Annotated in this window: 47 protein-coding genes, 1 tRNA gene and 3 pseudogenes (1 of these 51 running past the window's edge); 25 read left to right on the top strand and 26 right to left on the bottom strand. The window is 65.8% G+C overall.

The features are described 5' to 3' along the window. Window positions 1-107 precede the first annotated feature (107 nt). Window positions 108-377: a hypothetical protein gene (locus RQI43_RS05800; protein ID WP_311274535.1), complete on the bottom strand. Its 270-nt coding sequence runs from the start codon at window positions 375-377 to the stop codon at window positions 108-110. A gap of 279 nt (window positions 378-656) precedes the next feature. Here RQI43_RS05800 and RQI43_RS05795 point away from each other — a divergent pair, with 279 nt between their 5' ends. The 13 genes and pseudogenes from RQI43_RS05795 to RQI43_RS05735 all read left to right on the top strand — a co-directional run bounded on the left by RQI43_RS05795 (window position 657) and on the right by RQI43_RS05735 (window position 8,924). After that, window positions 657-1,187, top strand: a complete 531-nt coding sequence (locus RQI43_RS05795; RefSeq protein WP_056425944.1) for a sigma-70 family RNA polymerase sigma factor — start codon at window positions 657-659, stop codon at window positions 1,185-1,187. Further along, window positions 1,184-1,975, top strand: coding sequence for an anti-sigma factor (locus tag RQI43_RS05790; protein WP_311274534.1), 792 nt, complete (start codon window positions 1,184-1,186; stop codon window positions 1,973-1,975). Before RQI43_RS05795 ends, RQI43_RS05790 begins: the two co-directional genes overlap by 4 nt. A gap of 9 nt (window positions 1,976-1,984) precedes the next feature. Beyond that, a complete protein-coding gene (locus tag RQI43_RS05785) occupies window positions 1,985-3,097 on the top strand; it encodes a catalase family peroxidase (protein ID WP_311274533.1) in 1,113 nt (370 codons plus the stop codon). Next, entirely contained in the window at window positions 3,094-3,675 is a 582-nt protein-coding gene (locus RQI43_RS05780) for a cytochrome b/b6 domain-containing protein (RefSeq protein ID WP_311274532.1), read from the top strand. Before RQI43_RS05785 ends, RQI43_RS05780 begins: the two co-directional genes overlap by 4 nt. Then, the gene (locus RQI43_RS05775) at window positions 3,672-4,073 is read left to right on the top strand and encodes a hypothetical protein (protein WP_311274531.1); all 402 of its coding nucleotides are present in this window, start codon (window positions 3,672-3,674) and stop codon (window positions 4,071-4,073) included. Before RQI43_RS05780 ends, RQI43_RS05775 begins: the two co-directional genes overlap by 4 nt. A gap of 109 nt (window positions 4,074-4,182) precedes the next feature. Continuing rightward, window positions 4,183-4,785: a TetR/AcrR family transcriptional regulator gene (locus tag RQI43_RS05770; protein ID WP_311274530.1), complete on the top strand. Its 603-nt coding sequence runs from the start codon at window positions 4,183-4,185 to the stop codon at window positions 4,783-4,785. Between the two features lie 132 nt (window positions 4,786-4,917). Beyond that, window positions 4,918-5,148: a hypothetical protein gene (locus RQI43_RS05765; RefSeq protein WP_311274529.1), complete on the top strand. Its 231-nt coding sequence runs from the start codon at window positions 4,918-4,920 to the stop codon at window positions 5,146-5,148. Window positions 5,149-5,250: 102 nt separating this feature from the next. After that, complete coding sequence (locus RQI43_RS05760) at window positions 5,251-5,934, top strand: type 1 glutamine amidotransferase domain-containing protein (protein WP_056425876.1); 684 nt, start codon at window positions 5,251-5,253, stop codon at window positions 5,932-5,934. A gap of 114 nt (window positions 5,935-6,048) precedes the next feature. Then, window positions 6,049-7,455 (top strand): amidase, encoded by a 1,407-nt coding sequence (locus RQI43_RS05755; protein WP_311274528.1) that lies wholly within the window; start codon window positions 6,049-6,051, stop codon window positions 7,453-7,455. A gap of 77 nt (window positions 7,456-7,532) precedes the next feature. Next, window positions 7,533-7,742: pseudogene (locus tag RQI43_RS05750) on the top strand (IS3 family transposase); the annotation flags it as partial. Between the two features lie 34 nt (window positions 7,743-7,776). Next, window positions 7,777-7,944, top strand: coding sequence for a hypothetical protein (locus RQI43_RS05745; protein ID WP_311274527.1), 168 nt, complete (start codon window positions 7,777-7,779; stop codon window positions 7,942-7,944). A 77-nt stretch (window positions 7,945-8,021) separates the two neighbouring features. Beyond that, window positions 8,022-8,111: transfer RNA gene (locus RQI43_RS05740), tRNA-Ser, on the top strand. A 366-nt stretch (window positions 8,112-8,477) separates the two neighbouring features. Further along, complete coding sequence (locus tag RQI43_RS05735; protein WP_311274526.1) at window positions 8,478-8,924, top strand: hypothetical protein; 447 nt, start codon at window positions 8,478-8,480, stop codon at window positions 8,922-8,924. 182 nt (window positions 8,925-9,106) lie between these two features. Here the strand turns inward: RQI43_RS05735 and moaA are convergent, their stop codons facing one another. Genes moaA through RQI43_RS05715 form a run of 4 tightly spaced genes read right to left on the bottom strand, consistent with a single transcriptional unit; the run spans window position 9,107 to window position 13,921 of the window. Further along, window positions 9,107-10,126 (bottom strand): GTP 3',8-cyclase MoaA, encoded by a 1,020-nt coding sequence (gene moaA, locus RQI43_RS05730; protein ID WP_311274525.1) that lies wholly within the window; start codon window positions 10,124-10,126, stop codon window positions 9,107-9,109. A 1-nt stretch (window position 10,127) separates the two neighbouring features. Then, on the bottom strand, window positions 10,128-11,447 hold the full coding sequence (locus RQI43_RS05725; RefSeq protein ID WP_311274524.1) for an FAD-dependent oxidoreductase: 1,320 nt from the start codon (window positions 11,445-11,447) through the stop codon (window positions 10,128-10,130). After that, on the bottom strand, window positions 11,444-11,749 hold the full coding sequence (locus tag RQI43_RS05720) for a ferredoxin family protein (protein WP_207411344.1): 306 nt from the start codon (window positions 11,747-11,749) through the stop codon (window positions 11,444-11,446). The genes RQI43_RS05725 and RQI43_RS05720 overlap by 4 nt, the downstream gene beginning before the upstream one ends. 45 nt (window positions 11,750-11,794) lie before the next feature. Further along, window positions 11,795-13,921, bottom strand: a complete 2,127-nt coding sequence (locus RQI43_RS05715; RefSeq protein ID WP_311274523.1) for a molybdopterin-dependent oxidoreductase — start codon at window positions 13,919-13,921, stop codon at window positions 11,795-11,797. 207 nt (window positions 13,922-14,128) lie between these two features. Between RQI43_RS05715 and RQI43_RS05710 the strand changes: the two genes are divergently transcribed. Both RQI43_RS05710 and RQI43_RS05705 read left to right on the top strand, forming a co-directional pair. Then, window positions 14,129-15,013 carry a helix-turn-helix domain-containing protein gene (locus RQI43_RS05710; protein WP_207411276.1) on the top strand — a complete coding sequence of 295 codons (885 nt, stop codon included), beginning with the start codon at window positions 14,129-14,131 and terminating at the stop codon, window positions 15,011-15,013. Window positions 15,014-15,459: 446 nt separating this feature from the next. Then, window positions 15,460-16,347 (top strand): transporter, encoded by an 888-nt coding sequence (locus RQI43_RS05705; protein WP_311274522.1) that lies wholly within the window; start codon window positions 15,460-15,462, stop codon window positions 16,345-16,347. A gap of 38 nt (window positions 16,348-16,385) precedes the next feature. On the opposite strand, the gene RQI43_RS05700 is transcribed toward RQI43_RS05705, so the two are convergent. Next, window positions 16,386-16,640 carry a hypothetical protein gene (locus RQI43_RS05700; protein ID WP_311274521.1) on the bottom strand — a complete coding sequence of 85 codons (255 nt, stop codon included), beginning with the start codon at window positions 16,638-16,640 and terminating at the stop codon, window positions 16,386-16,388. A gap of 337 nt (window positions 16,641-16,977) precedes the next feature. Here RQI43_RS05700 and RQI43_RS05695 point away from each other — a divergent pair, with 337 nt between their 5' ends. Then, window positions 16,978-17,202, top strand: a complete 225-nt coding sequence (locus RQI43_RS05695; RefSeq protein ID WP_311274520.1) for a hypothetical protein — start codon at window positions 16,978-16,980, stop codon at window positions 17,200-17,202. Window positions 17,203-18,206: 1,004 nt separating this feature from the next. Continuing rightward, complete coding sequence (locus RQI43_RS05690) at window positions 18,207-18,695, top strand: lysozyme inhibitor LprI family protein (RefSeq protein WP_311274519.1); 489 nt, start codon at window positions 18,207-18,209, stop codon at window positions 18,693-18,695. Between the two features lie 403 nt (window positions 18,696-19,098). On the opposite strand, the gene RQI43_RS05685 is transcribed toward RQI43_RS05690, so the two are convergent. From RQI43_RS05685 to RQI43_RS05655, 7 genes and pseudogenes are all read right to left on the bottom strand, one after another. Further along, window positions 19,099-19,602 (bottom strand): hypothetical protein, encoded by a 504-nt coding sequence (locus tag RQI43_RS05685; RefSeq protein ID WP_311274518.1) that lies wholly within the window; start codon window positions 19,600-19,602, stop codon window positions 19,099-19,101. A 378-nt stretch (window positions 19,603-19,980) separates the two neighbouring features. Further along, window positions 19,981-20,862: a tetratricopeptide repeat protein gene (locus RQI43_RS05680; RefSeq protein ID WP_311274517.1), complete on the bottom strand. Its 882-nt coding sequence runs from the start codon at window positions 20,860-20,862 to the stop codon at window positions 19,981-19,983. Window positions 20,863-20,956: 94 nt separating this feature from the next. Continuing rightward, window positions 20,957-22,321 (bottom strand): HlyD family type I secretion periplasmic adaptor subunit, encoded by a 1,365-nt coding sequence (locus RQI43_RS05675; protein WP_311274516.1) that lies wholly within the window; start codon window positions 22,319-22,321, stop codon window positions 20,957-20,959. Between the two features lies 1 nt (window position 22,322). Further along, window positions 22,323-24,569 (bottom strand): peptidase domain-containing ABC transporter, encoded by a 2,247-nt coding sequence (locus tag RQI43_RS05670; RefSeq protein ID WP_311274515.1) that lies wholly within the window; start codon window positions 24,567-24,569, stop codon window positions 22,323-22,325. Between the two features lie 61 nt (window positions 24,570-24,630). Then, entirely contained in the window at window positions 24,631-27,735 is a 3,105-nt protein-coding gene (locus tag RQI43_RS05665; RefSeq protein ID WP_311274514.1) for a hypothetical protein, read from the bottom strand. A gap of 153 nt (window positions 27,736-27,888) precedes the next feature. Further along, window positions 27,889-28,728 carry a hypothetical protein gene (locus RQI43_RS05660; RefSeq protein WP_311274513.1) on the bottom strand — a complete coding sequence of 280 codons (840 nt, stop codon included), beginning with the start codon at window positions 28,726-28,728 and terminating at the stop codon, window positions 27,889-27,891. Between the two features lie 821 nt (window positions 28,729-29,549). After that, a pseudogene (locus RQI43_RS05655) lies at window positions 29,550-29,842 on the bottom strand (transposase); the annotation flags it as partial. On the opposite strand from RQI43_RS05655, the gene RQI43_RS05650 reads away from it, so the two are divergent. Both RQI43_RS05650 and katG read left to right on the top strand, forming a co-directional pair. Next, window positions 29,784-30,335 carry an MFS transporter gene (locus RQI43_RS05650; protein ID WP_311274512.1) on the top strand — a complete coding sequence of 184 codons (552 nt, stop codon included), beginning with the start codon at window positions 29,784-29,786 and terminating at the stop codon, window positions 30,333-30,335. The pseudogene RQI43_RS05655 and the gene RQI43_RS05650 sit on opposite strands and share 59 nt — an antisense overlap. Before the next feature lie 336 nt (window positions 30,336-30,671). After that, window positions 30,672-32,993, top strand: a complete 2,322-nt coding sequence (gene katG, locus RQI43_RS05645; protein WP_311274511.1) for a catalase/peroxidase HPI — start codon at window positions 30,672-30,674, stop codon at window positions 32,991-32,993. Between the two features lie 139 nt (window positions 32,994-33,132). On the opposite strand, the gene RQI43_RS05640 is transcribed toward katG, so the two are convergent. Then, complete coding sequence (locus tag RQI43_RS05640) at window positions 33,133-33,621, bottom strand: Lrp/AsnC family transcriptional regulator (RefSeq protein ID WP_311274510.1); 489 nt, start codon at window positions 33,619-33,621, stop codon at window positions 33,133-33,135. Between the two features lie 106 nt (window positions 33,622-33,727). Between RQI43_RS05640 and RQI43_RS05635 the strand changes: the two genes are divergently transcribed. The 4 genes and pseudogenes from RQI43_RS05635 to RQI43_RS05620 all read left to right on the top strand — a co-directional run bounded on the left by RQI43_RS05635 (window position 33,728) and on the right by RQI43_RS05620 (window position 38,314). Continuing rightward, the gene (locus RQI43_RS05635) at window positions 33,728-36,121 is read left to right on the top strand and encodes a transketolase (RefSeq protein WP_311274509.1); all 2,394 of its coding nucleotides are present in this window, start codon (window positions 33,728-33,730) and stop codon (window positions 36,119-36,121) included. A gap of 87 nt (window positions 36,122-36,208) precedes the next feature. Beyond that, window positions 36,209-36,541 (top strand): annotated as a pseudogene (locus RQI43_RS05630) (L-lactate permease); the annotation flags it as partial. A 137-nt stretch (window positions 36,542-36,678) separates the two neighbouring features. Further along, on the top strand, window positions 36,679-37,824 hold the full coding sequence (locus RQI43_RS05625) for an alpha-hydroxy acid oxidase (RefSeq protein ID WP_311274508.1): 1,146 nt from the start codon (window positions 36,679-36,681) through the stop codon (window positions 37,822-37,824). 256 nt (window positions 37,825-38,080) lie between these two features. Further along, a complete protein-coding gene (locus tag RQI43_RS05620) occupies window positions 38,081-38,314 on the top strand; it encodes a hypothetical protein (protein ID WP_311274507.1) in 234 nt (77 codons plus the stop codon). A 142-nt stretch (window positions 38,315-38,456) separates the two neighbouring features. On the opposite strand, the gene RQI43_RS05615 is transcribed toward RQI43_RS05620, so the two are convergent. The 6 genes from RQI43_RS05615 to RQI43_RS05590 all read right to left on the bottom strand — a co-directional run bounded on the left by RQI43_RS05615 (window position 38,457) and on the right by RQI43_RS05590 (window position 48,043). Continuing rightward, complete coding sequence (locus RQI43_RS05615) at window positions 38,457-38,843, bottom strand: cupin domain-containing protein (protein WP_311274506.1); 387 nt, start codon at window positions 38,841-38,843, stop codon at window positions 38,457-38,459. 111 nt (window positions 38,844-38,954) lie between these two features. Next, entirely contained in the window at window positions 38,955-42,359 is a 3,405-nt protein-coding gene (locus tag RQI43_RS05610; RefSeq protein ID WP_405030559.1) for a molybdopterin-dependent oxidoreductase, read from the bottom strand. A gap of 234 nt (window positions 42,360-42,593) precedes the next feature. Beyond that, window positions 42,594-43,865, bottom strand: a complete 1,272-nt coding sequence (gene urtA, locus RQI43_RS05605; protein ID WP_405030558.1) for an urea ABC transporter substrate-binding protein — start codon at window positions 43,863-43,865, stop codon at window positions 42,594-42,596. Window positions 43,866-45,214: 1,349 nt separating this feature from the next. Then, window positions 45,215-45,961, bottom strand: coding sequence for an NADPH-dependent F420 reductase (locus RQI43_RS05600; protein WP_405030557.1), 747 nt, complete (start codon window positions 45,959-45,961; stop codon window positions 45,215-45,217). A 34-nt stretch (window positions 45,962-45,995) separates the two neighbouring features. After that, window positions 45,996-46,430 (bottom strand): MarR family winged helix-turn-helix transcriptional regulator, encoded by a 435-nt coding sequence (locus RQI43_RS05595; protein WP_311274505.1) that lies wholly within the window; start codon window positions 46,428-46,430, stop codon window positions 45,996-45,998. A 320-nt stretch (window positions 46,431-46,750) separates the two neighbouring features. After that, window positions 46,751-48,043: an alpha/beta hydrolase gene (locus RQI43_RS05590; RefSeq protein ID WP_311274504.1), complete on the bottom strand. Its 1,293-nt coding sequence runs from the start codon at window positions 48,041-48,043 to the stop codon at window positions 46,751-46,753. A 293-nt stretch (window positions 48,044-48,336) separates the two neighbouring features. Between RQI43_RS05590 and RQI43_RS05585 the strand changes: the two genes are divergently transcribed. Then, window positions 48,337-49,377, top strand: a complete 1,041-nt coding sequence (locus RQI43_RS05585) for a YihY/virulence factor BrkB family protein (RefSeq protein WP_311274503.1) — start codon at window positions 48,337-48,339, stop codon at window positions 49,375-49,377. Window positions 49,378-49,560: 183 nt separating this feature from the next. Here RQI43_RS05585 and RQI43_RS05580 read toward each other — a convergent pair whose 3' ends face one another. The 6 genes from RQI43_RS05580 to RQI43_RS05555 form a co-directional block, all read right to left on the bottom strand. After that, complete coding sequence (locus RQI43_RS05580; RefSeq protein ID WP_311274502.1) at window positions 49,561-50,937, bottom strand: aspartate aminotransferase family protein; 1,377 nt, start codon at window positions 50,935-50,937, stop codon at window positions 49,561-49,563. Then, complete coding sequence (locus RQI43_RS05575; RefSeq protein WP_311274501.1) at window positions 50,934-52,715, bottom strand: putative 2-aminoethylphosphonate ABC transporter permease subunit; 1,782 nt, start codon at window positions 52,713-52,715, stop codon at window positions 50,934-50,936. Before RQI43_RS05575 ends, RQI43_RS05580 begins: the two co-directional genes overlap by 4 nt. A gap of 8 nt (window positions 52,716-52,723) precedes the next feature. Beyond that, complete coding sequence (locus RQI43_RS05570) at window positions 52,724-53,821, bottom strand: putative 2-aminoethylphosphonate ABC transporter ATP-binding protein (protein WP_056434180.1); 1,098 nt, start codon at window positions 53,819-53,821, stop codon at window positions 52,724-52,726. A gap of 56 nt (window positions 53,822-53,877) precedes the next feature. Beyond that, on the bottom strand, window positions 53,878-54,897 hold the full coding sequence (locus RQI43_RS05565; RefSeq protein ID WP_056434178.1) for a putative 2-aminoethylphosphonate ABC transporter substrate-binding protein: 1,020 nt from the start codon (window positions 54,895-54,897) through the stop codon (window positions 53,878-53,880). Window positions 54,898-55,242: 345 nt separating this feature from the next. Further along, complete coding sequence (gene phnX / locus RQI43_RS05560) at window positions 55,243-56,070, bottom strand: phosphonoacetaldehyde hydrolase (RefSeq protein ID WP_311274500.1); 828 nt, start codon at window positions 56,068-56,070, stop codon at window positions 55,243-55,245. Between the two features lie 54 nt (window positions 56,071-56,124). Then, window positions 56,125-57,231: a 2-aminoethylphosphonate--pyruvate transaminase gene (locus tag RQI43_RS05555; protein ID WP_056434173.1), complete on the bottom strand. Its 1,107-nt coding sequence runs from the start codon at window positions 57,229-57,231 to the stop codon at window positions 56,125-56,127. A 127-nt stretch (window positions 57,232-57,358) separates the two neighbouring features. Between RQI43_RS05555 and RQI43_RS05550 the strand changes: the two genes are divergently transcribed. Next, on the top strand, window positions 57,359-57,671 hold the 5' portion of the coding sequence (locus RQI43_RS05550) for a LysR substrate-binding domain-containing protein (RefSeq protein ID WP_056434171.1). It continues 563 nt past the right edge of the window; 313 of the gene's 876 nt are visible here — the first part of the coding sequence; the start codon lies at window positions 57,359-57,361; its stop codon lies beyond the right edge, outside the window.

Below are 57,671 nucleotides of genomic sequence, written 5' to 3'. Positions count from 1 at the left end.
ATGGCCCTAGAGCTGCGCCCGGCCACCTTGGGTCGGGTGCGGCTCTAGGCCTTTGTTTTGCCGCGCTCTTTTTCGCCGAACCGGCATGCACTTCGGCGGTGAGCGCTCTAGTTCGGGATCAGCTCGCGGGCCGGGCCGCCCGTCTCCTGGCCACGGGCCTGGGCATAGCCCGGCAGAGCGGGGTTCTTGGCGTTTCCGCTGTCGGTGTCCGGCCCGCCGAGCCAGTACGCGGATTGCGCCGGAGCCGGGATCGAGCCCGTGATCGTCGGGCTCTCCATCCGATGCGGGGCGGGCCGGGCCTCAGAGGCCCCGGTCAGGGCGGCGAGCGTGCAGGCGGACGCGAAAACGACGGCCGAAACGGTCTTGATCATCGTCATGTCAGGTCTCCGGTAATTCCTGCTCGATCCAAGATCGTCAAGCAGTGATGCCGGACAGACGACGTCTTCGGCTGCTTATTCCATGACCCTATCGAAAAATTCCCACGCTATGCTCGGGACCATATCCCGTGAACGAATACTCATGCCGGGTGCGAAGTTTTTCGTGCAGACGTGGAATAAACAGGATTTCGCGGCGTCCATGCCCCTGTCGCCGCCCCGAAATCCGTTCGGTCCGGCCAGCGTGCCGACGGGAGCCCCGCCCATGCCAGGAGACAGGAGATGATGGACATGATGCGCCTCATCGAGCCGCTGATCCCGGCCCTGCGCCGCTACGCGCACGCCCTCCTGCGCAACCCGACCGATGCCGACGATCTGGTGCAGGATTGTCTCGAGCGGGCCGTCACCCGCTGGCACCAGCGCCAGGCCGACGGCGACGCGCGGACCTGGCTCTTCGCCATCCTCCACAATCTCGCCGTGACGCAGATGCGCCAGCGCGCGCGCCGCGGCGCCCACATGCCGATCGAGGACACGGCGGAGGCGAACCTCGCGGTGGCGCCGACACAGGAGAGCGGCCTGCGCCACCGGGACCTGATGACGGCGCTGGACGCGCTGCCGGAAGAGCAGCGCAGCGTGCTCCTGCTGGTGACGGTGGAGGGCCTGTCCTACGCCGAGACCGCCGACATCCTCGCGATTCCGACCGGGACCGTGATGTCCCGCCTGTCCCGGGCCCGGGACCGGATGATCCAGTCGATGGACGGCACCGAAGCCTCCGTCCCCGCCAAGCGCCCGCTCCTGCGGAGGGTGAAATGAGCATGCGTCCGATCGGTGACGACGATCTCCAGGGCCTCGTGGACGAGCGGCTCGATACGGCGCGGAAGCGCGAGGTCGAGGCCTATCTCGACTCCCATCCCGAGGCACGGATCCGGGTCGAGCGCATGGTCACCCTGCGTGAGGACATGCGGGCCGCCTTCGCGCCCATCGCCGCCGAGCCGGTGCCGGCCCGGCTGAACCTGGCGCGGATCGTCGAGGCGCGCCGCCGGCCGGCACATCCGATCTGGCAGGCTTCTCCGTTCTGGCAGGCGATGGCGGCGGGGCTGCTGCTCCTCGTCGGAGGCGCCGGTGGCTGGGGCCTGCATGAGGTGGTCTCGCCCGTGCCCACCGGCATCGAGGCGCTGGCCCAGTCCGCGAGCATGAACTACGCGGTCTATGCGCCCGACCACACCCGCCCCGTCGAGCTCGCCGCCGCGAACCGGGACGAACTCGCCGGCTGGTTTTCCGCCCGGATGAAGCGGCCGGTGGCCGTGCCGGACCTGAGCGGCTCCGGCTACCGCCTCATGGGCGGGCGTCTCGTCGCCACGCAGCAGGGGCCCGCCGGGCTGCTGATGTACGACGATGGGCACGGCGCGCGCTTCGTCATGTTGATGCGGCCCATGAGCGTACCCGGCGACGCGCCGATGCGCGCCCACACGACGGAGACGTCGAACGGCTACGCCTGGGCCCAGGACGGGCTCGGCTACAGCCTCGTGGGTGCGGCCGACCCCACGATCCTGCACCCGCTCGCCAACGAGATTCGCCGCGCCACCGCGAAAGCCATCTGAAGGCCCGACATGTCCCTCCTGAACGACCTCACCGGGGCCGATCCGGCCTTGAGCCGGCGTGCCGCTTGTCTCCGCCTCGCCGCCATCGGGGCGCTCGTCGCCGGCACGACGGGGGCCTTCGCCTATGCGGGCGGCTGGCTCTCTCCGGGGGACCTGACCCAGGCGCGGATCGTCGACCGCTTCGAGCAGGTGAATGGCCCCCATCCGGGCTTTCGGCGCAACCACGCCAAAGGGCTCTGCCTCGCCGGGCGCTTCGAGAGCAGCGGCCGGGGCGCGCGTTTGTCGACGGCGTCGCTCTTCACTGCGGGACAGGTCACGCCCGTCACCGGCCGCATCGCGCTGGCGGGCGGCCAGCCCTATGCGGCGGACGCGGCCACGACGGTGCGCAGCCTCGCGCTGCGTTTCCACCTTCCCGACGGTGAGGAATGGCGCACCGGCAACAACGACATCCCGGTCTTCCCGGTCCGCAGCCCGGAGGGGTTCTACGCGCAGCTTCTCGCCGCCAAGCCCGATCCGGCCACGGGCAAGCCCGATCCGGAGGCGCTCAAGGCGTTCTTCGCCGCGCATCCCGAGAGCGCGAAAGCGGCTTCCCTGATCAAGGCGCGAACCATCACCTCAGGCTTTGCCGACGACACCTTCCGGAGCCTGAGCGCCTTCCGGTTCATCGCCGCGGACGGGACCCGGACGCCGGTGCGCTGGGCGTTCGTACCGGAACAGGCCGCGACGGCGGAGAACCCGGCCCAGAGGGCTCGCGCGGACAAGAACGTTCTGTTCGACGACTTCGTGTCCGCCGTCCGCCGGGCGCCCGTGCGGTGGCATCTCGTCGTCACCCTGGGGCAGCCCGGCGACCCCACGGCGGATGCGACGCTTCCCTGGCCGGTCGAGAGGCAGAGCCTGGACGTCGGGACCGTAATCGTCGCGGACACGCAGCCGGAAGCGGACGGCAATTGCCGCAACGTCAATTTCGATCCTCTCGTCCTGCCCGCAGGCATCGTGGGATCGGACGATCCACTGCTCAGCGCCCGTTCGGCGGCCTATTCGCAATCCTTCACGCGCCGCGCCGGCGAACCAAAAACGCCGAGCGCCGTCCAGAACACGCCAGCATCGGGAGCCGGATTGTGAGCCGCACCGCGCGCTTCAACCTGCCGGCCCGGCTGCTGCACTGGACCATGGCGGCCCTGATCCTCGCCATGCTGTTCATCGGCGTGGCGATGGTGACCTCGCTGGCGCATTACCACACCCTGGTCGCGCTGCACCGCCCACTCGGGATCGGCATCCTGGTCCTCGCGCTGCTGCGCCTGCTCAACCGCTGGCGCCATCCCCCGCCCGACCTGCCGTCGGACCTTCCGGGCTGGCAGCGGCGGGCGGCCCATGTCTCGCACGTCTTGCTCTATGGATTGATGCTCGCGCTGCCGCTGGTCGGCTGGGCGATGCTGTCGGCGGCCGGCTATCCGATCGGGCTCGCCGGCTCCCTCGTCCTGCCGCCGATCCTGCCGCGCGATCCAAGCCTCTATGTGTGGCTCCGTCCGCTTCACACACTCCTGGCCTACACCCTGTTCGGTCTCGTCCTCGCTCATCTGGGGGCGGCCCTGATGCACGGTTTGATCCGCCGGGATGGCGTCTTCTCCAGCATGGTCGCGCGCCCGACGCAGGCCCGGTCCCGATACCATCGAGGCAGGCTGGAAGGCGAAACACGGTGAACGATCGCGCAACAGGCAGGGTGCTCATCGCCGGCGGCGGCATCAACCTGCCGGCCAACGCGGTCCAGGCTGTCGGCCAACTCGGCCTGGGCGACGCGCTCACGCTGAGCGCTCTGCTGGCGGAGAGAACGGACTGGGGCACGGTCGGTCCACCCTACGAAGCGCTGCGCCGGCCCCGCGTGGCCCATGTCCAGGCCATGACCGATCGCCTGTCCCGCACCGCGCGGATGCCGGGCCGGAAACCTCCTGCTTCCCGTGATCGGCCCGCGCAGCTACCGCGCGACCTACTCGCCGCTCCGCACGCCGGTCTCGGCCTGAGCCTGGCTGCGGCGATTGCCCGGCCTCTTCGCGGTCGAGGTTCTCGGCCTTGGTGCCGCGCAGGCCGGTCCGGCCCATGAGAACCGCGGCAGGATCGGTTCGTTGGCCCGGCGGCACATAAAAGTGCTTCCAGCAAAAAATGGAGCGCACCCTCTAGACGACCGGTCTAATTCGGACTAGTTAAGGGTCATGGCACGCGTCACCCCACATACCGACACACGACAGGGCATCCTCGATACCGCCTACGGCCTCGTGGGCGCGAAGGGTTTCTCAGGGGTCGGTCTCAATGAGATCCTGGCCACGGCCGGCGTGCCCAAGGGGTCGTTCTACCACTATTTCGGCTCGAAGGAGGCCTTCGGCGAGGCTCTTCTGGCGGATTACTTCGAAAGCTACCTCGCCGATCTCGACACAACCCTCGCTGAGCCCGGCTTGAGCCATGCCGAGCGACTGATGAACTACTGGCGGAAATGGCAGGCAACGCAGGGAAGCATCGACGACCAGCGCAAGTGCCTCGCGGTGAAGCTCGCGGCGGAGGTCTCGGACCTGTCCGAGGCCATGCGCCTTGCCCTCAAGAGCGGGACCGCCGGGATCATCGAACGCCTGTCGGGAGCGATCGCAGCGGGCGTGGCGGAGGGCTCGCTCACAATCGAGGGCGAGCCGCGGACGATCGCCGAGATGCTCTACCACGTCTGGCTGGGTGCGAGCCTGATGGCCAAGATCGTCCGGACCGACGCACCGTTCGAGGCTGCCATGGGGACGACCCGGCGCATCCTCGGCCTCAGTTCGCATTGACCCCCCTCATTCCGACGTTGCCGAGAACCACCTTCTACCAGGCCCAAAAACGAGACGACCGGTCTATTTTTACCGGCAGACGATCACCTTCCTCGGGCCGGCCGGCGAACAGAACCCAGACGGAGAAAACCCATGCCCCACCACACGAAGACATCTGTCGCCGCGACCCTCCCCTTTGCCGGGCTGATGGCGTTCCTGACCATGCCGGAAGCAACTGCGCAGGAACGGATCACCCTGGAGACAATCGGCGCCGTCCGCATGGCCCGGTTCGAGGAGGTCCGTGGCGCGAACCCGGAACTCCGCCCCTCCCAAGCGGCGCCGGTGCGAGATCCGGCCACGGGACGCACCGCAAAGGCGCGATAGCGCCGGTCCACCTTCCCCGAGCCGCCACCGTGCGGACCCGGCGAAAGGCCCGATAACCCAAGACGTCCTGCTCACCCCAAGCGAAAGATCCGGAGAACAACGATGAAGATCCTCATGGTGCTGACCTCGCACGACCGCCTCGGCGATACCGGCCGGAAGACCGGCTTCTGGCTAGAGGAGCTCGCGGCCCCGTACTACGTGTTCAAGGATGCGGGTGCGGAGGTGGTCCTGGTGTCGCCCGAGGGCGGCCGCCCACCGCTCGATCCGAAGAGCGCCGAGCCGAGCTTTCAGACCGACACGACGCGCCGCTTCGAAGCCGACGCGGCGGCCATGGCGGTGCTCGCCGAGACGGGCAGGCTCGACGCCGTCGGCCACGAGGGCTTCGACGCCGTCTTCTATCCCGGCGGTCACGGGCCCCTCTGGGACCTCGCGGAGGACCCGGCCTCGATCAGGCTGATTGAGACGACGCTCGGCGCGGGCAAGCCCGTAGCCCTGGTCTGTCACGCCCCCGGCGTCCTGCGCCATGCCAAGGCGGAAGGCGGGAAGCCCCTCGTCGAAGGCCGGAACGTCACCGGCTTCACGAACACCGAGGAGGAGGCCGTCGGTCTCACCCAGGTGGTTCCATTCCTGGTCGAGGACGAGCTCAAGCGGAACGGAGGTCTCTACGCCAAGGGAGCCGATTGGGGACCCTTCGTCGTCACGGACGGCCTGCTCGTCACCGGCCAGAACCCGGCCTCCTCCGGCCCCGCCGCCGAGCGCCTCGTCGCCCACCTCGCGAACCGCTGAGGATGTGGGCGCCCAAGGTGGCGCCCGCACCCGACCACCCGCTCGAACCATGATCGTCGCTTGGCCGAGCCAGCGCGATCCGGCCGCACCGGCGGTCTCGAAGGATCTCATCCCATGGCCACCGACATCCTCTTCTCGGACGCGACCCGTCTCGCCGAGCTGATCCGCACCCGGCAGGTCTCGCCTGTCGAGGTGGTGCAGGCCCATCTCGACCGCATCGCGGCGGTCGATTCCAAGGTCAACGCGATCGTCACCGTCGCGGAGAATGCGCTGTCCGCCGCGAAGGAGGCCGAGGCAGCGGTCATGGCGGGCAGGGAGCTCGGCCCCCTGCACGGCGTGCCGTTCACCGTCAAGGATTCCATCGACACCGCCGGCGTGATGACCCAGCGCGGCTCACCCATCTTCAAGGGCCGCACCCCCGATACCGACGCGACCAGCGTCGCCCGCATGAAGAAGGCCGGCGGCATCCTGCTCGCCAAGACCAACCTGCCGGAGTTCTCCTACTGGATCGAGAGCGACAACCTGCTCTCCGGCCGCTCGAACAATCCTTGGGATCTCACCCGTACACCGGGCGGATCGAGCGGCGGCGAGTCGGCGGCCATCGCGGCGGGCATGTCGCCGCTGGGCCTCGGCACCGACCTCGCCATCTCGGTACGCGGACCGGCGGCGCAGACCGGCATCGTCTCGCTGAAGGGGACCCATGGGCGCGTGCCGATGACCGGCATCTGGCCACGGGCGCCCCGCCGCTTTTGGCATGTCGGCCCGATGGCGCGCAGCATCCGCGACCTCGCGCTCGCCTTCTCGCAACTGGCCGGCCCCGATGGACTGGACGCCTTCGCGACCGGCGCCGTCCCGTTCGACGCCGGTATCGGCGCCGCGCCGGACCGCAAGCTTCGCGTCGGCTGGATGGTCGGGCCGGGCTTCGGTCCCATCGACACGGAGGTGGTGGCGACCGTCAAGGCGGCGGCCGAGGCGCTCGAGGGCGAGGGGCACCTCGTCGAGGAGGTCCACATCCCGGCACTGGAGCGCGACTTCGCCCTCGACGTGTTCAACAAGCTCCACGTCATGGAGATGAAGCCGGCCTTCCGGGAGGCGACTGCCGGGCACGAGGACCAGATGTACACGATGGCCAAGACCATGCTGTCGCTGCCCGACACCTCGATGGAGGACTACATCGAGGCCGAGCAGGCGGCGGAGCGTCTCCGGGACGGCTATGCGACCTACTTCCGAGATTACGACGTCCTTCTCACCCCGGTGCTGCCGGTGCCGGCGCACGAACACGGCATCACCGAACTCGTCGTCAACGGCGAGACGGTCGACCTGACCTACCTGCAGGGCGCGACGGTGCCCCTGAACGTGACGGGCTTGCCCGGGCTGTCGATGCGCTTCGGGACCAGCCGGGAGGGTCTGCCCATCAACGTGCAGGTGGTGGGGCGCTGGCAGGCAGAGACCACGATCCTGCACGCCGCCGCGGTACTGGAGAGCGTCAGCACAGTCCGCGGCCTGCACCCAAGTATCTGAGGGGCGGGAACCTGCCGGAGAGCGCTTCGGGGTCCCCGGCCATGACCGGAGGTCGAACGGCGGAAATGCCTGCTCGAAAAGGGCATGGGCGGGGCTGGGGGAAACGAGGCACGAGGTATCCGGTCCCCGGGAAGCTGGCGATCATCCGGCTGGTCGAGCCGTCTCACCTGCCGGTACGGGCCACCCTGGAGAAACCCGGTATCTCGCGTGCCACCTTCTACCGCCGGTACGAGGCCCACCGGAGCGGCAGCCCCGAGGCCCTGCCGACCGCCCTGCCCTCGCATCCGCTTCCACGACCTGCAGCACAGCCACGCGACGCAGATGTCGACGAGCGGCATCCTCCCCAAGATCGCGCAGGAGCGCCTCGGCCATTCCAGCATCGGCATCACCCTCGATCTGTACTCCCGCGTGATGCCCGGAATGCAGGAGGATGCCGCCGCGAAGGTTGACGCTGCCATGCGCGCCGCCATAGACAAGGCGGCCGGATGATTGGGTATAAATCCGGCAGCGACGGACGTAGAATCAAGCGTCGGCAAAGGCAAATTATCTAGCCTGCGCAACGGCTTGGAAGGGTGGCCGAGTGGTTTAAGGCAGCGGTCTTGAAAACCGCCGTGGGGGCAACTCCACCGTGGGTTCGAATCCCACCCCTTCCGCCATGTTGCCAAGCCAAATCATTGCGAACGTTATAGAATTTTTCTCGACGGTCTGCTTCAGCCGCCAATTTACCCAACATTTCGTATGGTTTGTGTCGGCGAAAGCTAGATCTCGGTGGACTTCGCCTCGCGCGCGCGGGGCCAAGCCCCGGGGGGCATTGCAGCGTTTTAAGTGGCGCTGCTTTTTGCCCAGAGGTGCTGATATCCGGCCGGGCGGATGCGTTTGAATAACGGGCGACTGCTCAGGGCATGTGTCACCGATGGATTCGCAGGGCCGCCTTTTTCACTGCCGACACGCATTTCAGAGACACGGCCGCGCGAGTACGACGGATCGACTGGAAGTTCATTCTCTGAAGGGTGCGGCGACGCATGACGAACACCCTCGACCAGTCGACAGATGGGCCGACACCGTTGGCTACGACTTCCCCGCCACCGAGCGTCGGCATCTTCTGGGGCCTACGTGAGCGCGATGGCCCTTGGGAACTGGTTTATGCCGCGCTCCCGCTGTCGGAGGCGGAGCCCTATGGCGACTGCCTGACCTATCCCGGCGCGCACTACGATGTTTGGGAAGGCTGGCGCCGACTGCGTCCCGCGGGCCTCCGCAAACGGGGATTGCCGGCAATGATCGCATCCCACGAGTACGAACACTTCCCCCGCGGCCGCATCGTCTACGAGACGATGCCGCACCGCTTCGTTCTATATGCAGACCGTCGCCTACATCGGCCCATGATCATCCACCAATTGCGGCGGGCGTTCGGTCTCGTCGATGCCAATGTGATCGTACGCAGCAACTCACATGACCGAACAACACCGTAGCCGTTGATCATGGCCGTATGCCTGGTTCACCGCATGTCCGCCGAGGGTGGTTTTCCACCGACTTGCTTCGATCTTTCTCAAGATTAGTCTTCCGTATAATCCGCAGATCCTGAATTGGCGAGATAGAGTTCAAAACTAAAGTCTTCACAATTTGCTCATCAACGACATGGCCACGATTAGGTTCATCCCCCGGTTTCGGACATCTTTCTCGCAAGCTGGGTGGCTGCGCCACCGCTCAAAACGAAATCGTGGCCTTTGGGCTTCCGGCCGAGGGCCACGTCGATGATTCTCACGAGATCGTCGTCCGTCCCGCCGGTTCGCAGGAGTGTCCGCAGGTCCGTCGCGTCGTCCTGGCCCAGGCATGTGTGCAACGTGCCCGACGCCGTGATCCGCACCCTGTTGCAATCCGCGCAGAAGTTGTGCGTGTGCGGGGTGATGAACCCGATCAGGCCACCCGTCTCCGCGACACGCGCATACCGGGCCGGGCCGCCGCTTCGCATCGGGACGTCGATGAGCGACCAGCGCTCCTCGATCCGCCGGCGCAAGGCGTCTAGGGGTAGGTACTGATCGAGGCGATCGACACCGACATCGCCGAGCGGCATGGTCTCGATGAGGCTCAGCGTCATGTTCCGATCGTGGGCAAAGGCGATGAGATCGTGGATCTCGCCCTCCGTCCCGTCCTTCAATGCGACCGCGTTGAGCTTGACCGCGAGCCCCGCCGCGCGGGCCGCGGCGATCCCCTCCAGCACCTTGGCGAGGGAACCGCCACGGGTCAGCATCCGGAAGCGCTCCGGGTCGAGGGTGTCGAGCGAGACGTTGATCCGGCGCACCCCCGTCCGGGCCAGATCTTCGGCGAAGCGGGCGAGCTGCGTTCCGTTCGTCGTGAGGGTCAGTTCGCGCAGCGAGCCGTCCCGGAGCGGCTGGGAGAGTTCCTCGAACAGGCCGAGGATGCCGGGCCGCACCAGCGGCTCCCCCCCGGTGATGCGCAGCTTGTCGATGCCGCGGGCGATGAACAGACGCGCCAGCCGAGCCAATTCGTCCAGGCTGAGGATGTCCCGTCGAGAGCGAAAGGTCATGTCTTCCGACATGCAGTAGACGCAGCGCAGGTCGCATCGGTCGGTGACCGAGAGACGCAGATAGGTCACGCGTCGTCCGAAGCGGTCGACGAGCCCGCAGGTGGAGGCCGCATTCTGTGCTGCCATCTCAAGCCGCCACGCCCGCGACCGCGAGCAGCTCTGCGCGCGTCACGAACTTCTCGCGGGGTTTTCCGACCGCTCGACCACGGGCGGCTTCGGCGGCTTCGATCCGGCGCCAGGCGGCATAATCGAGGATGTGCCCGGTCCGCTTTGCGAGGCTGGCGAACAGCGCGTCGGCGTTCCCGATCGGAGCCGGGAGAGACGCGAGGTCGGCGAGCAAGGCCGTGGCCGTCTCCACGCCACAGGCGCGATTCGTCCCGATCGTGCCGTGGGGGCCGCGCTTGCTCCAGCCGCAGGTATAGAGGCCGGGCACCGGTACGCCCTCCGCCTGAATCCGCCCGCCGAGATTGACGTGAATGCCCGCCCGCGCATCGTACGGGACGCCCTGCACCGGCGCGGTCCGGCGACCGATGCTGGAGATGACGAGGCCGCAATCGAGGTCGATCGTCCTGTCCGAGCCGGTTCGGCGCAGATGCAGGCTTTGCACGTGGCCCTCGCCTGACAGGCGGACGGGCTCCAGCCCGAAGCGGATCAGACAACGCCGCCGCTTGCCCGTACCGCCCCGTGCGTCGGCGAAACCGCGCAGGATCGGAGCGATGGCGCGTGCCTCCATGCCGGCGTTGATCGACGGCTCCGGTATGCCCTCGGGCAGGTCATCGGGGTCGAGCCCCGTTTCGCAATCGCGCAGATCGCCGAACTCACCAAGTTCCTTGGGGGAAAAACGCGCGCGCTCGACTCCGCCGCGCCCAACGATCTGAACCTCCCGGATCCGGCTCTCCGCCAAGGCGTCCAGCGCATGGGCCGCGATATCGGTATGGCGCAACTCGTCGGTGGTCTTGAGGAGGATGCGGGCCACGTCGAGCGCCACGTTACCGTGTCCGATCACCACCGCCCGCTCCGCCGAGAGGTCGAAGCTCAAGTGGGCCGCGTCGGGATGACCGTTGTACCAGCCGATGAAAGCGCCCGCCTGATGGCTGCCGGCCAGATCTTCGCCGGGAATATCCATCCGCCGGTCCAGGGAGGCGCCGTTCGCCAGAATGACGGCATGATAGCAGGCACTCAGTTCGGCCACGCCGACATCGGCCCCAACCTCGACCCCGCCGATGAAGCGGAAGCCGGGGAGACCGGCGATCCGGTCGAACACTGTGGTCACCTGCTTCAACTTCGGGTGGTCCGGCGCGACGCCGAACCTGACCAGCCCGAACGGAGCGGGCAGGCGCTCGAACATGTCCACTGCCACCGGCACGCCGGAGCGCAGGAGCGCCTCGGTCGCGTAGAAGCCGGCAGGACCGCTTCCGACCATTGCGATGCGAGCGAGCGCACTCATGAGGCCAGCCGCCTTGCCTGCTCGTCGGCGCCGGGCAACGGCGGAATCTTGGCGGCGATCACCGGGGTCTCGGCTGCCCGCAGGCGATTGATCTCGACCCATTCGGACTTGCCCGCCGGCATCTGCCAGGACGGGTGAATCGCGCCGACCGGGCAGATCGGCGCGCAACCGCCGCAATCGATGCAGTTCTCAGGGTCGATGTAGGTCATCTGCTCATCGAGATGGAAGCATTCGACGGGGCAGACGGTGACGCATTCGGTGTAACGACACCCTCGACACGCATCGGTGACGACATAAGCCATGGACGTCTTACTCACTCTGGCATTGACGGGAGGCTGAGAGGGCCGTCAGGCGGCGGCCACGTCTACGAGCATGTCCGAGAAGGTCGGGGCGCGGCCGAGATCGGCGAAGGCCGGGGGCGTCAGGGCGTGGACGGTCGGCCCGCGCTGGTTGGAGCGCTGCCAGAAGCCCGCCGGGGCAACGACCACCCCGCGCATCACATCGGCCGACAGGGTGGCGAAGGCCTCGAAGGCGCCCCGTTCGTTGAACACGCGGATCGGCGTTCCTGCGCCGATGCCACGGGGCGCGGCATCCTCCGGGTGCAGGAGCACCGCCTGCTGCTCGCCCGCCTGCGCCACCTGAGCCGGAAGGTTGCCGTAGTTCGAATTCATGAACGCGTGGCTTTTCGGCGAGATCAGGCTGAGGGGGAAGCGCTCGGCCAGCGCCGGCGCGGTGCGCGGGTTCTCGTTCGGGGGCACATAGTGCGGCAGCGGATCGACCGGCTCACCCGCCTGATCGCCGCCATAGCCCTGGCGGAACAATGGCACTACGAAGTTTCCGCCTTCGGCCAGGCTCGACTTGAACTCGCACTTGCCGGAGGCCGTCGGAAAATTGCCGTCCCGGTGTGGGGCCCAGGAATCGGCCGCGTCCATCGTCAGACGCATGTAGCCCTTCTGTTTCAACTCATCGAGAGTGATCCCGGCGAGGACCGGGCTCGACCAATCCATCGAGGCTTCGATCATCTCCTCGTCCGACCGGAAGAAGAACGGATCGTCGATCCCGAGCGCCTTGGCGAGTCGACGGAACAGTTCGGTGTTGGGCACAGCTTCGCCGAGTGGGGCGATGGCCTGGTTGTTGTAGGACAGATACAGGTGCCCCCAGGAGAACATGATGTCCTCCTGCTCGAGCTGGGTCGTCGCCGGCAGCACGATATCGGCGTAGCGCGCGGTGTCGGTGAGGAAATGCTCGCTCACGACCGTGAACAGATCCTCGCGCGCAAGGCCCTGCTCGATCGCCTGCTGCTGCGAGACCATCGCCATCGGATTGGCGTTGTAGACCATTAAGGACCGGATCGGCGGGTCGAGGGACATCTCGCCGGTGAGAGCCGGGCCGAGGCGCCAGGAATTGATGACCCGCATCGATTCCGGCTGGAGATCCGGTCGCATCAAGCCCGCCCAATTCACGGGGAAGGCCCAGATCGGCAATTGGAGCAGGCCACCGCCGACATGCTTCCAGGCGCCGATCAGCGCCGGAAGGCAGGCGATCGCCCGGACGGTCTGGCCGCCGCCCGCATGGCGCTCGACCGCCACGCCGATCCGCACCACCGCTGCCGGTGTCGTGGCGTATTCACGGGTGAGCTTCAGGATGTCCTCGACCGGGATACCAGTCTCGGCCGAGGCGAATTCCGGCGTGTAGGCCTCGCACCGCACGGCGAGTTCGTCGAACCCCAGAGTGTGCTTGTCGATGTAATCGCGGTCCGTGAGCCCTTCCTTGATGATGATGTGCATCATCGCCATCGCCAGGGCGCCGTCGGTGCCGGGCTGAATCGGGATGTGCCAGTCGGCCAGCCGCGCCGTACGGGTGCGGACGGGATCGATGACGACGAGCTTGGCACCGTTCCGCTTGGCCTGCTCGATGAACGGCCAATGGTGCGAGTTGGTGCTGAGCGTGTTGCAGGCCCACAGGATGATGTATTTGGAATGGACGAAACTCTCGGGGTCCACGCCCGGCGTATGCCCGATCGTCATCATGTAGGCGGTACAGGCGCCCGAATCGCAGAAGGTGCGCTCACAGACGGTGGCGCCGAGCTTGTTGAAGAGGGGATCGCCGACGTTGAGGCCGTTGATGATGCCCTGGGTGCCCAGATAGCTGTAGGGAAGGATCGCCTTGGCTCCGCTCTCGGCGATGATGGCCTTCCAACGGCCCGCGATCTCGTCCAGAGCCTCGTCCCAAGTGATGCGCGCGAACTGGCCGCTTCCCTTCGGACCGACGCGCTTCATCGGGTAGAGCACGCGCTGGTCGCTATAAACCCGGTTCTGGTAATCGTTGACCTTCACGCAGAGGCGCCCTTTGGTGAAGGGATGATCCGGGTTGCCCCGGACAGCGATCGCCTTGCCGTCCTCCACCGTCGTGAGGATCGAGCAGGTATCGGGGCAATCGTGCGGGCATGCGCCGATGACGACTTCGCGAGCCATATCCACTCTCCGGTTGAGTAATTCTCGAACAGGAGGAGAGCGTGCCAATAATCGAGGCCGTGGGCATTATCGGGACCTGCGCCTTCGTATTCCTCGACTGCGGTCCTCAGCCCGGCGGAACGGACGGTCTTTCTAAACCTCAGGCTCAATGGCGCGGTTTGTGCACCGGTTGGAGCGATTCCAAGTGCTGACGCGAGAGAGGGAGCCATGCTGGGCCATTCGGTCGACAAGTACGTGACAGGCCGGTTGCTCGACACCTCCAACGATTTGCGCTGGTCGACTCTGCACGCCGAACGCTGGAGCCATATGCCCGGCGAGCTCCCGTCCCTCACCCCACGCGATACCGAAATTGCCGTCCAGTTGGGCGGTCGCACCTTCGTCGAACGCGTCGGGGACGGACGGCGTCAAAAGACTCATGGCCATCGGGGCACGATTTGGCTCTGCCCGGCCGGAATCGAAGAAAACTATATCAATATCGCCGATCCGATGGTCGATTGCCTGCATATGTTCATGCCGGCTCACCCATTCGAGCAGACGATGCTGCGGGATCTCGACATAGACCCCGCCCGGTGTGAATTGCGCTACGATGTGATCCAGCAGGATCCTTTCATCGAATATGTTGCCTGTCGCGTCATCGATGAAATGGAGCACGAGACCGCAGCCGGACGTCTTCTTATCGAAACACTGGGAGTCGCGCTGGCGGCCCATCTGGTCCATCGCTATTCGGCCGCGACCATCCGCATCCCGGAGAGCGGCGACAAGCCCCTTGATCGACGACGCCTGGAACGGGTCGAGAATTACATCACGGCGCACCTGTTTGAGGATTTCGCGGTCGCCGATCTGGCGTCGGCCGCCTGCATGAGCGTGGCGCATTTCACCCGCAGTTTCCGTGCGGCGACGGGGCGTACGCCCTACGAGTATGTGAGTGGACGCAGGCTCGAACGCGCCAAGCATCGGCTCGTGACCGAGGAGACACCGATCTCCGAGATCGCAGCGGCGATCGGCTTCTCGTCGCAGGCGAATTTCACGCGCGCCTTTCGTAAGGCGATGGGCGTGACCCCGGCCCAGATGCGTTCCTCCGCTCAGAAATAGACGCTGCGGTTTGCTCCGAAGAGACGTCTCCAACCTCCGGACATGGATGGGGTCCGCAAGAAGACCGCAGATCGGAGGGTCGATTGAGCGCGCTCTTCTCCATGACACGATGCAAGGGTCGAGAGCGCTGGTTCGGGAGCGGTATCGGTGTCATTCGGCGCTCGACGCCTGCTGTTCCGCAGGCGCAACCCGGCGGCGTGCAGAGCCGGGCCGAGTCGCGTCCATGGACATGACACGGAGCCCGGACGAGTTCCCGTCGGCCGGCCATTCCTTCGGATGGATCGAGACGATCAAATCGTTGCGAACGCCCGTTCGCGCTCGCGCCGCCGGCTTCAGCAGGAATCGAACAACGAAAGATGGTTGCGGATAAAGACCGCAGGCGGAAAATCCGGATGCTGACCCTGAAGAAAAACCCCGACATTTGATCTGGGGTCGAGGGGTCTCTCATGAAATCAAGATTTGGTCTGAGCCTGATTTCGGCTGCCCTATCCACATGCATGAGCTTTAGTGCCGAGGCGCTTGAAGTGAATCCCGGCGATTACGAACAGTTCCCCTCCGGGGCGACAATCGGATTGCTGTATTATCAGCATGGCCGTGGAGACGAAGCCTACGCGCGGGGTGCCAAAACGACATCGGATGCGAAGCTCGAGACGAATGTTGGCATCATCCGCCTGCTGCATGTCTATGAGATCGCCCCGGGCGTGACGGTCGACCCGCAATTCCTCCTCCCGGTTGGGGCGATCTCGACCGGCGGTGTCCTGTCACCCCTTGGATCGCCGGGCGGCGTGGGCGACATCATCATGGCCACCGCCTTCAAGTTCAAACTCAATACCGAATTCAACGATGTCTTCGCCATCACACCTTATCTCATCGCCCCGACAGGGACGTATGACGAGAACAAGGCGCTGAATTTTGGAACCAATCGCTGGCAGGGCGTCATTCAGGCGGCCTACGTCAAGCACTTCAATCCGGTTTGGTCGCTCGATCTGATCGGCGATGTCGCCTTTTACTCGGACAACACACGCTATAACCTCGGCGGCATCGGTCGGCTCTCACAGGATCCTCAATTCGAGCTGCAGGCCTATCTGCGGTACAAGATCAATCCTGCTTTGGAAATCGGCGGTGGCCTCGGCGGTAAGATCGGCGGCAACCAATCCTTCGAGCAGACGTCGCTGCGAAATTCACAAGCGACCCAATATGGCCGTCTCGCGGTCGCCTATTTTCCCGAACCCACCCTCCAAGTCCAAGCGATGATTGGCCAGGACTTTATTGTCGAGAATGGAACGAAGCAGTCGACATTCCTCCAGCTGCGGATTGCAAAGATTTTTCCGTAGAAAATCAGCTATAATAGGATGGCAGATGTCTAACTTAGCTATGAATAAATCGCCGCTTCGGCGAAAAGGATTGCTCGTGCCGTAGCATCCCTCGGCGGCAAGACAGGCACAATATCGGCATCATCGCCGATATTGTCTTTCTTGGCGTTGGTATTCCGCAAATCCATCAATCGTATATACTGGCGGGCAGCGTTGCTCTGGCGGCAAAAACCCGAAAGAGGTGAGTGCGCTTTCTGCAGAGCATAGTACTTTCCATTAAGCAGATTCAGAATCATAGAAACGTTGCCGAGCACGTTCGGCAACGCCTCGATTCAGTCATAATACATACGTCGACACATCGACTTACCCCTTACACTGAACTTCTCGAGTCGGATCCTCTGACTCGCCCAACTATTTGCCCTTTCGCTGTGCGTCGCAACCGATGCGATCGGGCCGGTACTGCAGTGCCCGAATCTCTTTGCAGTACGCCCGGATTCCTTCCGGCTCCCCCTCGTCGGTATCGACTTCGCTCTCGTACGGGGTGAACGAGGAGCCCTCACGCTTCGCCGCGACGACGGTGCAATCGAGGAACGATGCCCCCTCTGGACGACGAGCATATCGCAGCAACGATTCACGGCCGTCACAGATGGAATGACCGGCGCCGATCAGGGTGAGGATGGGACCGGATTGGCTCTCTCGTTCGACTGGACCCTGATCCGTTCACGATCAGGGCAGGAACAGACCGAACTGGTCTTATGCATCCGGTATCGATTCGAGCCGTTCTGGCTCGACGAGATGGCTTATGCACTGCGTGATCTCGCGGAACACACGATGAACCGTTTCGTCACCCGCACCATCCTAAAGCAGCAAGCCTAATCGGCGTCGCAACACCCGTCGCACCAGCGAGGCGGACGACACACCGGCGCAACGCTACAGAGGGACCGGGCACACCCGCGTGTTTTCGGATACTTGAACGCGCTATAAAAGTATAAGGGCATTGGAGTACCGGATGGGATAGTGAGTACGGCATGTAGCCGTCCGGTAGGCGCCGGCATGCACCCAACCACCTACGGCACTACGTACGGCCGCAGGCACTCCTGTACGGCCAGCCCCTACGCCACATACGACCTACGCGCTGCCCACGCAGCCACCACGTCGGCACGTCCCCCTGCCCACTCCGCCCACACCGATCCGGCATCCCGCTACTACCGAGCCTTTGTCCGGCACGCCGCCACCGCCACTGCCGCTACCCATTCTCGTTCATGATCCGACGGGCAACGGGAATCCTGACCTGACCGCACCAGCGCGGCCGCATGGCAGGATTTTATCATGGCCGACAACGCCCTCATCCCGCTGCCCCGCCAGCGACCACACCCCTTCGTCCACCCATCTCGACGCTTTCGACCCCACCGGGCTCGGACCGCTGACCATTCTGCCGATCAACTCCGATGCCCAACGTCGAAGCCACCACGTCTTCGTCCCCGCCGACCACCGCTTCAAGGCCGCCGCCGATGGCGTTCACCACCGTCCTTCTCCCGATTTTCCTTGCTGTGGAGGAGATACCTTTCGTACAGGGCCGAACCCCGACGGTCACCGCATCGTAGTGCAGGCGTGACGGTGGCCTGACCAATAGATCCGCTTTGGCGGCCTCCGCCCGGAGGCAGACCTGAAGAAAGCCACCCATCTCGGACGCTTCGGGAGGGCGACATCTGTCAGATTTTTACCACCATTTCGCGCTTGGAAACGGCAGGACCACGAATTGGCAATAGCTATACCCCCGATATACCATAGCGGGAGATACGCCTGCGCGGACAGATGCACGCTCGTAAAGATGATTGTATAAGGCGCATCTACGACATGGTTGGCGCGGAACAATCAAAGTGAACAATCGCCCTGAAATCATCATTGATGCGGCAAGCCATGTATATCGCTTTCGCTTAGTCGCGGTTATAGGCGGAATTTTAGGTATAATTACATGCTCTGCGGGCTTGGCGCTGGCAGATCAGCCTTCGGCCAAATTATGTACGAGCGAGCCCACCACTACCGCGACAGGGGTTTGCATAATGAACGCCCTCAACGAAGCGGATAAAAAACTCAATCTCGCGTACAAGAAGGCTCAATCGGTGATCGAGCAGGATGACCGCGTTCAAGATGACCCCGGGGAGGTTGCCAAGGCAAAGACTGCATGGACAGCACAACTCGCGGCAGCTCAACGAGCTTGGATGGCGTTCCGGGATGCGGATTGCGGCGACCTTATCTTCAGCGAGTGGAGCAACGGCCACGGAGTTCTTCCAGCGGTCTATGCTTGTCGATATGACAAGACAGTTCAGCGCACTAACGAGATTTTAAGCCGTTACCCTCTCCACTAGAGATCGCTTAGCACACTTTTGGACCATGCCATGCCTAAAAATGGAACCAGTCCCGCAAACAGAAAGTGGTTTATCGGGTTATTTATGGGATTTTCCAATCTGCTGGCATATCTCGCCATGAGCCTGCTGAATATCCCGCATAGTTTCTATGCCAGTGCTGTGGTGGGTCTTATATGTGCTGTGCTTACGTTGAGTGCTTATAGTTTTGTCCAGAGGGAAAATTAGAAGGTTTTTCTCGGCGACAGGAACCTCCCTTCTAATACTTTTCCATCCTTGGATTGATCCAATGAGCCAATCTTGTGAACGACGCAGCCAAAATCGAAACAGGTTCGGTAGAATGCTGTGCCGAAGCATCGGGCTACTCGCCTTGTTGCCCGTGGCCTCCATCGCACAGGAAAGCTCTCTAGTTGCCTCGTCTCCATGTGGCGATAGATCTGCCATTCCAGATCCGGCAGTTTGCAAAGATCCCATCATAAAGCGCCTCGATTCCGAGGTTACAGCCGCCTACGAACAGGCTAAAGGGCGACTTCAGGGTGACCGAGCCCTGACCAGTGATCTTCAAGACAAGCAAAGGTTCTTTGTCGAGGATAGCGACAATGCCCACGCGACAGGGGGCGGCCGTCTGCAACGCTACCTCGAGACGTGGCAGCACTGGCTCGACGCAATCGGCCCTCCGCGAGAGGGATTTGCGGGTGCGTGGATCAGCGGGACCGGCAGTTTTCAAATCATACCACGGGATAAAACGACTTTTACAGTCCTGGTGCGTGCAGACGAGCCAATCCAGGGTATCTTCACATGCGAATTCATCGGCGTTGGACGGATGGACGGTGAAGTCCTTGATGTAGCGTGGGACAAGGCCGAGACAGGCGATGACGATGATGCTGAAGGGTGGACGCTTCGGATTCACCGATCCGGATATCTCCTCAGGCTCGACGAGCGTCGTAACGGTAGCGTGGCATCCTCGCCTCCGTTCTGCGGCGTTCAGGGAAGCCTAGCGGACAGCTACCTGCCTGCGCAGTATAAGCCTGAACCTGTCCTCACCTGGAGCACAACCATTACGAAAGATCGGAGCCGATAGGAATGTTATAGCGAAAAATCGGCTTTTCTCCTGCAACGTCATGACCAAGGTCGACTGCCTGTGTCAGTACCAGCGGAGAAAACGACTGTTTTCGACCGATGGACGCCCATCACCTCTACAAATAATCATCGCGCAATCTTGGCTCGTGCCGCAGTTTCTTGCTTCCGGCACGAACGGATCGATGACATTTCAAGCGATCTGATGACCTTAAGGAGAGGCGTTATCTGGCATTTCATGCAAGATCCGCCGAGCAGCTTCGTGCCCGAGTGCCGCAGCCCGACGATACCAAGCTTTGGCTGCGACTACATCAACCGGAACAGCCTCGCCACGGAAGCATAGGTCGCCCAGTAAGGCCGCGGCCTCCGCATCTCCCGAATGGGCAGCACGGCGCAACCAGCGCAGCCCCTCTCCGACGTTTCGCCGGCCTCCATCACGGCCATGCAACAGGATATCTCCCCACTTGGCTTGGGCCGCTGGCGAGCCGCCTGCAGCGGCGGCCTGGAACAGGCGATGAGCCGCCGATTTGTCTACGGGCACACCGATCCCCGCCTCTGTCAGCATGCCCAGGAGATGCAACGCGGCCGGCAAACGAGCATCCGCTGCTCGAGTCACCGCTGCGGCGCCGGTCGCCTCATCCGCGGGACCAGGGGCTGCCCGCAGTAGCGCAATCCCGGTGCCGAGCCACCCCTCCGGGGATCCGCTCTCGGCCGCGCGGCGATACCAGACAGCCGAAGCTTCCGGGTCACGCAATTCCGCCGGGCCATCCCGAAGAATCCAGGCGTACAGGACTTGCGCATCCGCGATGCCACCTTCGGCAGCGCGCTGTGCCCATGAGGCGGCTTCCACGATGTCTCGGGCGCAGCCGCTGTCGAACGGACCTTGCGAGCGCGGACTGGCGCGATTGCCTTGTGCCAGCAAGGCAGCGAGGTGGAATTGCGCACCCGAATGTCCCGCACTCGCAGCAAGGCGCAGCCATCGGATAGCTTCCGTTGCACATTGGGGAACCGTCTTGCCGGTGGAATAGCTTTGCCCGAGGTGGAAACACGCCTCGACGTCGCCAGCTCGCGCCGCGCGTGCAAGGCTGCGCAACCCGCGTACATCCTGTCGAGCGAGCCGTGAGAGGCCATGCCGCCGCGAGGCCGCGCATGGCCACGCCATCACCCACCTGAAGGGGCCATCTGGGTCACGGTTCACGCATGCCATCCTGAAGCGGAGTGAGCACACGCATCAGCAGATAGTCCAGCACCGTGCGTCGGCCCACAGAGACATCCGCTGCCACCGGCATGCCCGATACGACCCGGAACCCCTCCGGCACGTCGTGCAGGGCTGTCCGGTCGAGGGAAATCCTGATCCGGTAGTATGGCTCGGTGCTATCCTGCCGCGGCAGGGATGCCGCGGCCGGGTCCGAGCGCTCGGTGAAGCTTGCAGGGCTGATCGCCTGGACGGTTCCCTGCGCCGTTCCGTAGCGCGAGAACGGCAAAGTATCGAACTTCACCGTCACGGCCTGGCCGGGCCGGACCCAGCCGACATCACGACCCGACACCGCCGCTTCCACCTCGAGATGAGCGTCGTTCGGCACGAGGGTGATCAGTTCCGCGCCGGATTGCAGCACCGACCCGACGGAAACACGGGCGACACTCAGCACGATCGCATCGGCCTGTGCCCTCAAGGAGACCAGTCCTTGGCGCAGGTCCGCCTTGGCCAGAGCCGCCTGGGCGCCTGAGAGCCGGCTTTGTAGCAACGTCAGGTCCGCCTCGTTGTGGGCGATCCGGCCGCGGGCATAAGCCTCGCGTTCGCTGGCTTTGGCGTCCAGAGCGCTCAGTCCCGCCGTGACGGCACTCTGTGCCTCCTCGAGGGATTGTTGCATCTGCGCCTGTGTGTCGTTGGCCGCCAGCGTGTTCATCAGGCTGCCGACCTGCAGCCGCTGCAACTCGGCCCGGCGGCTCGCCAGATCGGTGGCGATGCCGAGACGCTTGGTGCCGATCGCGACGTCGGTTTGCGCCCGCTGCAATTGCGCCTGAAGCGCGCCGGTCTCGGCGTCGAAGCGCGCGAGGGTCGCGCGGTGTTCGGCCATCCGTTCTTCGAAGAGGGCAGCCTGTTGCACGTGCACGGGATCCTGCGTCGAAGGGGCGTAGGGCCGACCGGCGATCTCCGCCTGGAGTCGCTCGATCTGGGCCGTCAGGCTCGCGACCTGCTCCTGCCGGCTCGATTGGTCCGAGCCGGTGAAGGTGGGATCGAGTTGGGCGAGCATGTCGCCCTTGCGAACCAGTTGCCCGGGTTCGACGTGGATGGCGCGCACGATACTGGTATCCAGCGGCTGCACCACGAGGGTACCGTTGGGGGCCGCCACGATGCCGCGTCCGGTGACCACCTTGTCGATCGGGATGAACGCGAGCGCCGCGAGACTGCTCAGCATCAGCGTACTGATGACTAGAGTGGTGCTGCGCGCCAGCGGCTGCATTGGCAGCGTGACCAGGGCGCGGCTGGGGCCGGCGAAGTCGAGGAGAGCGGCAGCGCCGTCGTCCGGCTGGCGATGGAACCCGTACATCTCAGATCTCCGCCGCGACAAGTTCGTGGGTATCGGCCGGCGCCTGGACCGGCCGCCCCTTGGGTTCACGGTCGAGGTAACGGTTTTGCTGACGCCAGAGCTGCTGGTAGATCGCGCATCGCTCGACCAGCGCGTCGTGCGGCGCGATATCGACGAGGCGTCCTTGGTCGAGAACCGCGATGAGGTCGCAATCCAGGAGCGAGGACAGGCGGTGCGACACGATCACCATCGTGCGACCGCGGGCGATCCGCTGCAGGTTGGCGTTCACCACCGCCTCGCTCTCGGGATCGAGGGCACTCGTGGCTTCGTCGAGGATCAGCACCGGCGGGTCGGCGACCAAGGCTCGCGCGATGGCGAGACGCTGACGCTGGCCCCCGGACAGATTGGACGAGCCCTCCTCGATCCACGTGCCGTAGCCCTGCGGCAGGCGCTCGATGAACTCGTCCGCTCCCGCGAGACGGGCCGCCTCCATGGCGTCTTCAAGGGTGAGATTGGGACGTCCGGCCAGGATATTGTCGGCGACCGTCCCGCGGAACAGTACGTTGTCCTGCAGCACGATGCCGAACGAGCGGCGCAGATGCGCCAAGTTGATCTCACGCAGGTCGGTCCCATCGACCCGCACCGTTCCGGAATAGTCTCGGCTGATCCCCTGGAGAAGCCGCGTAATGGTACTCTTGCCGGAGCCGGAGCGGCCGACGATACCGAGCATCGTTCCGGCCGGGATTCCGAATGAAACGCCGTCGAGGGCCGGTCCACGGGCTCCGGGATAGGTGAAGCTTACGCCTTCGAGGCGCAGGGCACCGGCGATCCGCGGTGAGATGCCGCCTTGCATCGCCGCGGTCTCGGTCGGGTTGTTCAGCACCAGCGCGACCTGCTGCACGGATGTGCGAACCTCCTCCACGTCTTCGAGCAGCCGGGCGAAACCGATGAGGGGCGCCGCGAGTCGGCCGCTCAGCATGACGAAGGCGACGAGCGCACCGACCTGTACGCCGGAGACTCCGTCGAGAACGAGGTAGGCGGCAACCAGCAGGACCCCGCGATCGATGAAGCGCTCCGCCGGGAGGGTCAGGGTGCGCGGCCAGCGGCCGAGCCGGCCCGCCGCAACCTGCGCGAGGCCAGCCTCGGCGACGGCGGCGTCCCATGCCTCCCGCCGTTGCGGCTCGAGCACCAGCGACTTGACCGTCCGGATGCCCTGCACCGTCTCGACTAGCAGCCCGCTCTTGCGCACCTCGGCAGCGATCGCCCGGCCATAGGCGCGGCGCATCGCCGGCATGAAGGCTATGATCACGAGGGCGACGACGCCGGACGCTGCCAGCACCATCGCGGCAAGGATGGGTTGAAGCCAGAACACCACCGGCAGCAACACCAGCAGCGTGGTGCCGTCGAGGACGGTACTCATCAACTTTCCGGTCAGAAACGCGCGAATCCGGAAGATCTGGCCGATGCGGTGGTTGGTCTCGCCCGTGGGATGCCGCTCGAAATGATCGAGCGGCAACATCAGGAGTCGCTCGAACACAGCAAGATTGAGCTGTGCGTCGATCCGGGTAGACAGAACCTGTAGCGCTTCGCCTCGAGCATGGGTCAGCAGCGCCTCGAATAGCACAGTGATGCCGACCATGACGCCCACCAGGGTCAGGGTGGACCAGCTCTGATAGACCAGCACCCGATCGAGCACGATGGAGGTCAGCAGCGCGGGAACGATGGCCAGGACGCTGAGGACCAGGGATGCCAGCACGACGTGGCGAAGGATTTCGCGTTCGCCGAAAACGAGGCGGGCCACGGAGGCGAAGCCGAACGGTGCCTCGGCCTGCGCAACGCCACGTCCCTTCCGAACCAATAGCCCCTCGCCCGACCACCATTGTGAAAGCCGCAGGGCGTCCATCGGGACCGGCTCGCCCCGTGGATTAGCCGGATCCCGCAGCCAGGCGAGGTCGCGCTTGGTATCGGCCGCGACGACCAGGCCGGTGCTTCCATCGGTGAAGAGCACGACAACCGGGCGGTCGGGTGCGGCCTGGGCGAGTTGGCGCCAGGAGAGCTTGACCGCCCGCGCCCAGAGCCCTGCCTCCGATAGCCAAGCCGCCAAAGCAGCGGGTGAGGGTGGCACGCCCTCCTCCCTCAACCGGGTGCGATCGAGGTCGATGCCGTGAAAGCGCGCCGCCGCCGCGACGGCGGCGATGCGCAGTTCAGCCGGATCGGAACCGTCCGGCCCGCCAGGAGGCGGGCCGGCGGTGGAAGGGGAGTCCGGCATCGTTGTGGTCCTGGCAGATCTGAGGGTGTCCGGCCTCCCGAAAGAGGCCGCACGGCTCGTTTCAGCGTTGATGGAGGCTTGAGGTGGCTTGACCGGACTCGTGGGCGAGCCCCGCTACTCCGTGACGGTCGTCCTCTCCGGGCATCGGCAAGAGACCGGCCTGCGCCTCCGGATCGTGGATCGCCGCCGCGACTCCACCGGCTGGCGCGGGAACCGGGACCGCAACTCCCGGAGGAGACGAGGCCTGAAACAGCATGCTGTTGACCGCATTCCGTGGATCGCCGGTTCCAAGGCTGCTGATCTGCCCTGGCGGCAGGGTGAACAGCTCCGTCGCAGGTGCCGCATCGGCGCCCCCCGGAGCGGCTGCGGCTACGGCCGAGGAATCGGCTGAGGCAGTCCCGCCCGGCTGAGCGAGGCTCACCAGAGTTCCCCCTTGGCCGTCGCTCGCCAGGGTCAAGGCAGCCTGCGGTGCCAGTCCCTCGATCGCCAGAACGGCATGGTCTGTGCCGTTGCCGATCAGCACCTGCGAGGCTGCCATACCGCCGGCGGCGGTTGGTGCGCTACCGGGCGCACCGATGGCCTGGGTCATCGCCCCCTGCTGGTACGCGACGCCGGCGAGGTCGATCGCGTCGCCAGCCGCCAGTCCGGAGATGCCGTTGAGGAGGGCGCCGCTTCTCGTGACCGCCGCGTCCACCTTCAGCGTGCCCCCACTGCCGGTTGCAAACGTGATGTCGCCGGTGCCGGCCGCACCGGCCGCACCGAGTTCGAGGGTGCCGCCGTCGATGACGGTGCCGCCGGTATAGGTATTCTGCACCTCGAGCGCGACTGTGCCCGGCCCTGCGGCGATTACGGTACCGGCACCGGTCGCGCCACTTGCGTCATGTGACCCGGTCTCGTCGGAAATGACGTCGTTGATGGTCGTGGTCTGACCGGAGAGAGCCCCGAGTGTGATCGCCTGATTGCCCTGAATGAACCAGCCCGCGCCATAGGCCTGGCCGTCGCCGCCGCCGTTCTGTCCCTGGCCGCCAGCGACGGTATCGCCCGTGCTGCCGGAATTGACGACCGTCAGGCTCGACCCCTGCTCGACGAAGACCGCGCCTCCCGCACCCAGGCCGCCGCCACCGCCGTCACTCTGGGGGTTGTTCGTGCCGTCCCCTCCCGCACCGCCACCGAAGCCCCCCGGGGCGCCTGTGCCTGACAAAAGCGGTGCGCCGCCACCGCCGCCGCCGCCGAAGCCGCCATAGCCTCCCTGGGTCTGAGACCCGCCGCCGCCGCCGCCGAAGCCACCAGTACTTCCCTCGCCGCCCTCACTCGTGTCGGCGCCGCTCAAACCGTAGATCCCACCGCCGGCACCTGCGCCGCCTTGCCAGATGGCGCTACCACCATCGCCGCCGCCGCCCGCGACACTTCCGTGAGCTCCGATGCCGGCATCCGACGGAGCACCTGTGATCGGACCCGCCGTCCCCTGCGATCCCGTCGCGGCATCAATGCCGTTGCCCCCGACCGCCTGGGCTCCGATACCACCGCCGCCGCCGGAAAGCCCGACCAGACTGGAGGCGGTGTTGCCACCACTCCCGCCGAGGCCGCCGCCGCCGCCGTAGCCCTCGCCGTAGGCGCCGGAGATCCCTCCCTCACCGCCTTGCGCGGCGTCATTGGAGAAGTGTACGTCGGCGAGCAGAACGTTCGCACCGCCGGCCACCATCAGGCCGCCACCGAGGCCCGCGCCGCCGCCACCGCCGGACGCGCCGATACCTCCCATTCCGCCGGACGCGACCGTATCGGCAATCGTCAGGTCCTCGATGGCTGCATTCCCGCCGAGCACCATCAGCCCACGTACGAAGTCGTTACCATCGAGAGTATGCCCTTGGCCCAGGATGGTGACGGGGCTGCTGCCCTGCAGCACGGGCAGGTCGTTCGCACCCATGAGGGTGATGTCATTGGTGAACTCGATCGCCAGCGGCCCCGGCGTGGTGCCGGCATTGGCTTGGTCGATTGCCGCGGTGAGCTGCGCCTCGGTGCCGACGCGCAGGACGATGCTTCCCGGGGTCGGCGTGCCGAAACTCGCATCGGTGGCGGGTGGCGTACCGCCGGTCCCAGCCGGAAGGGCGAGTGCGGCGGACAGTGCCGACCGGTTGCCCGAGGCGTCGGCAGACAGTGCCGCGATGGGGCCGGCGCCGGCATCCGGCAGAATATCGGGCGACAGGCTGAACGTGCCATTCGATGTGGCGGTCGCAGTCCCGAGTTGAAGCAGGATGCCAGCCTGCGCTTGCACCTGATACAGGGTGACGGAGCTTCCGGCCTGGGCCTGGGCCTGGGCCTGGGCCTGACCGGACACGACCGGCGAGCCATCCGCAGCGGTCGTCTCGACCAACCCAGTCGGTGCCGGCATCGCCTGGGTCATGGTCAAGGTCGAGCCGCCCTGGCCATCGCTCGCCACGGCGAAGGTAGCCCCGGCGTTCAGACCTTCGATCAGGACCGACTCCGACTGCGCGCCGTTCGAGGCCGTGACCTGTGTGGCGGTTTGCCCGTCCGTGGCCATGGCTCCGCCGACCGTCCCAACCGTGACCTGGGTCGCACCGGCGAGACCTGCGAAGTCTACCCGATCACCGGTCTGCATATCGCGCAAGCCCGTAACGAGAAGGCCGCCAGCGGGAAGGGCGGGAGCATCCACGCGCAAGGTCGCGCCGTCGCCGGTATCTCCAAAGGCGATCGCACTGGTAGCGCCTGCGGCCCCGCTCGCCGCGAGCTCCAGCGTGGTGCCGTCACCGATGACGATGCCTCCCGAGAGGGCGTTCTCTTCCGTGATCGCGACGGTACCGCCGCCGACGGCCATCACCACTGCCGCGCCGCCCTGACCGCTCGGATCATGGACGCCGGACTGGTCGGAGATTCCCCCACCGAGTGTCGTCGTCTCGCCCGGCTTGGCGAAGGCCGTCAGGACCTGATTGCCCGAGAGGAAGATCGAATTTCCGTATCCCTGGCCGCTTCCTCCACCGCTCGCACCCTGGCCACCGGTCGCCGTGTCGCCGGTGAAGCTGCCACCTTCGATACTGATCGTGCTGGTACCGTCGGCGAAGGCACCGCCGCCGAGACCCGCTCCACCGCCGCCGCCTTCCCTAGCACCGGCACCGCCGCCGAATCCGGCCTGGCCCTGGTCGACGCCCATGATGCCAACGGCGCCGCCACCACCGCCACCGCCACCGCCGTAGCCGGCGGCTCCACCACCACCACCGCCGCCGCCGCCATACCCGCCATTACCGCCGACGTCGCCGCTGTCGCCATCTCCGGCGCTGCCGGCGCCACCGCCTCCCCAACCGCCCTAAACGCCATTGGCGCCGAGGCCTCCACCGACGCCCGCGGCATCGTTGTTGGCGGATGTGCCATCGTCCAAGCCCAAGCCACCATCCGCGCCGGTCAGGATGGAACTGCGCCCACCAGGGCCGCTGGCGCTCCCCGTCGCCGCAATGCCGAGGCCGCCGCCACCGCCGCTGCTGCCGTCCCGCCCATCGTCCTCGTCGGCCTGAACTAGGGGGTTGAGGTGCTGGCCGATATCGCCGAACACACCCCCGACGCTCGAATGCCAGGCGCTTCCCGCTCCCCCGGCGCCGCCCATGCCACCGCCGCCGCCATATCCCGCACTCCCGAGCAGAGCGCCGGCCTCCCTTGCGCCGCCCTGTCCGCCGGTGGCGGCGTCGTTCGTGAACGAGACGTCATCGAGGGCGATCGTCGCGTGGTTGACCGCAAGCACGCCGCCACCGAGACCCGCGCCGCCGCCGCCGCCGCCGCCGGCCTTGCCGATGCCGCCGGCGCCCCCCTGGGCGACAGCGTCCTGAATAGTAAGGTCTTTCAAGAGAGCCTGCGTATCGTCCACCATCAGGCCGCGGTAAGTATCGGCACCGTCGAGCACGTGTCCTTCGCCGTCGATCCGAACCACGCCGAGGGGCTGGTTCAGCGCTGGAAGGTCCGCATTCAGGGAGATGTCGGCCGTGACATGGATCGCGTAGTTGCCAGGCGAGGCGTTGACCGTCTCGATGGCGGCGGCGAGCTGGGCTTGATTGGCGACAGCGAGGACTTGCACTGCCCCATGGGTGGGGAGGATCGATGGCGCCGTGGGCGTGCCGTCCGGGTTCCAAGGGGTGCCGGGTTGCAGCGTCGACACCTGCTCATCCGGCGACCCCTTGGCCACCGGATAAAGTAGGATGCCCGCCGCGACCACGGCAGAAGCCGGCCCGGCGAACTCGCCTCCGACTCTCACAGCGTTTCCAAGATACCCAAGTGATCTAATGAAGACTGCAGCTCCATCTGGCGACAGTGAGCTCGCGAAGTTGGCCGCCCAGTCATTGAAGCCTTGTGCGAACGCCGATCTAGTCCCGTAATTCTCCGCATCCCTCAGAATCGTGGAGCCATAGCCGCTCGATTCATCGAGCACGCTGTCTTCGCCTGCCACCCCCGGGACGGTCGGTGGACCCCCGTTAGGCCCGACTGCCCTTCGCAGTCCCTGCAAAAGGATGCTGACTTCTGTACCGCCGGCGGTCGTATTGACGGCCTCCTGTACAGTCCCACCCTCAGGATTTGCCTGATTTTCGATAGTCGCGCCAGACATGCTCTAACCTTTCGTCGTCACATCTGGGGATGCGGTTCATCTTTATGGCCCGCTCTTGAAGCAACGAGGCAACGTCGCAGCCAGAACTTGATAAACAATTGAATGACGTAGCTGGTATGACACCAAGGTGAGCGGAAACTTAATAAAACGACATGCAATGAGTTGTTGTACGTGGTCGCCCCGACCGCGTTCGATCCACCGATCCCAGGCTGACTCTGACGCTACCGCCAAGCTCGCTTGCGCTCTGGTAGTCGGGCGAACTGCTAGAGCAAATCGGTTGTCATGCTGCAGAATATGGACGCGAGCTTCTTTCCGCTGAAAGGAAAGAGCCACGCTCCTTATGAGCCCCGAGCCACCACCCTTAGAGCGTTCTCGATTTAATCTGGCTCATATTCTGCTGCGGCGAAGAAGTTGGCGCACTCGTCGGGTGTGACGGCGTCGACGAGGCGCCCGATGGCCGACCACATTCCCTCGACGGTCCGTTCCTCGGCTTTGCGCAGCAGCGCTTTCAGCTCCGAGAAGGCCATCTCGATAGAGTTGAAGTCGCTGCGCGGTCCTTCGGTTCGGGGCTGTAGGGCGGGAGGAACAACAGCTGTGCGCCCGCGGCCTCGATGGCGGCTCGCACGGCAGGCCCCTTGTGGCTGCCGAGGTTGACCCAGCAGACCCTGTCCTTCTACGTCCAGGACCTGCTCAGCCTCGACTCTGCGGCTGCGACGCGACACGTCGGCTTCGCCCTGGCCGGTTTCGCGTTGGCCGCCCTGGCGAGCCAGATCCTCATCGTCAGACAGCTCTCGCCGACGCCGCGTACGATGCTGAGACTTGGAGCGGCAGGACTACTGACAGGTTTCGTCGCCCTCGCCTTGGCACAGAATCTTGCCCTCATCGTCGCTGGCTGCATCGCCTTGGGCGTCGGCTACGGCGTCATCATGCCGGGTCTGCAGACCACGGCCTCCCTGGCGGTCGGGCAGGCTGAGCAAGGCGCCGCCGCAGGACTGGTCTCCGCCGCCATGGCTCTCGGATTCGTGGTGGGGCCGATCCTCGGCACCTCCCTCTATTACGTCCAGCCGCGCCTCCCCTTTCTGATGGCCGTCGGCCTCAGCATTCGCCTCCTGGCCGCGGTCGCATCCGATCGCCTCGCTCCCGTCGCCCGGAGGATCGGATGATGACGCATCCGATCCCCCTCGCGATCTCCCTCGGCAGAGCGACGTTTGCGGTGCTATCTCTGCGTGCATCATCGCGGTCGGCTCAGAAGTGGGTTGCGCGCCGAGGCCTCGCGCAAACGTGAGGCGGCTTCGTGTCAGGCGTTTCCGACGGCGTCCCGCAAAGATCGAAGGCGACCGCACCTTGATTTTTGTTAGACGCGCCAGATTTCGCTCGCAGCGTCGGGTCGCGCGAAAGTTGCTGTCGCTCGAGGCGTTGCACGCTCCACGTCGCATCAGGCGACAGACAGGCGACCCGATCCGTCCGATGGCGCCGGCCCTGCGCCAAGGGAAACGTTGATGAACGAGTTGATGATCGACAAGACCAATACCGAATCGTACCCGATGGCCGGCAAGTGCCCGTTTGGCGGCGATCGCATCGGCGGAGCACTCGGCAGCCGTCCGGCACTGGAGAACTGGTATCCCCACCGTCTGAGGGTCGAACTCTTGCACCAGAATGGGGTCGCGTCGGATCCGCTCGGACCGGATTTCGACTATGGCAGCGCATTCCGGACGATCGACCTCGATGCCCTGAAAAGCGACATCAAGCAGTTCCTGACCTCGTCGGTGGCGTGGTGGCCGTCCGATTACAAGAATTACGGCCCGCAGATGGTCCGCATGGCCTGGCACTCGGCCGGTACCTACCGCATCGCGGACGGGCGGGGCGGGGCCGGCACCGGGATGCAGCGCTTCGCGCCGATCTCGAGCTGGTGGGACAACGGCAACACCGACAAGTCGCGCCGGCTGCTGCAGCCGATCAAGCACAAATACGGCAACGCCCTCTCCTGGGCCGACCTGATGGTGCTCACCGGCAACTGCGCCCTGGAGATCATGGGCCTGCCGACCTACGGATTCGCCGGCGGACGTCTCGACGCCTGGGAGGCGGACAACGCCACCTACTGGGGCCCCGAGGTCGTCGAGATGGGCAAGGTCTCGAGCTTCGACGAGATGGTCAACCGTGACGAGCGCTGGCGCGGCAAGAACGGCGACGCCGACTACGACCTGGAGAACCCCCTCGCCGCTTCCCACCAATCGCTGATCTACGTGAACCCCGAGGGACCCTACGCGAACGGCGACCCGCAGGGCTCGGCCAACGACATCCGGACGACGTTCACCCGCATGGCCATGAACGACGAGGAGACCGTGGCGCTCATCGCCGGCGGTCATGCCTTCGGCAAGAGCCACGGCATGACGCCCGCCAAGGAGATCGGACCGCCGCCCGAGATGGCGCCGATGGAGGCGATGGGGCTCGGCTGGCACAACCCGAACGGCGCCGGCTCGGGCAAGGACACGATGACGAACGGCATCGAGGGCAGCTGGACCCCCGATCCGACCCAGTGGGACAATGCCTACCTCGAGAACCTCTTCCGGTTCGAGTGGGAGCAGACCAAGAGCCCGGCCGGTGCCCTGCAATGGACCCCGACGGATCCGAACGCGCCCAAGACCCCCGACGCCCATGTGGCGGGGCAGATGCATCCCCTCATGATGATGACCTCCGACATCGCCCTCAAGGTCGATCCGGAATACCGCAAGGTCTGCGAGAAGTTCCTCAACGACTTCGATGCCTTCACGCAGGCCTTCTCCAAGGCCTGGTACAAGCTCACCCACCGCGACATGGGCCCCAAGCACCGCTACCTCGGCCCGGAGGTGACGATCGAGGACGGTCTGCTGTGGCAGGATCCGATCCCCGATGCCGCCTATGCCCCGGTCGGCGAGTCCGAGATCGCCGCCCTCAAGCAGGCGATCCTGGCTCGGAACCTCTCGGTCTCGGACCTGGCCTTCACGGCCTTCTCGGCGGCCTCGACCTACCGGGACAGCGACAAGCGCGGCGGCGCCAATGGCGGCCGGCTCGCCCTGGCCCCGCAGAAGGATTGGGCCGTCAACCGGCGAGCCGCGCCCGTGGTCGAGGCGCTCCGTGGGGTCATGGCCGACTTCAACCATGGGCGCAGCGACGGCAAGCAGGTCTCACTGGCCGACCTCATCGTGCTCGCCGGCTGCGTCGCCGTGGAGAAAGCGGCTCGGGACGCCGGGGTCGAGACGCAGGTGCCGTTCACGCCCGGCCGGGTCGATACCACGCATGACCTGACCGACGTCGAGATGTTCCAGTGGCTGAAGCCCGTCGTGGACGGCTTCCGCAACTACGTCGATGACGGGTTCGGGGAGATGGCGCAGCGTCTGGCGCCGGAGGAGATGTTCCTCGACAAGGCCAACCTGCTGACGCTGACCGCGCCGGAATGGGTGGTGCTGACCGGCGGCCTGCGCGCCCTCAACGCCAACCACGACGGGTCGAACCGGGGCATCTTCACCGACCGGGTCGGCGTGCTGACGACGGACTTCTTCCGGAACCTGACCGACACGAATCTGGTCTGGGAGAAGGCCGACTCGGCCGGGACGTCCTTCGCCCTCAAGGACCGCGAGAGCGGGCAGACGAAGTTCCAGGCCACGCGCAACGATCTCGTCTTCGGGTCGAACGCGCAGCTGCGCAACATCGCCGATGCCTATGCCGGCAGCGATGGCCAAAGCCGGTTCGTGGCGGATTTCGTGCGGGTCTGGGACAAGGTGATGATGCTGGACCGGTTCGACGTGAAGGGTCACCGTCGTTACGGACCCATGGCGGCCTGATCGTCGCGGCTGCGAGCAACCCGTGCCCCCGTTCCACCCTTCGGTGGGCCGGGGGCACCACGAGAGCGGGTCGGCTCAGAGGCAACGTGTCATCGCCTGGATGTTCCGACCCCAGCGGATCGAGGGCGAGGCTTGGTCTTCATCGTTTTCCATCCTCCGCTTGGATCGGCAACGCGTTCGCGCGCTTGATCTGGCCGAGGGCGAAGCTCGATTCGATCGCTGCGACGCCGTCGAGGCGGGTGAGCTTGTTCTTGAGAAAGCGCTCGTAGGCTTCGAGATCCTCGACGACGATCCGGAGCAGGTAGTCGCGCTGCCCCGTCATCAGGTAGCAATCGACCACCTCCGGCCAGCGGATGACGGCCATGGCGAAGCGGTCGAGCTCCTCCTCGCGCTGGCGTTCCAGCTTCACCGAGGCGAAGACGCTGACCGGCAGCCCGACCGCCGTCTGGTCGACGACCGCCACGTAGGCCTTGATCACCCCGGCGGCCTCCAGGCGGCGCACGCGCCGCGCGCAGGGCGAGGCGGAAAGCCCGACTCGTTCGCCGAGCTGCAGCACCGTCAGACGGGCATCCTCCTGGAGCGCGACGAGGATATTGCAGTCGATGGCGTCGAAATCGGCTTTTGGCACAGAACACTCGCGATCGTGACCCCGGCAGCCGATCTGAGCCACAATCCTTGCATCCGGCAAGTGGGTTTGGTCCCTTTTCGCCCCAAGCCGTGGCTACGATCGGCCCATGAGCGATCCGCGATTACCCCACCTGACCGCGCTGGCCCGGAAGAGCCTCTGGCTCTCGACCTGGATCATCCACAACGCCAACCATCTCCGCGCCTCGGCGGACGGGTTGAAGGTGGGCGGCCACCAGGCCTCCTCGGCCTCGCTCTGCGCGATCATGACGACGCTCTACGGCGCCGTGCTGCACCCGGAAGACCGGGTCGCGGTGAAGCCCCATGCGAGCCCGGTCTTCCACGCCCTGCAATACCAGTTCGGCCAGCAGACCCGTGAGAAGCTGGAGAACTTCCGGGGCTTCGGCGGCGCCCAGTCCTATCCGTCGCGCACCAAGGACGTGGACGACGTCGACTTCTCCACGGGCTCGGTCGGCCTCGGCGTGGCGCAGACGCTCTTCGCGTCGCTGACGCAGGATTACGTACGGGCGAAGGGGTGGGGCGGCGAGCGGCCCGAGGGCAAGATGGTCGCCCTCATCGGCGATGCCGAGATGGACGAAGGCAACATCTTCGAGGCCCTGCTGGAGGGCTGGAAGCACGGCTTGCGCAACACCTGGTGGATCGTCGACTACAACCGCCAGAGCCTCGACGCGGTGGTGCGCGAGGGATTGTGGTCGAAATTCGAGGCGATGTTCCGCAATTTCGGCTGGGACGTCGTCGTGCTCCGCCACGGCACGCTCCAGCGCGCCGCCTTCGCGGAGCCGGGCGGCGAGCGCCTGAAGGACTGGATCGAGTCCTGCCCGAACCAGACCTATTCGGCGCTGGCCTTCCAGGGCGGCGCGGCCTGGCGTCGGCGCCTCACGGAGGAACTCGGCGACCAGGGCGACGTTTCGGCCCTGATCGACCGGCGCTCGGATGCGGAACTCGCCGCCCTGATGGGCAATCTCGGCGGCCACGACCTGCCCATGCTGCTGGAGGCCTTCGAGGCGGCCCGCGCCCATGACCGCCCGGTCTGCTTCATCGCCTACACGATCAAGGGCCACGGCCTGCCGCTCGCCGGCCACAAGGACAACCATGCGGGCCTGCTGACCCCGACCCAGGTCGAGGGCTTCCGGGCCGAGATGGGCATCCGGCCCGGCCGCGAATGGGACCCTTTCGAGGGCCTCGACATCGCGCCGGAGGCCATGCGGCGCTTCCTCGCCGAGGTGCCCTTCGTCCAGCGGGGGCGCCGCCGCTACGAGGCCCCGGCGATCCCGGTGCCGGAGCGCTTCGCGACTCCGAGGCAGGCCTCGCTCTCGACCCAAGCCGGGTTCGGCCTGCTGATGCACGAGATCGCCAAGTCCGACGGCGCCTTCGCGGCGCGCATCGTCACCACCTCGCCCGACGTCACGGTCTCGACCAATCTCGGTGCCTGGGTGAACCGGCGCGGCCTCTTCGCCAAGCAAGCCATGGCCGACCTCTTCCGTCAGGAGCGCATTCCCTCGACCTTCAACTGGACCTTCGCGCCCACCGGCCAGCACCTCGAACTCGGCATCGCCGAATCGAACCTGTTCACCGCGCTCTCGGCGCTCGGCCTGTCGCACGCGATCTTCGGCGAGCGCCTGCTGCCGGTGGGCACCCTCTACGATCCCTTCATCGAGCGCGGCTTGGACGCCCTGAACTACGCCTGCTACCAGGATGCGCGCTTCATCCTGGTGGCGACGCCGGCCGGCATCACCCTCGCCCCCGAGGGCGGCGCCCACCAGTCGATCAAGACGCCGCTGATCGGCATGGGCCAGGACGGGCTCTCCGCCTTCGAGCCGGCCTTCGTGGACGAACTCGCCGTGCTGCTGCGCTTCGCCTTCGCGCATATGCAGCGGAGCGGCGCGCCCGAGCCCGACCCGGTCATCTGCCTGCCCGATGCGGCCGGCGGCTCGGCCTATTTCCGGCTCTCGACGCGGGTCGTGGAGCAGCCGGTCCGAGTGATCGATTCGGATCTTGCCGCCGACATGGTGGCGGGGGCCTACTGGCTGCGCCGGCCCGGCCCGAACGCGGAGGTCGTCGTCGCCTATCAGGGCGCCATCGCCCCCGAGGCGATCGCCGCCACGGGCCTGATGGCCGAGGATCGGCGCGATGTCGGCCTCCTCGCCGTTACCTCCGCCGACCGGCTGCAGGCCGGCTGGACCGCCGCGCAAGGGCTGCGCGAGCGGGGATCGCCGGGCGCGTCGAGCCATATCGAGCGACTGCTCGCCGACGTGCCCAGCCATTGCGGCCTCGTCACCGTCCTCGACGGCCACCCCGCCACCCTCGGCTGGCTCGGCTCGGTGCTGGGTCACCGCACCCGCGCCCTCGGCGTCTCGCATTTTGGGCAGACCGGCACGATCGCCGACCTCCACCGGCATTTCGGCATCGATGCACGGGGCATCGCCACGGCGGCCCAGGCCATCGCCCCAGGTCGCTGGATCCGGCATCTCCAACTCGCTTGAGCCTGACGCCCTCTGCATCCGCATCCGCTTCCTCGCGCTGCACGCCGTTGGCGTGAGCGGTGTCGATGTGGTGCATCTGTCACCGCGTACTCCGGCACCGGTGCCATGCTGGGTTGGTTCGGTGTTGCCCTTGCGGCCTCGAACGTGTTGTTCGGCGGCCTGCAGAAGATCACGGCGGAGCAACTCGGGCTTTCGCCGGTCCTGATGGCCGCGTCCAACTCCTCCGGGGGAGTGATGGGCAAGATGATCGACGCGCAGTCCATCGTCGTCGCCTCCACTGCGACGCAGTGGTACGGCACTGAGGCGAGGATATTGCGCTACGACATCTTCCAATCGATCGCGTTTGCCTGCCTCGTCGGTGTGCTGGTGATGCCGCAAACCTATCTGCCGTCCTTCACAGCCATGGTCCCGGCGCATTGAAACCTGCTAGAGCGCTCACCGCCGAAGTGGATGCCGGTTCGGCGATAAGAGAGCGCAGATCTTGGCAGGGGGCGCAGGAGCGCCCCCGCTTCTTTCCTTCATTCGGCGATGGCGCGACGCGCCCGCGGAGACCCACGATGCGTCTGAGCGACTGTCACAGCTTCCACGATTTCCGCCGCATGGCACAGGCGCGCCTGCCGGGACCGATTTTCGACTACATCGACGGGGCAGCGGACGACGAGGTGACCTACCGGCGCAACACCGCCGCGTTCGAGACCTGCCAGCTCGTCCCCAACGTCCTGCGTGGCGTGGGCGAGATCGACATGTCCGTGACGGTGATGGGCCAGAAGCTCGCCATGCCGGTCTATTGCTCGCCGACCGCCTTGCAGCGGCTGTTCCACCACGAGGGCGAGCGGGCCGTCGCCGCTGCGGCCGGCAAGCATGGAACGATGTTCGGCGTGTCCTCCCTCGGGACGGTGAGCCTGGAAGAGGCGCGCCGGATCAGCAGCGGTCCGCAGGTCTATCAGTTCTACTTCCACAAGGACCGCGGCCTGAACCGCGCGATGATGGAACGGGCCAAGCAGGCGGGTATCGAGGTGATGATGCTGACGGTCGACAGCATCACGGGCGGCAACCGCGAACGCGACAAGCGGACGGGCTTCTCCATCCCGTTTCGCCTGACCCTTGCCGGGATGATGCAGTTCGCGGTGAAGCCGGCCTGGGCGATCAACTACCTGACCCACGAGAGCTTCAAGCTGCCTCAGCTCGACGGCCATGTGGACATGGGTGGGGGGGCGCTCTCGATCAGCCGCTACTTCACCGAGATGCTCGATCCCTGCCTGTCATGGGACGACGTGGCCGCCATGGTTCGGGAATGGGGCGGCCAATTCTGCCTGAAAGGCGTGATGTCGGTGGACGATGCCAAGCGCGCGGTCGAGATCGGCTGCACCGGTATCGTGCTGTCGAATCACGGCGGACGCCAGCTCGACGGCTCCTGCTCGGCATTCGATCAGCTCGCGGAGATCGTGGACGCGGTCGGCGACCGGATCGACGTGATCATGGATGGGGGCGTTCAGCGCGGTACCCACGTGTTGAAGGCCCTGTCACTCGGCGCGAAGGCGGTCGGCCTGGGTCGGTACTACCTGTTCCCTCTCGCCGCAGCCGGTCAGCCGGGCGTCGAGCGCGCCCTGGACCTGATGCGGTCCGAAATCGAACGCGACATGAGGTTGATGGGCTGCGCGTCCATCGACCAGCTGACGCGCAGCAACCTGCGGTATGCCTGAGAGGGATACCGTCCCTTCCCGATGCCCGATCTCCGAGAACGTTGGGGATCGGGTGTCATGGGATCCGTCCGCGTAAGATGGACGGGGCGGTGCCCTAGGAGCGCGCGAGTGCGTCTTCCGGTCGGTCCTTGCATTTGCGGGGAATCCTGATGGGATAGTCATGCGGAAGCCGCCGTCTCCCGCTCGAACCTTTATGCGCCCGGATCCAACTTATGGGGGCGGCCCACCGATGGATCGCGCGAACCCCGGCCGTTCCATGCCTGTCCCCATTCCGGCCGCCGCCCTCGCCTCGAAAGCGGCCGAGCCTCCCTCCAGACGCTTCATCGTTGGCCAGGACCCGCAGGGGAACTGGGTCGCCATGGAAGTCCACGGCCTCGGCGGCGGTCTGTTCCGCACACGGCACGATGCACTGCACTACGCGACCGACCTTACCGGCCATCGCCCGGATGCGGTGGTGTTGTCGGCCGACCGCATCGAACTTCTTTTATGAGATCGGCGCCTGAGCCGGCGGGCGCGGTGTATCCGTCATCCGGCTGCGCGCGCCCCCTCGCCTCTCGACGCGCCGGGCGCGTGCGGCCTCGATATCCGCGGGAACGGTTCTGAGCCGCTTTATGACAGGCAGCCGCTTCCCATCAATCGGGAATTTCAGCCGCGAAGCGTTTCAATACTGCCGATGGCATATGCCACGTACCCCGGAAACCTTTTCGGATCGCCAAGCCATCGCCTGGACCAAATTCCTGGACAACGCCGCTGTCCTCGTCAGTCACGACGATACTTCCCTCAATGACAACCGCCATTTCGTTGAATGGATAATCCGTCAGTTTCATGGTCCCCGCAGTGCAGGTCCAGACGCCTGCGAGAAAATTACCTTTCTCGTTGGTCATGAATACATCCAGGACCTGTAGGCACTCACCGTCTACGATGGAGCCGAGAGTCGCTGGCCCCCGGATTTCCTGGCCGCTCTTGCTTCCCGAAGGGTCGATGTTGACAAGTACTTGTGTCGTGGCGGCAATGCTCATCGTGGTCTCCTCGGCAGAGTGTCGATATGGCTCGGCTTCGAGCTATCCTTTTTGGAAGGGTTGCTTTCCCAACCATCGAAGCCGCGATCCGAGGATTTCGCGGCGTGGCGGTCAGGCATCCAGGGTCAGATCGGAAGTGGGGACGGCCTGACAGGAGATGCAGACGTGATCGTCGGGCGGCTCGCCGTCATGCAGGTGCCTGACCTGTCCGCTGACGATTCTGACGGTGCAGTTCTCGCATTGCCCGACTCGGCACCCGCTCGAAACGGTGATGCCGGATTGCTCGGCAAAGGCGAGGAGTGGCCCTTGATGGGCATGCCAGGTGAGACTCTGTCCCGACCGGGCAAAGGTGACGACATAGGATTGCTTCCCGATGGCCGTGTAAGGCATCGGACTTACGAAGCGCTCCTGCATGATATCGAATGGAAAAGCCCCGTCGGATACGAGACTTCGTGTCATGTCACGCATCAATGCATCACCACCGCAGAGGTAATGCAGCGGGCGCCGCGCGAGCAATCCTGCCGGGAGGGCCTCCGGGGAGATATATCCGACTCGATCGAAATTGCTCCCGACGTGGTCGTCTTCGAAGGGCTTACTATAGTAATCGATGATCTTCAATCCCGGAAGCCGGGTCTTCAGAGCCCCCAGGCGTTGGCGAAAGACGTGTGTTGCGCTGTTCCTGTTGTTGTACAGGAGATAAAACTCAGAGGCCGAGGATTGCGCCGCAGCCGCATCGAGGGCTGCCATGAACGGCGTTATGCCGATCCCGCCCGCATACAGGATCACGGGGCGTTCTGAATGAACCGGAATAAGGAAGCTGCCCTGGGGCATCTGCACGCCGAGCGTATCCCCTGCGCGTGCGCGATCCACGAGATGAGCCGAGACACTGGCCTGGCCGGAAGCTTCACTGTCCGGTCGCCTCGCGTTGCGGACACAGATCACATACTCGGATGCCTCCTCCGTGCCGGCCCCGTCGACGAGCGAGTATGAGCGCGTGACAAGGCCGTCCCCCATGTTGAGTTGCAGGGAGATGTATTGACCGGCTTCGAAACCGGGCACTTTGCCTCCGCCGATGGGAGCGAGGTGGATACGCTTCACATCTGCTGCTTCCTCGACGATGCGCTGGATGCCGAAGGCGCGGAACCCTTTCCACCGCTCCGGCTGACGGCCGGCTCGGCTCTCCCGATGGAGGTCGCAGACGACGGACCGCATCGGTACCGAACCGCTCACGGGGTCGGCATTGCGCGCATCGACGAGAGCGTTGAAGTTGCTGGTGCGAGGGCCCCTGACGGGCATCGTCGCTTGGCCGAGTGGCGTGCAGCCCTGCCACCACCCATAATCACCGACCATGACCCGTGGATCGAGCTTGCCGTCGATCCGTGCGCGGAACCGTGCATTCCCGGTCCGCGTCGTGACGACGACCCAGTCGCCGTCCTGGATCCCCTTCTCCACGGCCAGGGACGTTGCGATGTCGAGTGTTGGTTGCCGTGCCTTCCGTCTCAGGCTCGCGATGTTGCGGTGCTGGCTGTGGCAGTAATAGCCACTCTTCGCGTTGGTGAGAACGTACGGATAGCGCTGTGACGGCTGGCTGATGTCGTGATCGTCGAAATCAGGCAGGGCGCCGGCACCGTGAACATGCATCAGCTCCGAATACAGCTCGACCAGGCCGGATGACGTCGCGAAGCCCTCCTTCGTGTACTTGGTCGTCGGATGGGCAAGTGGAATCCGCATTCCCGCGGGATTGTCCCGCAGAATCTGCGTGGTCAGTCCCAATGGCTCGAGCATGGCGTTCCAGCCGCGATCGAGTGAACCGTTGTAGAAGGTTTCGGCCATGCCCAGGCGCTCGGCCAGGGCAAAGACGATCTCTGCGTCGGAACGGCAATCACCACGGGGCGAGACCATGCGCGAGCGGAGCTGCACCCATTCTGCCGCTGCGGGCGAGATCTCGAAGCCAATCCGCAGAGCCTCCCTCTCCCAGAGGGTATTCACCGGCAGAACGATGTCGGCGTATCCCGCGGTGGGAGTCATGAACAGGTCGCAATGGACATGAAATTCGAGGGCGCGAAATGCCGCCTCCGCCATCGTCGTGTCCGCCTGGGATAAAAGTGGATTGGCGCCGAAGGAGACATAGGCGCGAACCTTGTAGGGGGCACCGTCCAGGATGGAGCGGTAGAGATTGCGAGTGCTGATCCAACCGCTGGCAGGTGGCCCGATCGGGCGCTCCGCACGGCCGAGCGCTTTCTCCAATTGCTCGGGGGGCAGCTGGGCCGGATCGTTGACGGGGCTGAAGGGAAGCGCGCCGAAGATGCGGTTGCCGCCGAGGCTGTCATAACTGCCGGTCAGGGCATAGAGGCAGCTCATCGCCCGCATGCTCTGCGTGGCGTTGGCGTGTTGCTCCACGCCGGTCCAGCTATGCAGGGTGGTGCGCGCGCTGTCCGCGATGAGATCGGCGGCGGCACGGATGAGAGCCGGCTCGATCCAGGTGGTCCGGGACGTTTCGTCGATGGAGAACCGTGCACAGGCTTCGGCGTAGAGGTCGAAGGCCGTCCGGCAGGGGATGGGTGACGGTCTGTCGGTTTCGACGAGGAAACGTCCGCGTAGCGCCGCCTCGCTCGGCACCGGCCTCCCCTCGCCCGGCCGTGCCACGGCCAATGGAACCGGCTTGCCGGCTTCGTGATCCCAGTAGACGTAAGCGTCCGCGGGAGTGAGACCGAGGTCGCCGCCCCGCAGGAACAGGCCGTTATCGTCCCGGACGAGCAGAGCTCCGTTCGACCATCGCGAAACGAAGGTGTGATCATACTGGTCGCGGTCGATGAGTGCGCCTGCGATGCCGAGGGCGAGGGCGGCGTCCGAACTCGGACGGACCCTCAGCCATACATCGGCTTCCCGCGCCAGAGCGGTCTCACGGGGATCGACGACAATCAGCTTGGCTCCCGCCTTTCGGGCCTCCCCAATGGCATGGGCCTGGGACAAGACGGTATTCGTAGGATTATGACCCCATAATATGATGAGGTCGGAATGGATGTAGTCCGGCGTCGGCATACCGCGCCCGAAAGTAAAGGCATGGCCGTTTTCTTTGTGCCAGTTGCACAATTCTGAAGCATAAGAAATATTCGGGCTTCCAAATTGGAATACGAAGCGCTCCACGAAGGGCGCGCTATCCGCCATGGGCGTACCCGATGGCGTGGTGATTCCGAACGCGACGGTGTGGGCCCCGGTTTCCTTCTTGATCGTCCGCAGCCTGCCTGCGACTGCGTCCAGTGCCTCCTCCCAACTGATTGGCTTCCATCCCGGATCGGGATCGCCCTTCGGGCGCGTCCGCTTCAGGGGGGACGTAAGCCGCTCGGTACTGTCTAGAAGTTCAGCGGCGGACTTGCCTTTAAGGCACATGGATTGGCCGGTCGGATGGTCCGGATCGTTTCTCACGCCGGTGATACGGTCGTTCTCGACCGTATAAATCACGCCGCAAGACGATGTGCAGAGCGCGCAATAGCCCGGCTTATGCTCCGCGGTCATGTCAATCCTTTTGCTCCAGAGCGATCGGCAAGAAATACGATTGATGACAATTGTATTTTGACGTGATCCTCTATGTCGAACTGGTCAGCGCTTCCGCGGGGTGAGGTTTTACTCAGGCAAACGATGAGCCATCGCCATGCCTCGGCACGGAACGCTGTGGCCGGCTTCAAGGCCGGCAACGACGTTGACCTTTACTGTCGCGAGCATGAGGCCGCGTCATCACCTCGACGTGGGCTATTGATAGCCTTTCGGGAAAGGATCGGGGGCGATCAATTCCGGGCTGACATAGACGACCTCGAATTGTCCGTTGGGAAGCGCCTTGCCCACGCGTGTTTTGCACCAGAGATGGTGGTTGGGGTGGATCTTGACGTAGCCTTCGGGGGCATTGGCCAATTCGATCCCAGGCGATGCTTCCACGACCTTGTCGACGTCGAAGGAGCCACATTTTTCGACGGCCGCCTTCCAGAGAAACGGCGCGAGGTAGGCAGCTTGGGTCACGTCGCCAATGACGGTCTTGTCGCCCCACATCGCTTTGAAATCGGCGATAAATTTCTTATTGGTGGGAGTATCGATGGACTGAAAATATTTCATCGACGAGTAGGCACCGGCGATATTGTCTCCGCCAATACCATCCGCTTCGTCTTCGCTGACCGAAAGCGTCAGCAGCATCTGCTTGTTCAGGTCGATACCGGCGGATTTCAGCTGCTTGTAGAACGCCACGTTCGAGCCGCCAACAACGTCGCTCAGGATCACGTCCGGCTTGGTCAGCCTTATTTTATTGATAACGGAATTGAACTGGGTGTGGCCGAGCGGGAAGTACTCCTCGCCCACTACTTTACCCTTCAGTGCGTTTTCGATGTGCTTCCTGGCGATCTTGTTCGAAGTCCGGGGCCAGATGTAATCCGATCCGAGGAGATAAAACGACTTGGCTCCCCTCTCTTTGGAGATCCAATCGAGGCTCGCTAATATTTGCTGGGTAGCCTCCTGTCCCGTATAAATAATATTTTTTGATTGTTCCAGGCCTTCATAATAAGTCGGGTAATAAAGAAGGCCATTGTACTGCTCGAAGACAGGGAGCACGGCCTTGCGCGAGGCGGATGTGTAGCAGCCGAACACGGCTGCACAATGATCGCTGACCAGAAGTTTCTTGGCCTTCTCGGCGAAAGTCGGCCAGTCCGAGGCGCCGTCTTCCTGGATGAACTTGATCTTGCGGCCGAGGACACCGCCCGCCGCGTTGATCTGGTGGATGGCGAGTTTCTCCGCCTGTGTGGCACCCGTTTCTGAAATCGCCACCGTGCCGCTGATCGAGTGAAGGATCCCGACCGTCACCTCGCTGTCCGTCACGGCGAGGCCCGTGGTATTGGCCGCCGCAACATTTCCCGCAACAGCCCGTCCCGAAAACATCCCCGCGCCGAACAGGACGGATGCCGCTGTGAGGCTCGCTCCATTCCTGAATAGGTGGCGCCTGCTCATGGAATGCTGAGGGCGATGTTCATCGTCTGACATGAGTGGGCAGCCTTCGACACGAGTTCGAAATGGAGGTCGGGTGACTGAATGATTACTTGGATAGTCGTTGGCGACGGACTATCCAAGCCGTGATAGACTGGATCGCGTGGGCGTCCTCTGTTCCGGTCCGTGCCGGAGCCGAAATGAAACTACCCAGGTGACCTTCGAGCCTTGAATTGATTTCTCTCACATCAATATTGTTTCCTCAAGAGCAAATTTCGAGCATGGCTCTGCTTGGTTTGTCATCAGCATTCTGAATTCCGAACATTCAGAACCGTGCTTTGGCGGGGTGAATCGATTGGGGGAGGTCGGTTCGGATCGCGTGCGTTTCAGCGGATGGGCCTACGAGGGAGGATCCCCATCCTCCGGATGTGTCGATCGATCCGCGCGGGCGCATCGTGGACGCGATGGAAGCGGGCGCATCCTGGCCTCAGGCGGTCAGATGTTTTGGTGTCGGAGTGGCCAGCCGATCCGCTGGAACGCGCGTTCTCCGCAGAAAGGACGGATCGCGCCCGAGCCGATGGGCGGCGTCCGAATTCGGACCGCCGGCCAACTCGCCACCTTCCTTCGACGCGCCGTTGCTGCCTCGATGCCCGACGCGTGCCGCAACGACCGCACCGCCGCTGGGTCAGATGCCTTTGATCCAAGCTGAGACGCAGCCGCTCCGGTCCGGGAGCAAGGTGACTCGCCCCAAGCCTTGAGGCGGGTCTCGTCTGGGCCGCGCATGTCGGCTTCGACCGCCGCCTCGGGAGCGGCGTCGAAATACGGGGGCTTCGGCGTCAGCCATCTGGGGCAGATAGGGAGCGCCCATCCCGAGGCGTCATGCCAAGCCTGTTGGGCCTGATTCATCGAGGCCTGTCCGGGCGCCGACCGGGCGGCAGCCATCCGCCGGGTCTCACCGAGGCCGGCCCATCGGTTGGGATCGGTGAGACTTGGTGCGGTGGTCGGCATCGGCGGTGCGACGGGATTGCCGTCGGAATCGAGGATGGGCTACCGAGGACGGCTCGGTTTCGCAAGGCCGCCCGAGCCGAACGGGGTGGCGAGTTCAGACTGGGAATGCCTCGTTCACTCGGCGGCCAAGTAGGGTCGATAGCGCCCTGCACGAGAGGCGGACAGGAATGCTGGCTCTGAGCCGCGTTGAGGATCTGCGAGAGCCACACGATGAAGTCCCGACCCGGATTGGTCCCGAATTCGAACCGCTCCTGGTAGACTGCGAACATGAGGTCCCGCCGCCTGCGCGAGCGTGCCAGATCGGCGGCCGCCAGTGCTTCGGGCAGGTCTGCCAGGGTCACCTCGGTGCAGGAGCAGGTTTTTAAGTCGCGTATTCCCAGGGTTCGCTTTGGCCGTTCTCAGTTGTCGGAATGCACCGAGCGGTTCATGGCGATGATCTCGGCATGGCTGGGGTTGGGACCGAGCTTTCCCATGAGTCCGTAGACCCGGTTCAAGGTCTTCGGAGCCTCTCCCTTCACCGCGGCGAGCAGGGCCTCGTGCATCGTCTCCGCGTCGTAGTCGCAGCAATAGCTCGGGGTGGCGGGCTGCTGACGCCAGGATTCCGCCAGCATTCCGGCATCCACCGGGTCGAAGCCGATCTGGTCCACGATGCCCATGACGGTCCGCTTCGCGGCATCGTCATCGCCGGCCACGGCGACGGCGATCCGGTCGGGCGCTCCGGCCGGACGACCGAGTTCGGCGAGGGAATGGGCGAGGATGTTGTTGAACGCCTTGATGATGGGGCGGCCGACCTGTTCCGACACCCAGACGCTCTCCGTCTTCCCGGCATCGAGTTCGGCGATCTGCGGATCGCGCAGGCCGGGATAGTAATTGCCCGTGTCGACGATCGGAGTGGCCGCGGGCAAGCCGTCGAACAGATCCTTCGGCAGCGTCGCTACGGCGGGGAACGGGATCGACAGGATCACGAGGTCCGCGCCCTCGACGGCGGCACGGATATCGACCGGAGTCGCGCCGATCTCCTGGGCGAAGGCGCGGACGCCGTCGGGGCCCTTGGAATTCGCGACGCGGACCTCGTGCCCTGCCGCGCTGAGCTTGCGGGCGAGCGTGCCGCCGATATTGCCGGTGCCGATGACGCCGATGTTCATGCCTGGTTCCTGTGCAGTTGGATGGATGGCCCCTTCAGGGGGCGATGGTCGGGCGCGCGAGAGCGTCCAGCGTGCGCCGTAGCGATTCGAGGCCGTCCGGGGTCAGCTGGCACGCCGTCCGGATCTTGTCGGGAATGCCGCGAAGCGCGTCTTCCATGGCCCGGCCATGCGGGGTGAGATCGATCAGAACCCGGCGTTCGTCGGACGCGTCACGCGTCCGCGTGACCACGCCAGCGGCTTCCAGCCGCTTGAGCAACGGCGTCAGTGTGCCGGTCTCCATGTCGAGCCGGGCACACAACTCGCCTACGGATTGCGGTGAGCCGTTCATCAATTCGAGGGCGACGAGGTACTGCGAGAACGTCAGGCCCAGCGGCTCCAGGAACGGCTTGTGCAGCCGCACCATGCGGTTGGCGGCCGCGTTGAGCGCGAAGGAGAATTCCGCGGCGGTGCTTTGTCGATCGTCTGCCATTTGTGAAGCTTGCTATCATGTAGTGTACTATATAACTGGCTGTGAGATAGCGGCTCGTCAACCCCCGCGATGCCGACATTGCAGCGGAGCAGGCGTGCCGACGAGGGGCCGGAACGGGTCGCGAGAGCGGTGGAGGAGATCGGTACGGCATCCCGAAGCCATGGACGCAGCCAAGCCGATCCTGACGACGAAGCAGCGCCTTGACGAAGCTAACGGAATCTCATCGGGTCGTAGCGCCGGGACGCCGGCATTCTCCGACGCCCGCCCTGCCCCTGCCCCGCCGTGAGACCGGACGTCTCCGCCTCCGTCCGAGCGACCCGCTAACGCCCGCTTCCACCCAGCGCGCGAACCGGGGCACCGGCGAGGTCGACTGTGGAGCCCACGGTGTCGCGGAGGCCCGAGCCCATGTTCGACAGGTGCTCGCCATATGTTTCACGGGTCTGCGGGTCGACGAGCGCGACCGGGGCCGCAACCGCCAACGCCGCCCCCGTCGCCACCGTCGATGCGGCACCCGCGGCCGTACTCACCAGCCGGTCGCCGATGCCGATCTGCCCGTCCGAGATCGGCTGGCCGTCGGCAAGCCGTCTACCCAGCAAGGCGACGACTTCGCCGGATGCGAACTTGCCGTGGTTGAGCGCATCGTCCGACTTCACTGTCGACAGGTTCAGGACTGCGACGTTCTCCCGTTCCAACTCGGAACGATAGGGCTCGGCAGTAGGGTCGATGGCCCCCAATCGTACGCTGTCACCCCAGACCAAGCGGGAGACGGCGAGAGCCTGGTCGTCCCCGGACACCATCAGCGTCAGGCGTGGGCGGTCCTTGCCCATGTCGTGGAACGCAGCGCGGGCGAGGTCCATATCGACGTCGGGTGCCGCCAGGATCACGTTTCGGATCTTGGGGGCCACGCGCTTGTCGCGGATGGCCATCTGACGGAGGCTTTCCAGGGCGAGCCAGTTGCCCATCGAGTGGGCCAGGACGGTGATCTCACCGACATTCGGGTCCCGCGCGAGGTCGCGCAACAGCGTCTCCAGGGCGTTGCGGGAGAAGTTGGTACTCTCCCGGTCGTACCCATAGGCGAGCACACTGCCGCGCGACGGCCACGTGAACAGGACGGGTGCGACCTCGGCGCCGGAATCATGCACGATCTGCGCGAACCGAAAGACCGCGTCCTCGAACTTGTTGTTGAAGCCGTGCACGAAGACGAGAGCGTGGCGCTTGGCCCCGCGCCGGACCGACCGACCTGTCCAGGTGGCGACCTTCGACCGCTCGACCGGGTCGGCGCGTAGCGCCACGAAGTCGGTGGCCGGATTGCCCGGAACGGATTTCGGCCATTGAACCGAGCCGGGCTGTCGCGTGGCGTCCGGCGGGATAGAGACCGCGAGGTCGGTATAGGTCACGGCCTCGCCCCGCTCGCCGGAGAACAGAACGCCCTTGTCCGCCGCGGATTTGCGGGTCGTCGCGACGAGCATGTCGACACGCGAGGTCCCGGGCACCGCCCCCGCATCGGCGATGGGCAGGAGCACGCCGGACGGGCGGCCGGCGCAGGCCGGCAGGGCGAGTAGTGCCGTCAGGACGAGCGCCGCACGCCCATCCCGTTCAATTCGTCCGAACACTCGTGCCCCCGAAAACTGCCGTCCCATGCAACCTGGACGACCGGCCGGTTAACGGGCTGTCAAGGTCGGTACGGGCTATCGCAGGATTGAGGCGGGACCCAGGCCCTGCTCGGATTGCCGTCGCGTCATGCGCCGGGCTTTTCCAACGCCGATGCGCCGTGCTTTTCTGACGCCGATGCGCCGTCTTGGCGGATGCCATAAGGTGAGATGGCGCCCATCGTCGGGTTCCCGGTTTCGCCGGTTCCGAGGCTTGCGGCCCGATGACGCGACCCGGCCCCCACAGAGACGCAGCCATGGTCCAGGACGTTGACGAGGGAGACGACTGGCGCTCGGTCGGCACGCGGTCGCAGGATGCCGCTGCCCTCGAGACGGCCCGGCAGCGGGCGCGGGAGCCGGACCGGGGCCGCGATGCCAGCCGTCCCTCCGACATTCCTGGGGCCGGATGGAAGGACATCCTCTGGCGTGTCCTGTGGGCCCTGCCGCAGGATCGCGTGCTGACCACCGCCGGCGGCGTCGCCTTCTTCGCCCTGCTCGCCGTGTTTCCCGGTCTCGTCGCCGTGGTCTCGATCTACGGGGTGTTTTCCGATCCCGCCGTGATCAGCCAGCATGTCGGCCTCCTGACCTACATCCTCCCCACCGCGGCCCTCGATCTTTTGGCCGAGCAGCTGGTGCGGATCGCCGAACGCAGCACGGGGTCGCTCGGTCTCACCTCGACGATCAGCCTGCTCATCGCCCTGTGGAGCGCGAATTCCGGCGTCAGCGCCCTCTTCGATGCCCTCAACGTCATCTACCGGGAGCGGGAGGACCGGACCCTGGTCCGGTTCTATGCCACGACCTTCCTGTTCACCCTCGGCGGGGCCGCGTTTCTCCTCCTGACGATCAGCGTCGTCGTCCTCCTTCCCGCGATCCTGGAGCGGGTCGGGTTCGGGGGATTGGCCGACACGCTCCTGTCCGTGGCGCGGTGGCCGGTCATCCTGGTCGTGGTGAGTCTGAGCCTGTCGCTGATCTATCGCTACGGCCCGAGCCGGCGCCGGGCGAAATGGCGCTGGGTGACCTGGGGCAGTGCGCTGGCGGCGTTTCTCTGGGTCTGCACCTCCGGGGTGTTCTCCTGGTACGTCGCCAGCTTCGACAGCTACAACCGCATCTACGGGTCGCTCGGCGCCGGCATCGGCTTGATGTCGTGGATGTGGCTGTCGATCGTGGTCGTCCTGCTCGGCGCCGAGATCAACTCGGAGATGGAACGCCAGACCGCCCGCGACAGCACGGAGGGGCGGCCGAAACCCCTCGGCGGCCGGGACGCCTTCGCCGCCGACAACGTCGGACCGGGGCGCTGATGGCCCCCTCCATCGCGGTCGTCGGCCGGAAAGCCCGGTTTCATCGAGCTGTGTAAGGCCGGATAGACCTGAGTTCCCAATCCGGTGAACGCGACTGTTGCCTGAGGGGCGCCGAATGCATGGTTGTGCTCCCGGGACTTGACTGCGAACCGCAAGAACCGTCGCGGAGCAGCAGGGGGCCGGTTATCTCCGGCGCTCTCGTGTCGCTTCCTCGATGGCTGTCTCGACGATGTCGAGGGCGTCCATCATCTGCTCCGGCGTGACGGTCAGCGGCGGCGTCAGGGTCAGGACGTTGCCCATGGTGGTCTTGAACGACAGGCCGGCATCGAGCGCCCGGTAGAGCACCGCCTCGGCGAGGTCGGCATCGGGCTCGCGGCTGGCGCGGTCGCGCACGAGTTCGATGCCGATGAGGCAGCCCCGGCCGCGCACGTCGCCGATGGACGGGCAACGGTCCATCATGGCGCCGAGGCGGGCAACGGCCAGCGCCCCGACCCGCGCGGCGTTGGCGACGAGATCCTCGTCCTCGATGATCCGGATCGTCTCCAGGGCGGCCCGCGTCGTCACCGGGTTCTTCTCGTGGGTATAGTGGCCGAACGCCCAGGCGCCGCCGACATCGAGGCTCGGGTCGGCGATCACCGCCGCGATGGGCAGGATGCCGCCGCCGAGCCCCTTGCCGATCACCAGGATGTCGGGGGCGACGCCGTCATGCTCGCAGGAGAACATCCGCCCGGTCTTGCCCAGGCCGGTGGGGATCTCGTCGAAGATCAGCAATACGCCGTGCCGGTCGCAGATGCGCCGGACCTCCGCCCAGAAGCCCGGCGGCGGGATGTAGGGCACTGCCCGCGTCGGCTCGGCGACGAGGGCCGCCACGTCGGGGTCGCGGGTGAGGACGTAATCGATCATCCGGGCGCAGGCCCGGCCGCTCGCCTCGGCGCTGTCGGTGCCGTAGGGGCAGCGATAGCCGCCGAAGGGGGCGACGTGCAGGGCACCGGCCACCAGGGGCCCAGCGGGGCCGGAGCGGAACAGCATCTCGCCCGACATCGCCGCCGAGCCGGTGCCGGCGCCGTGGAAGGCATCCCAGAACGACAGAGTCTTGTGCCGGCCGGTGGCCGCGCGGGCGACCTTCACCGCCACCTCGACCGCCTCCGAGCCGCCGGTGGTGAACAGCACCTTCGCGAGGTTGCCCGGTGTGATCGCCGCGAGCTTCTCGGCGAGAGCCACGGCAGGCTCGCAGGCGTAGCGCCTGGGCGCGAAGGGCAGCGCGTCCATCTGCTCGGCGATGGCGCGCTTGAGGCGCGGATGGCCATAGCCGATATGGTGGACGTTGTTACCGTGGAAATCCATGTAGCGGCGCCCGGCCGCGTCCTCGATCCAGATGCCCTCTGCCCGCACGATCGTGTTGAGGCAGGGCGTCGAGACCGACTGGTGCAGGAAGGCGTCCGAATCCCGCGCCAGCAGCCCGCGCGTCGCCCTGTTGAGGCTCCGCGCCTGCCACGCGGCGCGCCGGTCGGTGCGGTTGGTGTCGCCCTCGGATTCGGCGATCCGTGCGTCCCGGCTCATGCGGTCGCCTCACGGCGGCGCCAGCCCTGGGCGCGGGCGATCACGAAGCGGTTGACCAGCGCCAGAGCGAGGCGGGCACCGAGGGCGGTCGCCATGATCACGCTCGCCATCGCGGCGGCGGCGGCCGTGGTGCCGGCCTCGTCCATGTGGACGATGGCGATGGACGCGAGCTTGGTGCTCGGCCCGTAAAGGAAGATCACCGCCGAGACCGTCGTCATGGCGTTGACGAACAGGTAGGCGAACAGTTCCAGCACGGTCGGCAGGCAGATCGGCAGGCTGACCCGGCGGAAGGTCTGCCAGAACGGTACCTTCAGGGAGGCCGACACCGCTTCGAATTCCGGGTCGATCTGCTTGAGGGCCGTCGTCGCCGTGACGTGGGCGACCGTGTAGTAATGCGCCAGCGTGTTGATCACGAGGAGCGCCAGGGTCCCGTAGAGGACGTTCAGCGGGTTCCAGGGCGCGTTGAAGAAGAACACGTAGCCGAGGCCGAGCACGAGGCCCGGCACCGCGAGCGGCAGCATCGCCAGCAACTGCGCGAAGGCCCGACCGGCGGGAAACAGCTTCAGCTTCTCGATGAGGTAGGCCCCGCAGAACACGGTCATCGTGCCGATGGCCGCGACCGAGAGCGCCATGGCGAGCGAGTTCCAGTAGGGCGACCAGCCATCGGAATCGGCCGCCGCGAAGTCGTAATGGTCCAGGGTCAGGCCGAGATTGTAGGGCCAGTAGCGGATGAACGAGGCCCAGACCGCGACCCCGTAGGTGCCCACGATCACGCCGGCCACGAGCATGGCGTAGACCAGGACGAGGCGGTCGCGGACCGGATGGGGCTTCGGTTCGTAGGGTACGGAGCGGGCCGAGAGCAGGGACAATTGCCGGCGCTGGATGAGCCGGTCGACGATGAAGGCCAGCACCGCCGGCACCAGCATCAGGAGGCCGACCACGGCGCCCATGGGGAAGTTCTGCTGGCCGACCACCTGGCGGTAGGCGTCGGTGGCGAGCACCGGGTACTGGCCGCCGATCACCTTCGGGATGCCGAAATCCGTGACCACGAGGGTGAAGACCACGAAGGCCGCGCTGACGAGGCCGTAGCGGGCACCCGGCAGCGTCACGGTCACGAAGGTGCGCAGGCGGCTCGTGCCCATGGCGGAGGCGGCCTCGTAGAGGCGTCCGTCCGAGAGGCCGAGGGCGGTGACGAGGATGATGAGGGCGTGCGGGAAGGCGTAGAGGCATTCGGCGAGGGTGATGCCGATCGGCCCGTAGACGCTGTGGCCGAACAGGAGCCCGCGTAGGAAGCCCTGGTTGCCGAGGATGTAGGTGAGCGCGATCCCCGAGAGCAGCGAGGGCGCGAACAGCGGCAGCAGGGCCAGGGCCAGGAATAGGGCCTTGAACGGCATTGCCGTGCGGGTGAGCGCGTAGGCGTAGCCGAAGGCCAGGGGCACCACGAGTGCCACGACGATGCCGGCCACGGTGAGGCTGTTGAGCAGCGCATCGACCAGGGTCGGCGTCGCGAAGTAGGTGCGGAAGTTGGACAGGCCCGCCATCCCGCCATCCGGCGCCTCCAGGCTCTTGATCAGCAGCGTGCCCAGCGGCAGCGCGATGATGAGCAGAAGGAACAGGCACAGCACCGCGATCAGGGCGGTGCCGATGGCGGCTTCGGGCACGGTGCGGCGCTTGGCGGGCAAGGCCTTCGGCAGGGACAGGGCCGCCTCCGGCAGGGACAGGGCCGCCTCCGGCAGGGAGACGACGAGGGAAGATGTCCCCAGGACGGACTCGGCCATGGCGCGGCTCACGGGCGGGCGGCCACGGGGAAGGCCCGCAGGGCCGCCGGCGGCAGGGAGACGTAGAGGTACTGGCCTTCCGTCAGGGCGAGGTCGCCGTGGAGATTGGCCGAGACGTCGGCGACCAGGGAGCCGCCCAGGTCGAGGCTCGGTTCCAGGCGGGCGCGGGTGAAGGCTCCGAGGAATTCGAGGCTGCGCACCCGCACCTGGAAGGCGTTGACATCGGTGGGACGCACGTTGCCGACCCGGATCTCCTCCGGGCGGAAGCCGAGGCGCACGGGACTGCCGGGGACGAAGCCGCGCCCGTCCTCGCAGACGAGATCGACGGCACCGACCCGGATCTGCCGGGCCGATCCCACCCGGGCGTCGAGGAACGTCATGGCGCCGATGAAGTCGGCCACGAAGGCGGTGGCCGGGTTACGGTAGATCTCCGCCGGGGTGCCGACCTGCTCGATCGCACCGCGATTCATCACCACGACCCGGTCGGCCATGGCGAGCGCCTCCTCCTGGTCGTGCGTGACCATGATGGTGGTGATCCCGAGGCGCTTCTGAAGCTGGCGGATCTCGTCGCGCAGCCGGGTACGGACCTTGGCGTCGAGGGCCGAGAGCGGTTCGTCGAGGAGGAGCAGGGAGGGCGAGGTCGCCAGCGCCCGGGCGAGGGCCACCCGCTGCTGCTGGCCCCCCGAAAGCTGGACCGGATATTTAGGCCCCTGCTCGGGCAGCCCGACCAGGGCCAGGAGTTCGGCGACCCGCGCGGTGACCTGCGCCTTCGGCATTCGCCCGTTGACGAGGCCGTAGGCGACGTTGGCCGCCACCGTCAGGTTCGGAAACAGCGCGTAGGATTGGAACACGATGCCGAAGTCGCGCGCCGCCGGGGGCGCCGTCGAGACGTCGACGCCGCCGATCACGATACGTCCCGAATCCTGACGGTCGAGCCCGGCGATCAGGCGCAGCAGGGTGGTCTTGCCGCAGCCGGAGGGACCGAGGAAGCAGACGAACTCGCCCCGGCCGATTTCCAGGTCGATCCCGTCGAGGGCGGTGAAGGCCCCGTAACGCTTCGACAATCCCGAAACCCTGAGGAACGGCGTCGCATCGCGCAGCGTCATGGCGGTGCCCCCTGCTCTTTCGTGTGGTCGTTCAGGCTCGCTTTGCGTCGTCGCGGCTACTTCTTGGCAGCCTTCGCCTCGTAGCGGCGCGACCATTCGGCGAGCACCCGCTCACGGTTGTCGGCCATCCAGCCGAGATCGTTCTTGATCATCGCGGCCTCGGCATTGGCAGGGTAGTTCGCCGGCACGTTGGCGACGCCCGGATAGGCCACCACCGCGTAGCTCTTCGCGTAGAGTTCGTTGGCGGCCTTGGTGGTGCCCCAGTCGGCGACCTTGCGGGCCAGATCCAGGTGCTTGGTGGTGCCGACGATGGCGTAGGCCTCTTCGTCCCAGCCCGTGCCGTCGGCGGGGACGACGACGGCCAGAGGTGCGCCCTTCGTCTTCTCCGAGGCGCCGCGCATGTCCAGCGACAGGCCGGCGGTGCGCTCGCCGCGCGCGGCCTGGACGCAGGGGGCCGAGCCCGAATGCAGGTAGGCGGCGATGTTCTCGTGGAGTTTGTCCATGTAGGCCCAGCCGGCCTCCTCGCCCATGCCCTGGAGCCAGCCGGCGACCAGCAGGTAACCGGTGCCCGAGGAGGCGGGATGCGGCATCACCACCTTGCCCTTGAGTGCGGGCACCAGGAGATCGGCCCAGCGCACGGGGGTCTTCACCCCGTCCTTCTCGGCTTCCGCCGTATTGAAACAGACCACGCCGATGGAGGCGTCGGTTCCGGTCCAGCTGTAGGGGCCGATGGAATCGCGGAAGGCGGGCTTCAGCGCATCGGCGCCCTTCGGCTCGTAGGTGGCGAGCAGGCCCTGCTTCTCGAACAGCAGCAGGCTGGAGGCGGCCAGCCCCATCACCATGTCGGCGCGGGGATTATCCTTCTCGGCCAGGAACCGTGCGGTGATGACGCCCGTCGAATCGCGCACCCAGACCACCTCGACCTCCGGCACCGCCCGCTCGATCCCGGCTTTGAAGGGAACGAGCTGATCGTTCTCGAGGGCCGTGTAGATCGTGAGCTTTGTGCGCTCGGCGGCCATGGCCAGGGTCGGCGACGTCAGGGCGAGGGTCAGAGCGAGGAGGCCGAGGATTTTCATCGATAATGCTCCGGAGTCTTGTCGTTCCGACGTTTAAATCCTGATGCATGACAGGAAGAAGACAAAACCCCGTGCAATCAAGTCCAGGCTTTTTGCATATGCTGCCTATTTCAAGATCATGGCGCAGAATTACTTACGTTGATTGCGGACGGCCGAAATCGACCCCCGGCGCTTGGCCGCGGGTCGATGTTGAAACCTTTCGATTGCTCCCGTGAAACGGTCTCCAGCCGTGACGCGGTGTCCCTTAGAGTGTTCTCCGCCGAAGCGGATGCCGGTTCGGCGAAAAGGAGCGCGGCAAAATAGAGGTCTAGAGCTGCACCCGGCCCAACGTGGTCGGGTGCCGCTCTAGCAGGCCTGTGGCATGCGTCCGGCCGCCAGCAATCCGTTGATATCGGCGACGACGCCCGGCAGGTCGGCGATCGTGTCGATGAGGAAGTGGGGCTTGGATTCCGCGAACAGGGTGGCGATCCGCCTCCGCTCGGAGGCGAGGCGATCGGCGGACAGCGCGCGGAACGCGTCGTAGGTCAGCCCCAGCGCGTTGCCCGAGCAGGTGAGCGCCACCGTCCACATGCCGGCTTTGCGGCCTTCGAGGATGCCCGGCACCGTGTCGTCCACCTTCACGCAGGCGGCGACGTCGTCGATGCCGAGCGCGATGACGTTCGCCAGCGCCTGGGCCGGAAAGGGGCGCCCGTTCGGAACTTCGTCCGTGGCCACCACATGGTCGGCGACGTAGCCGTTGGTGGCGGCGAGCGCGACCACGCGCTCCATGACGCGCGCCGGGTAACCTGAGCAGGAGCCGATCTTGAGCCCCCCTGCCCTGAGGTCGGCGATGGCGTCGAGGGCGCCGGGGATCACGGCCGAGTGTTCGGCGATCTTCTCGATCTGCAACGGCATGAAGCGCTCGTAGATCGCGGTGACGTCGGTGTCGGTGGACGGATGTCCGTGGGCGGCCGCGTAGCGCGCGGCGATCTCGGGCTGGTTCAGGAGCGTGCGGATATGGTCCCACTTGCCCATGCCCATCGGGCCGCGCGCCTCGGGCAGGCTGACGGCGACGCCGAATTCCGCGAAGGCCTCGACGAAGATCTGGGTCGGCGCGAAGGAGCCGAAATCGACGACGGTCCCGGCCCAGTCGAGGATCGCGGCCTGGAGTTTCTTCGGGGGGGTGTAGGACATGGTGGGACTTTCCGGGTGACCCGCGGAACGCGCGGGAGGCCGAGGAACGGGCGGTCAGACGGTCGTGATGCTCAGTTCGGTGAACACCGCCGCGACGGCCTCGACCGCGCGCTCCATGTCGGCGGATTCGACGTGGCCGATGCAGCCCACGCGAAACGTCTCCAGCTGCGTGAGCTTGCCCGGATAGAGGATGAAGCCCCGTGCGCGGACGGCGGCGTAGAAATCGGCGAAGCGGTACTTCGGGTCGCGCGGGGCGTGGAAGGTCACGATGATCGGCGCCTGGATCTCGGGCGCCAGGAAGGATTTGAGGCCGAGGCGCTCCATGCCGCGGATCAGCACCTCGCAATTGCGCGCGTACTTGGCGTGGCGGGCCGGCAGGCCGCCCTCCTCGTCGTATTGCAGCAGCGCCTCGTGGAGCGCCGCGACCACGTGGGTCGGCGGGGTGAAGCGCCACTGCCCGGTGCGCTGCATGTAATCGTGCTGGTCGCTGAGGTTCAGAGCCAATGAGGCCGAGTTGCCCTCGGCTCGCGCCAGGGCATCCGCCCGCGCGATCACGAAGCCCATGCCGGGCACGCCTTCGAGGCACTTGCCCGAGGCGGCGATCAACGCCTCGAACGGAACCGTGGCCGCGTCGATGGGGAGCGCCCCGAAGGAGCTCATCGCATCGACGATGAGGCCGCGCCCGTGGCGGGCGACCATTGCGGCGATCTCCGGCAGGGGGTTGAGGATGCCGGTGCTGGTCTCGCAATGGATCAGCCCGACATGGCTGATCGTGGGATCGGCCGCGAGCAGACCGTCGACGGCCTCGGGCGTCGTGGGCACGTCGTCGGCGGTCTCGTAGACGCTATGATCGCGGCCCAGAGCTTCGCAGATCTTGGCGAGGCGCTTGCCGTAGGCGCCGTTGACGAGGACCAGGACCTTGCCGGTGCGCGGCACCAGGGTGCCGATCGCCGCCTCGACCGCGAAGGTGCCGCTGCCCTGGATTGGCACGCAGACATGGCTGCCGGTGCCGTTGGCGATGGCGACGAGGCGCTCGCAGACGCTGGCCGTCAGGGCGTTGAAGCTGCCGTCCCAGGAGCCCCAATCGGTCATCATCGCCGCGCGGGTGCGCTCCGACGTCGTCAGCGGGCCGGGAGTCAGAAGAATGGGAGCGGCTGTCATGGTGATCCTGCCCGATCTGCCGTGAGCGCCGGGAGCGCTTCGGGACAGGTAAATCTTGCGTTCGGGCAAGCCATCAGATCAAATCGTTTCTTGTGATGCCCGTCATCAGTCTCGCCGATAGGTCGCCATGAACCTGTTCCAGCTGCGCGCCTTCGACGCCGTCGCGCGGGAGGGCAGCTTCACACGCGCGGCCCAGCGCCTCTGCATCAGCCAGCCAGCTGTGACCGGGCACATCAAGGCGCTGGAGGAGCGCTACGACCTCGTTCTGTTCCGGCGCACGGCGCGGGCGGCGGAACTGACTCCGCAGGGCCGGGCGCTGTCCGAACTCACCGGCCCGCTCTTCGGCCTCGTGGAGCAGGCGGAGGATCTCCTGGAGGCCAACCGGACGCTGGTTTCGGGGCGGGTCGAGATCGCGGTGGATTCGCCCCATATCGTGATGC

It is taken from the genome of Methylobacterium sp. WCS2018Hpa-22, assembly GCF_031843785.1.
In the GTDB taxonomy this organism is placed as follows: Bacteria; Pseudomonadota; Alphaproteobacteria; order Rhizobiales; family Beijerinckiaceae; genus Methylobacterium.
Note: the sequence above shows the minus strand (reverse complement) of the source record. Positions and strands in the feature narration are given on the sequence as shown.

Excerpts from the sequence above, each read along its gene's own strand:
- RQI43_RS05795 (WP_056425944.1), top strand. The coding sequence starts at position 657 with ATGATGGACATGATGCGCCTCATCGAGCCGCTGATCCCGGCCCTGCGC.
- RQI43_RS05705 (WP_311274522.1), top strand. The coding sequence starts at position 15,460 with ATGAAATCAAGATTTGGTCTGAGCCTGATTTCGGCTGCCCTATCCACA.
- RQI43_RS05790 (WP_311274534.1), top strand. The coding sequence starts at position 1,184 with ATGAGCATGCGTCCGATCGGTGACGACGATCTCCAGGGCCTCGTGGAC.
- RQI43_RS05625 (WP_311274508.1), top strand. The coding sequence starts at position 36,679 with ATGCGTCTGAGCGACTGTCACAGCTTCCACGATTTCCGCCGCATGGCA.
- RQI43_RS05565 (WP_056434178.1), bottom strand. The coding sequence starts at position 54,897 with ATGAAAATCCTCGGCCTCCTCGCTCTGACCCTCGCCCTGACGTCGCCG.
- RQI43_RS05600 (WP_405030557.1), bottom strand. The coding sequence starts at position 45,961 with ATGAACATCGGCGTCATCGGCACCGGCAATATCGGCGGCACGCTCGCC.
- RQI43_RS05635 (WP_311274509.1), top strand. The coding sequence starts at position 33,728 with ATGAGCGATCCGCGATTACCCCACCTGACCGCGCTGGCCCGGAAGAGC.
- moaA (WP_311274525.1), bottom strand. The coding sequence starts at position 10,126 with ATGGCAGCACAGAATGCGGCCTCCACCTGCGGGCTCGTCGACCGCTTC.
- RQI43_RS05670 (WP_311274515.1), bottom strand. The coding sequence starts at position 24,569 with ATGCCGGACTCCCCTTCCACCGCCGGCCCGCCTCCTGGCGGGCCGGAC.
- RQI43_RS05770 (WP_311274530.1), top strand. The coding sequence starts at position 4,183 with ATGGCACGCGTCACCCCACATACCGACACACGACAGGGCATCCTCGAT.
- RQI43_RS05760 (WP_056425876.1), top strand. The coding sequence starts at position 5,251 with ATGAAGATCCTCATGGTGCTGACCTCGCACGACCGCCTCGGCGATACC.
- RQI43_RS05555 (WP_056434173.1), bottom strand. The coding sequence starts at position 57,231 with ATGACAGCCGCTCCCATTCTTCTGACTCCCGGCCCGCTGACGACGTCG.
- RQI43_RS05720 (WP_207411344.1), bottom strand. The coding sequence starts at position 11,749 with ATGGCTTATGTCGTCACCGATGCGTGTCGAGGGTGTCGTTACACCGAA.
- RQI43_RS05595 (WP_311274505.1), bottom strand. The coding sequence starts at position 46,430 with ATGGCAGACGATCGACAAAGCACCGCCGCGGAATTCTCCTTCGCGCTC.
- RQI43_RS05585 (WP_311274503.1), top strand. The coding sequence starts at position 48,337 with ATGGTCCAGGACGTTGACGAGGGAGACGACTGGCGCTCGGTCGGCACG.
- RQI43_RS05610 (WP_405030559.1), bottom strand. The coding sequence starts at position 42,359 with ATGACCGCGGAGCATAAGCCGGGCTATTGCGCGCTCTGCACATCGTCT.
- RQI43_RS05650 (WP_311274512.1), top strand. The coding sequence starts at position 29,784 with ATGGCGGCTCGCACGGCAGGCCCCTTGTGGCTGCCGAGGTTGACCCAG.
- RQI43_RS05665 (WP_311274514.1), bottom strand. The coding sequence starts at position 27,735 with ATGGGCGTCGACCAGGGCCAGGCCGGATTCGGCGGCGGTGCCGGTGCT.
- RQI43_RS05695 (WP_311274520.1), top strand. The coding sequence starts at position 16,978 with ATGACCGGCGCCGATCAGGGTGAGGATGGGACCGGATTGGCTCTCTCG.
- RQI43_RS05715 (WP_311274523.1), bottom strand. The coding sequence starts at position 13,921 with ATGGCTCGCGAAGTCGTCATCGGCGCATGCCCGCACGATTGCCCCGAT.
- RQI43_RS05785 (WP_311274533.1), top strand. The coding sequence starts at position 1,985 with ATGTCCCTCCTGAACGACCTCACCGGGGCCGATCCGGCCTTGAGCCGG.
- urtA (WP_405030558.1), bottom strand. The coding sequence starts at position 43,865 with ATGTCAGACGATGAACATCGCCCTCAGCATTCCATGAGCAGGCGCCAC.
- RQI43_RS05620 (WP_311274507.1), top strand. The coding sequence starts at position 38,081 with ATGCCTGTCCCCATTCCGGCCGCCGCCCTCGCCTCGAAAGCGGCCGAG.
- RQI43_RS05615 (WP_311274506.1), bottom strand. The coding sequence starts at position 38,843 with ATGAGCATTGCCGCCACGACACAAGTACTTGTCAACATCGACCCTTCG.
- RQI43_RS05710 (WP_207411276.1), top strand. The coding sequence starts at position 14,129 with ATGCTGGGCCATTCGGTCGACAAGTACGTGACAGGCCGGTTGCTCGAC.
- phnX (WP_311274500.1), bottom strand. The coding sequence starts at position 56,070 with ATGTCCTACACCCCCCCGAAGAAACTCCAGGCCGCGATCCTCGACTGG.
- RQI43_RS05745 (WP_311274527.1), top strand. The coding sequence starts at position 7,777 with ATGTCGACGAGCGGCATCCTCCCCAAGATCGCGCAGGAGCGCCTCGGC.
- RQI43_RS05755 (WP_311274528.1), top strand. The coding sequence starts at position 6,049 with ATGGCCACCGACATCCTCTTCTCGGACGCGACCCGTCTCGCCGAGCTG.
- RQI43_RS05580 (WP_311274502.1), bottom strand. The coding sequence starts at position 50,937 with ATGAGCCGGGACGCACGGATCGCCGAATCCGAGGGCGACACCAACCGC.
- RQI43_RS05675 (WP_311274516.1), bottom strand. The coding sequence starts at position 22,321 with ATGTACGGGTTCCATCGCCAGCCGGACGACGGCGCTGCCGCTCTCCTC.
- RQI43_RS05735 (WP_311274526.1), top strand. The coding sequence starts at position 8,478 with ATGACGAACACCCTCGACCAGTCGACAGATGGGCCGACACCGTTGGCT.
- RQI43_RS05575 (WP_311274501.1), bottom strand. The coding sequence starts at position 52,715 with ATGGCCGAGTCCGTCCTGGGGACATCTTCCCTCGTCGTCTCCCTGCCG.
- RQI43_RS05800 (WP_311274535.1), bottom strand. The coding sequence starts at position 377 with ATGACGATGATCAAGACCGTTTCGGCCGTCGTTTTCGCGTCCGCCTGC.
- RQI43_RS05725 (WP_311274524.1), bottom strand. The coding sequence starts at position 11,447 with ATGAGTGCGCTCGCTCGCATCGCAATGGTCGGAAGCGGTCCTGCCGGC.
- katG (WP_311274511.1), top strand. The coding sequence starts at position 30,672 with ATGAACGAGTTGATGATCGACAAGACCAATACCGAATCGTACCCGATG.
- RQI43_RS05765 (WP_311274529.1), top strand. The coding sequence starts at position 4,918 with ATGCCCCACCACACGAAGACATCTGTCGCCGCGACCCTCCCCTTTGCC.
- RQI43_RS05570 (WP_056434180.1), bottom strand. The coding sequence starts at position 53,821 with ATGACGCTGCGCGATGCGACGCCGTTCCTCAGGGTTTCGGGATTGTCG.